This is a genomic window from Pseudomonas baetica, from assembly GCF_019733355.1.
GTDB lineage: Bacteria > Pseudomonadota > Gammaproteobacteria > Pseudomonadales > Pseudomonadaceae > Aquipseudomonas > Aquipseudomonas baetica_A.
On the sequence record NZ_JAIHLQ010000017.1, the window covers coordinates 1 to 57,671 of the forward strand.

A 57,671-nucleotide genomic window follows, 5' to 3' on the forward strand; every position below is an offset into this window, starting at 1 on the left:
CAGTATGGAAATTAAGGATTAATAAGTGCTTAAAACAGGCTTATTCATCGAAAAAAGTCGATATTTCTAGAGTTTCAGCGAAGTGCTCTCTTTTTTACAGCCTGACGCCCGATTTGCTGGAAAAAGAAGGTCTTACTTCAGACCTTCCCTAAGTATTGAGGTTAATCGAGCGTTATAAATCCCTCTGACAGCAGCATAGCTGCTAGCCGCCTCGTTTACGACACTCTCCAGCCACAGTGTACCTAATTGTATTTAGCTGTCCTTTTGAATCTTCATAGGTCATTGCGGCGGGCACCACTGCGCAGACTTTTGCAGGCCGCACCACACTGATAACCTTCACAACATCCACCTTCATCCCGTACTCGTATTCTTTCGACACAGGGGCGCTTTTCCCCTGGCTAATTGCATACTGCTCCATGGCTTTAGCATTCGCCACCATCATCTTTTCAAAGGCTTTGTCTCCTCCCCCTTCCGCCAGTACGAGAGAGGATAACGTCAGAGCTCCAGCGAAAGTAATAATACTCATGAACTTCATATTTAGTACCTCATATATTAACTGTTACAAGGATATCAATTCGAACATTGCGATGGCGTGGCGGCTAGGTTACGAATGTGTAATAAAGCCGTAAAAAAAACCGCCGCCGGAAACCGGAAGCGGTTTTTTATACGCAGTACTACTACATTTTACCTGTCTCATCTTTAGCATCACTTGAAACCACGGGAACGCTCTTCCCTTCTCTAGCAACATATGCCTCCATTGCCACATCTCGCGCCGCCATCATTTTTTCGAAGGTTCTGTCCCCCCCACCTTCGGCTAAAGCAACTGAAGAAAGGATTAAAGCACCCGCAAGAGCGCAGATTTGAACAATTTTCATACTGACACCTCATATAGTTAACGCTAGTAGGGTATCAATTCGAACCTATCAACACGGTGGCGCCAAGATTACAGATTCGTTATGTAGCTCACATAAAAAAGCCCACTATCGAATCTCGATAGTGGGCTTTTAAAACTAAAGAATTATACGGCTTCTATTTTATCGTCTTCGTCTTCGGCTTCTTCCTCGTCTCGGCGGTGCGCCCATTGATAAAGCGCAGGCAATATCAGCAGGGTCAACGCAGTTGAGGATAGGATGCCCCCGATCACCACGGTAGCCAGGGGTCTCTGGACCTCTGCCCCCGTTCCGGTGGCCAGTGCCATCGGAATAAAGCCAAGAGAGGCCACCAGAGCTGTCATCAACACTGGGCGCAAACGGGTAAGAGCCCCTTCATTGATTGCGGAACTCAACGAATGTCCTTCCTCCCGAAGATTGCGGATGAACGCAATCATCACCAGACCATTCAGCACCGCCACGCCCGACAACGCGATGAAACCAACACCTGCCGAGATCGACAGCGGGATGTCTCGGAGCCATAAAGCCATGACTCCCCCCGTCAATGCGAATGGAATACCGGTGAACACCAATAGGCCATCCTTGAGGTTGTTGAACATCATGAACAAGAGTGCGAACACCAAGAGCAGGGCCACCGGGACTACAATCTGTAGTCGCTTGGCAGCGGATTGGAGCTGCTCGAACTGTCCTCCCCAGTTGGTCCAGTAACCGGCCGGGATCTGCACTTCTTTATCAATGGCGCTACTGGCCTCCTGTACAAATGAGCCGATATCACGCCCACGCACGTTGGCGCTGACGATCACCAGACGTTTGCCGTTTTCACGACTGACCTGGTTAGGTCCCAACACTAGATCGAGGCTAGCCACCTCTGAAAGAGCAATAAACCCGATCTGATCGGCATTGGTGTTAAGCAGCGCCGGTACCGGGATTAGCAGTGTGGACAATCCCTCGAGATCCTTACGCATGGCGTCGGATAAACGCACCACCATGTCGAATCGGCGGTCTCCCTCATACATCGTACCGGCTTGACGACCACCGACCGCCACCGCAATGGTGTCTTGTACGTCGCCAACGTTCAGTCCGTAACGGGCGGCTTTGTCACGGTCGATGTTGATGGTCAGTACCGGCAGTCCCGACGTTTGCTCGACTTTGACCTCGGAGGCACCATTGATCTTCTGCATGGACGCGGCAATTTTTGCAGCGGTGCTGTTAAGCACCGCCATGTCATCACCGAAGACCTTGACCGCCACATCACTGCGCACGCCTGAAATCAGCTCGTTAAAACGCAATTGAATAGGCTGAGAAAGCTCATAGTTGCTTCCGGGCATTCCGGCTGTAGCTTTTTGGATATCAGCTACCAACGCCTCTCTGGATTTATTCGGATCAGGCCATTGATTCTTCGGCTTGAGCATCACGTAGCTGTCAGAGATGTTTGGTGGCATTGGGTCTGAGGCAATTTCTGCTGTACCAGTACGAGCAAACATCCGCTTGACCTCCGGTACCTTTGCTAACACAAGTCTTTCCAGACGTTGCTGCATTTCTACCGATTGCGTCAGGCTGGTACCTGGTACACGCAGTGCTTGTAACGCGAAATCCCCTTCACTGAGGCTCGGCACAAACTCGCTGCCCATTCGACTGGCGACCACACCGCACACCGCGATAACGGCTAGTGCTATGGCGAATGCCATTGATCGATGGCCCATGACCCATTCTAGCGCTGGCGCATACACCCGACGGGCGCCACGCATGATGATGTTCTCTTCTTCCTTGACCTTACCGGTGACGAACATCGCAATCGCCGCCGGGACAAAGGTCACCGACAACAGCATCGCGCCGAGCAAGGCAATCACCACAGTAAACGCCATCGGGTGAAACATTTTTCCTTCGACGCCGGTGAGGGCAAAAATCGGTAGGTACACGACCATGATGATCAACTGGCCGAAAATCAGCGGTCGGCGTGCTTCCTTGGCCGCCGCGAACACTTCGTGAAAGCGTTCGGAGCGGGTGAGGATGCGTCCGTGGTGTTGCTGTGCATGGGCCAGACGACGGATGGCGTTTTCGACAATGACCACCGCGCCATCAACGATGATGCCAAAGTCCAACGCTCCGAGGCTCATCAGGTTGGCGCTGACCTTGTTGGTGAACATGCCAGTGAATGTGAATAGCATCGCGAGCGGGATCACCATGGCAGTGATCAGAGCGGCGCGAATGTTGCCAAGGAACAGGAACAGAATCGCGATTACCAGAATCGCACCTTCAATCAAGTTCTTCTTAACGGTGGCAATCGCCTTGTCCACCAAATTGGTACGGTCATAGACGGTGACTGCCACCACCCCTTTTGGCAGTGAGCGGTTGATTTGCTCAAGCTTGCTGGCAACGGCCTGGGCCACGGTGCGGCTGTTCTCACCGATCAGCATGAACACTGTGCCGAGCACCACTTCACGACCGTTTTCGGTCGCGGCCCCCGTGCGCAATTCACGGCCGATGTCCACGGTTGCGACGTTCTTGACGCGGATGGGCGTACCGTCGACGTTGGCCATGACGATATTGGCGATATCGTCGGTGGTCGCTACTTGGCCGGGTGCGCGAATCAGTAACTGTTCGCCACTGTGTTCGATGTAACCGGCACCGACGTTAGCGTTGTTGCGCTCCAGCGCTGTAACAAGGTCAGTCAGCGTAAGCTTGTAAGCCGCCAAGCGTTTTGGATCAGGCGCAATCTGGTACTCCTTGGCGAACCCGCCAATGGTATTGATTTCGGCGACCCCGGGAACATTGCGCAGCTGAGGTTTTATGATCCAGTCTTGGATCACCCTCAGGTCGGTCGGCGTATAGGGGTTGCCGTCCTCCTTGACAGCACCTTCTTCAGCCTCGACCGTCCACAGGAAAATTTCACCCAGACCGGTTGAGATCGGCCCCATGACGGCTTCCACACCCTCGGGCAGTTGCTCCTTGGCCACCTGCAACCGTTCGTTGACCAATTGTCGGGCGAAGAACAGGTCAGTGCCTTCCTTGAAGATCACTGTGACTTGCGACAAACCCGAGCGTGACAGCGAGCGAGTTTGTTCTAGAGCCGGCAAACCAGCCATTGCAGTTTCGATGGGGAACGTGATGCGCTGCTCGGTTTCCAGTGGTGAAAAACCTGCTGCCCCTGTGTTGATTTGCACCTGGACGTTGGTGATATCGGGAACGGCGTCGATCGGCAGCTTCTGGTAGCTGGCTATACCGAGGCCGGCCATGAGGAGAACCGCGAGCAGCACGATGATGCGCTGCTCGATGGCAAATTGGATCAGGCGTTCGAACATGAGAACCTTCTCGTGGAAGTGGCGGATCAGTGGGCGTGTTCAGCCGAGGCTTTACCCAGTTCTGATTTCAGAATGAAACTGCCGGCAGCGGCGACTTGAACACCGGGCTCCAGGCCCTCCGTGATCTCGACCAGACCCGCCGAACGGCCACCTGTCTCCACTGGCTGAGCTTTAAACCCGTCGTCCGTTCGAACGAAAACAGTTTGCTTGTCCTCGACCGTCTGGATAGCCGCTTCTGGTACTGCGACCTTTGTTTGCCGAGTATCAGTGTCAACCTGCACGGTCACGAATAGCCCGGGACGCCATGCACCTTGTGGATTGGCCAAGGTCACGCGGACCGTGGCTGTACGAGTTTGCTCGCCCAACAAACTGCCGACATAGGCCACGGTTCCAGTGACTTCGGCATTCAGTTCCGGCGCACTGACCGTGACCGACTTGCCCACCAGTACCTTGTTTAAATCCTTTGGCGAGACACCAAAGGTCACCCACACACGCGACAAGTCGGAGAGGGTGAAGGCATTAGTGGTTTCGCTGACAACCTCACCGAGGCCCAAGTGTTTCTCAACGACAACCCCGTCAAACGGCGCACGCAATTCATATCGGTTACCCCCGCTGGTGACCGAGCTGCCACTGAGTACGCTGATTTTTTGTCGAGCATTGCTGAGGGCGATTTCGGCTTCTTGCAAAGCCTGGCGGGCTTGCAGGAAATCCTGTTCGGCAGAGATTTTGTCCTGCCATAACTGTCGCTCTCGCTCGTAGGTAGTACGGGCCAACTCAAGACGACGTTGCGCCGCGGCTTGTTCACTACGCTGATCAGAAATTTGTTGGCTGGCGATCACGGCCAGCAACTGGCCTTTTTTCACCGGTTGACCAAGATTGACATGGACCGACTCGACGACACCGGGTACGCGGGGCACCACATGCGCAGTGCGGTCTTCATCAAAACGGATTTCTCCAGGAAAGGGCAATGAAAGGCTAATACTCTGCGCCTTGGCTTCGACCAACTGGATGCCGGCTGAGCTGATCTGCTCTTCGCTCAGAGTCAAGTGACCTTCTTCCGCTTCGCCTTCGGCGTGTTCGCCCTCGGCCGATTTCTTGCCAGTAGTTTCATCGCCGTGATCGTCATGGCCTTTGCCCTCCTGAGCCTGAGCCTGAGCTTCGGCTGAGGGCACCGATGGGCTGCCCATCCACAACGAGCCGATGCCTATACCCACCGTCAAGGTCAGTGCAGTGACGAGAATTAGTTTTTTATCCATGGAAACTCCCTGCGCAGCCCAGTCGGCAGTCACGGATTACCGTGGTATTGCGATGCTGAGCAGCGGTAAAAAAAGCGTTATATGAAATTCACGGAGTACGAGTGAGAAGGGCGACATCTCCGAAAATTCGCTCGATGCGCACCCAGGCGTCTGTCGCCTCGGCGATAGCCTGGATGTATTGCGTGCGGGCGCTAATCAAGGTGCGCTGAGCATCGAGTACGTCGAGGAAGTTAAACTTGCCCATTTCGAAACCTCGGGTAGCGGTGTCGACGGCACTTTGCGCGGCAGGCAGGATGGTTTGATTGAACGACGCGACTTCAGTGTTAGCCGTCATCCACTGATCCAGGGTGGTCTGGATTTCTGTGCGCAGGCGTAACTCACTGGCGTTACGAAGGTCGCGGGCTTGATCGGTACGGCGGGCAGCGGCTAGTACGTTGCCCTGGTTACGGTTAAACAATGGGATGGGCATAGACAGCCCCACAACATTCACCCGCTCGCGCTCGCGCTCGTCGTATTGGCTCCCGATACTCACGGTGAGGTCGGGAATTCGCTGAGCCTTCTCCAGGCCAAGGGAGGCTTCCCGCTGATCTATTTGCAGTTTTGCCAATCGTAGCTCCGCGGTTTCACCTATGCGATTAAGCAGCAGTGACGAATCCGGTACGGTTGGCATCGACCGGCCTGGATCACCCACAGACACGAATGCAGGCAAAGGCGCGCCCATGACCTGAGCGAGTCGCTGGTAGGCACTGGCCTCATCCCGCTCAGCCCGCCTCAGCTCCAGACGCACTTCTGATAGCTGAACCTCTGCGCGAGTACCTTCAACGGGTGAGGATTTACCACTCTTGATGCGACCTTGAGCTACACGCAAACCGCGCTCGGCGAGCTCAAGTGATTGACGTGATAACAGCAGCCTTTGCTGAGCCGTCGAGGAGCTGTAAAACGCCTGAATGACATCGGCACGCAGAACATTGCGTTTGCGTTCCAATTCAATCCCGGCCGCGTCTTGAGCTCGACTGGCCACCTCGATCCTAGCCCCGCGCTTACCGCCAAGCTCGATCGGCTGGTTGATCATTACCGTCGTAGTGCGCGAGTTTCGCCGAGTATCTTCAGCCTCCCAGGAAACCTCAGGGTTAGGGATCAACCCTGCCTGCTGTCGCTCTCCCTGAGCAATACCAGTCTCCCATTGAGCGGCCGCCAGATCAGGGTTATTGGCAAAAGCAGTTTCAAGCGCCTGATCCATTGTGAGCATTTGAGCGGTCGCCGCAAACAAAGGACTAGTAAAAAGCGCAAGGATCGAAATGAGACCTGCTCTTAGCATGGTCTTATGCGTGATTGGGTGAGCAATAAACTTTCTACACCGAAGTAATTCCATCATTCCTTAAACCTTTAAAACAAAAAGAATTTCCCATGAGGCAAATGTAATTCTCCGCACCTATCAACAAGGTGACTGAAAAATTACAAATACGTTATCCAGCGGAAAAACCTCAATTAATGCATTAGGATGAAGTCAATAAGTGCTCGCGCCAAGAAACAACCCGAAACAAAAAAGGGGCGCCGAACCTAATACTTTGGGAGGTAAAGGAAATATGACGAACCTTGCAAAGCTTTAAAAAGACCATATTGCGAATAAAATTAAAGATGTAGCCAGAATCGAAACGTTTATACAGATTAATAATGCCCTTAAACCATGTTTAACGAGCATCAAATCATTCCGATACATTTACCAGAGGGTGAAATCCTATGCGAATCCTTGTGATAGAGGACGAGCTGAAGACTGCTGAGTACTTACATCAAGGCCTGACTGAAAGTGGCTATATTGTAGACTGCGCATCGACCGGGGCTGATGGACTCCATCTAGCACGTCAGCAAGCTTATGATCTGGTAATACTAGACGTAAATCTACCTGAAATTGACGGTTGGGACGTTCTTGAAAATATTCGGCAGACTAGTAGCACTCGGGTAATGATGCTGACTGCAAGAGGGCGTCTGGCAGACAAAATCAAAGGATTGGATTTGGGAGCCGATGATTACCTGGTCAAGCCATTTGAATTCCCTGAGTTGCTTGCAAGAGTACGCACTTTAATGCGTCGCAGCGAACATATTCCAGTTCCGGAGGTATTAAAAGTCGCTGACCTTGAACTTGATCAAGGCAGACATCGCGCATTCCGCGGAAAGCAACGCATAGATCTGACGACAAAGGAGTTCGCGCTGCTTCATCTGTTGATGCGTCAATCAGGAGAGGTGTTATCTCGCACTCAAATTATCTCTTTAGTGTGGGATATGAACTTTGACTGCGACACAAACGTTGTCGAAGTTTCGATACGAAGATTGAGAGCAAAAATAGATGATCCATTTGAAACAAAATTAATACATACCCTTCGTGGCGTAGGCTATGTATTGGAGGCGAGGAAATGAAACCGGTCAGCCTATCGATGCGGCTGGGGTTGACAGTTAGCATTATGGGAGCGGTACTAGTAGTGCTTTTAGCGATACTAGCTTTTTTAGCGCTTACTCACGAACTTGATTCGCGCGCAAAAAATAGCTTAGAGAAGAAGATGAGTCAGATTGAGCACAGTCTACTGATGGATATTAGTACCCGCGACATGAGTTTAAAACCACACGTGCTATTAGATCAAGTGCTGGGACACGACAATCTTAACCTGACCATCTTTGATGATGACAACATGAGTGAACCTCTGCTGAGTTTTGGAGCAGATATACCTGAAGTATCTACAAATCAAGCCGGAACAGCCGCCAGTAATAAGCTGTCGTACTATTCCCCAGCCGAAGAGTCCGGAATCCACATCCTCACCGCCTCTAAGCTCATGAAATTAAAGGATGGTGAGTTCGTATCGGTCCTACTGTCTATTGATCGCTCGAATGATGAAACGCTATTGAGCGCCTACCTGAGTTCGACCATTGTAGCGGTTCCACTGTTGCTGATTCTGATTGGTATCAGCGCCTGGGCTATTGTGCAACGTGGCTTATCCCCCCTTCGGGAATTCCGGAAAGTTGCAGCAATGGTGTCGGCCCAGGATTTAAGTCATCGACTCTCAGTTGTCAAGATGCCCCAAGAACTCAGTGAGCTTGCTCACGGTATAAACTTCATGCTGCACCGTCTTGACGGCGGAGTTCAACAACTATCGCAATTCTCTGATGACTTGGCGCATGAGCTGCGGTCACCGATTACGAACCTTATGGGGAAAGCTCAGGTAACACTTTCTCGAGAACGCCCGGCAAAAGAGTACAAGGCTGTTTTAGAGTCATGCACCGAGGAACTAGGACGAGTCACCAGAATTGTTTCAGACATGCTTTTCTTGGCCCAAGTTAGTCATCCGGCCGCACTCGTGCCGTTTGAAAGCATTTTACTAGAGGATGAAGCCCTAAAAGTCATCGACCTTTTTTCGCTATCGGCTGAGGAAAAGAGCGTTGGTATAACTGTCAGCGGATGGGGTAAAGTTTTAGGTGATCGGCTCATGATTCAACGGGCTATTTCCAATCTTTTATCAAATGCCATTCGTCACTGCCCAGCAGGGCAGTCCATTGCTATAGCGATTGAAACGCAATCTGAAAAAGTCTCCCTATCAATAAGCAATCCTGGGGTAGGAATTGAGCACCAGCACTTGTTTCACATTTTCGATCGCTTCTATCGTGTGGATAACAGTCGCTCACGAGCTGAAGGTGGTACTGGATTAGGGTTGGCCATTGTCCGATCCATCATGAGCCTGCACCAGGGAATGGCAGAGGTCCAAAGTATGCCGGGCCATCTGACAGTTTTTCAACTTACATTTCCAAAATATAATGCACAAAGCAACTTAAAAGCCCAAAAACAAAAGTAGTGATTTTAGTAAAGCCGTAACTAAAATCACGATAAACAATAGTCCAAAAACGCGAATCCGAAAATGCATAGAGCATAGATAGCGCGGGGTACTTAAAAATCGCAAAGCGAGATCAACTCCCCTTGGTACATCCTGCCAGTCTCCCCAAAAAATGCGTGCAGCATTAAATTGACTATCTGCGCCGTAACACTTCGAAACGATTCCCCATAGATATCAGCCGAGCGGAGCTTGGCTTCTGGCTGAAATAAATGTACGGGAGTCGCGCATTAACATGCCTGCGACATATAGTCGCAAATACTTTTATCGTAAAATGTCCTCCTCCTGTTGACCCTGTAGCAGCTTCAGGCTTGATACTGATCACTTGAGCAATGCGCGGTTTTGAGATTTTTATGATCGAATAGTTCTACATCATTTCTTAGTCGGGCACTTAAATAAACTTCGAAATTTTATTATTCAATTCATATTACATAGGGCGGCACTACCATGCGAATGCTTGTAGTTGAGGATGAGCTTAAAACTGCCGAATACCTGCATCAGGGTTTGACTGAAAGCGGCTATATAGTAGACCGCGCGGCGAATGGTACGGATGGACTTCACCTTGCGCGTCAACAAACCTACGACTTGGTAATACTTGACGTCGATCTACCACAACTTGATGGCTGGGGTGTGCTCGAGCGACTGCGCCAAAGCAGTAACACCCGGGTCATGATGCTAACCGCTCGCGGGCGCCTGGCGGACAAGATCCGCGGCCTGGACCTGGGTGCCGATGACTATCTGGTCAAGCCATTCGAATTTCCGGAACTGTTGGCCCGGGTACGAACTTTAATGCGTCGCAGCGAACAAGTTTCCGTCCCTGAGGTCTTGAAAGTCGCCGATCTGGAACTCGACCAGGGCCGCCATAGGGCCTTCCGGGGCGAGCAGCGTATCGACCTGACGACCAAGGAATTTGCTTTGCTGCACCTTTTGATGCGCCAGTCGGGTGAGGTGCTTTCCCGCACTCAGATCATTTCATTGGTCTGGGACATGAACTTCGACTGCGACACCAATGTGGTCGAGGTTTCAATCCGCCGCCTGAGGGCCAAGATTGATGATCCTTTTGACAAGAAGCTAATCCATACCCTGCGCGGCGTTGGCTATGTACTGGAGGCCCGGGAATGAAGTCGGCAAGCCTGTCGATGCGGCTGGGTTTGGCGGTGAGTATCATGGGCGCATTGTTGGTGTTATTTCTGGCGGTTCTTGCGTTCCTCGCGCTAACGCATGAGTTAGATAAACTGTCAAAAGACAACTTGAGCGAGAAAATGCGGCAAATCGAGCACAGTCTTTCGCTGTATGAAAAACCTGTCGACATCAACATTAAACCGCACGTTTTGCTGGATCAGGTGATGGGGCATGACCACCTCAACCTTACCATTTATGACCTGATAAATATGAGGACGCCGCTCTTGAAGTCAGGCTTTGGCTTGACGGACCCCAGGGCGGAGTTGAAGGCGGCAGGGGCTGCCACCGACAAGGTGTCGTACTCCCGAAGCACCGATGATCAGGGCCGGCACTTCCTGACTGCATCCAGACTGATCCGCTTGCCGAACGGTACGAATGTCGCCGTATTGCTGTCGCTTGATTGCGCCAACGATGAAGCGCTGCTCAGCACATATCTAAGCTCGACGATCATGGCCTTGCCGTTGCTGCTGCTACTTATCGGCCTCAGTGCCTGGGCAGTGGTAAAACGGGGGCTCGCGCCGCTGCGGGAGTTTCGCAAGGTGGCCGCCATGATCTCTGCTCAGGACCTCAGCCATCGACTCTCGGTGGTCAAGATGCCGCAGGAGCTCAGCGAACTGGCCCATGGCATCAACTTCATGCTGCACCGACTAGACAGCGATGTTCAGCAGTTGTCGCAGTTCTCCGATGACTTGGCCCACGAACTACGAGCACCCATTTCCAACCTGATGGGCAAAGCCCAGGTGACGTTGTCCCGGGAGAGGCCGGCCGAGGAGTACAAAGCGGTTTTGGAGTCCTCCACCGAAGAGCTTGGGCGCGTAGCCCGGATTGTCTCGGACATGCTTTTCCTGGCACAGGTCAGTCATCCCGCTGCGCTGGTCCCGTTTGAGACCATTGCTCTGGAGGATGAAGCCTTGAAGGTCATCAATCTGTTTTCACTGTCGGCGGAAGATAAACAGATCAGCGTGAGCGTTACTGGCAGGGGGTCGACCATTGGTGATCGGTTGATGATTCAGCGGGCAATTTCCAACCTGATGTCCAATGCAATCCGCCATTGCCCAGTAGGCCAAGCCATCACAATCACCATCGAAGTCCATGCCACAGAAGTCTCGCTACATGTAGCCAACCGAGGCGCAGGTATTGAACCTCAACACCTACCGCACTTATTCGATCGCTTTTATCGAGTTGACACTCATCATTCGCGCGCTGGAGGAAGTACCGGGCTTGGTTTAGCCATTGTGAAATCAATCATGAGTTTGCATCAGGGAGTCGCAGAAGTTAATAGCCGCCCGGGTAAGATCACGACCTTCAAGCTGGGTTTTCCAAACATCCATGGACACACCAACTGGTGATACCAACCATTGAAAAAACAGCCCTTATTCACGTCATTCGTTCATTCGTGCGTGTTACGACACACACCAATAATTTGGTATTCAATAGTGTGAAGCTTTCCAGCTGAGTCCTCATAGGTCATTCGAAAAGGTACAATGTTGCAAGAGCGAATTGGTGGGGTCATACTCACCACTTTTGCGATATCAAACTTCATTCTATAGTGATATTTCTGAATTTCCGGAGCGGTCTTGCCTTTTTGCGCAGCGTAGGCGGCCATTGCTTTCTGATTTGCTTCCATGGCGTTGACAACGTTGCGATCACCACGGCTTTCAGCGAATTCTATCGAAGGCAATGATTGCGTCAGTGCAACAATACTTAGTTTTAACAGACTCATAGCAGAGTCTCTTTGAAGTAGTTACAAAGCTGTTAAACTTAAGTACGTTAACGAGGTAAATCTTTATTAATTGTCTAATGAGAATTACTTATTTGTAATTTCCAACCGTTATCCTCACAAGCTCAGTGAAGTAACATAATCAGCCAAGCACAGTGCTTCCCCACCCCGAAGACGATTTTCGTAATCTAATAGAACTGTGATTTTAGAGTGGCATTTGTGTGTTCTGTTTATAAAGTTGTTGCCGATTATTTCACATAACTTCAAAATTCGAGGGATTAAGAGGGCTCATTGATCACGCTTTTCGAGAACATATCCAACACCGCGCAAGGTATGGATTAGCTTGTTGTTGAAAGGATCATCAATCTTGGCCCGAAGCCTTCTCATCGACACTTCAACAACATTGGTGTCGCAATCAGCACTCCGCCCCCAGACAGAGGACATGATTTGCGTGCGCGACAGCGCCGTACCAGTCTGGCGCATCAAGAGGTATAGCAGGGCGAACTCCTTGGTGGTCAGCTCAATCCGCTGCTCGCCTCGGAAGGTCCGGTGTCTACCAAGATCGAGTTCCAGGTCCCCGACACACAGCACGTCGGGCAATGCCGACAATACAGCGCGACGCATCAGAGTGCGTACTCGGGCCAGCAGCTCTGGAAACTCAATTGGTTTGACCATGTAATCGTCCGCGCCTAGGTCGAAACCCTTGATTTTTTCCTCCAGACTACCTTTAACGGTAAGTATCATGATGGGCGAAATAGTGACCTTGCGAATACTTACAAGTAGGCCCCAATCGTCACGTTGCGGTAGGTTTGCGTCAAGCACTACAAGATCATAAGCCTGTTGGCAGACCAAGCGTAAGCCATCGATTCCGCTGGCGACGCAATCAACGATAAATCCGCTTTCGGTCAGCCCCTGGTGCAAATAATGGGCAGTTTTCGGCTCGTCTTCTATTATCAAAATACGCATTTTTCATAAAGTCTCGACACTAAATAATAAATCATCCTTACACACGTATAGAAAATTTTATTTACCGATAAACTTCAACATATTTGCGTTGTACGATTTTAGTCAGTAAGGAGCTATTGCGCGCTGTTGTGGCTCCGTTATGTTATCGACGTCAAACATACAAATATACAAATATACAAATATACAAATATACAAATATACAAATATACAAACATACAAACATACAAACCTACACACTAAGTAGATCTTAGACTAATTGTCCGCGGCAGAGGGGGGATAACAAATTTGTAATTCTTCTGTCACCCTTCTGATAACTGTTCAGCAGTACATTGAGCCTGCAAAAAATCTATGCGTCATAGGATCCTGCGGTCGTGTCGACTTCTGATCGAATTCAGCCGGCAGAAATCGATCAGAAGTCTTTTAGACCATCAAATATTTATGAGTTAACAAAGAAACTGCGCACTTTGGGGGCGTAAATCTCGTTATGCCATCTCGCATTAGAAAAATGTTGTGGGCGGCTGGCCCACCGTCTCGTGTTTCGTCGTTGATGACGGCGTTGCTTCGGGCAACCCACGCCGAGGCTGTGACCAAACCTCAAATAGCATTGACCAATAACCCAAGCCTCGCAGATGCACAGTGGGAAATCCAAACTGCCCAAGCCGGGCAGCAACAGACTGATTTGATCCCCAATCCAGTACTAATAATAGATGCCCAAGCCTTCCGCGAAAATTCGAACACTACCAACGTTAAGCTCCGCCGGACACCGAAAAGGTGCCGCAAAAGTCACGCATGGATTGAGGTCGCATCTAAGAGTAAAGGCATAGTGGCGCTGGAGTCTAAACACTGCCGTAATGACTTGCGCCCCGATGATCGAAGTTTTTTACGGCGTCATGCTTGCACAGCAAGGTCTGATTTCAGCTCAGAGTTCGCACTGTCTGGCGGAACGATGACCAGCATCCGGAAGCGGTTGAACCTGGTGGGCGCTTCAACGCCGATTTTGTTTTTCGGCCGCAAACTAAAAAGCATTTCGTCGGAGGCTAGCCGCACCTATCAGTCTCGTGATATGCACAACGTCGCCGAACCGCGCCTGCGGTACGAAATCCATCTTGCTGTAGACAAGCGCTCGATGGCCCACAGAGAAAAGAAGTTCTTCAGTCAAGTGATCCTTCCCGCCGCACGAAGCGCCAAGGACTCCAACACTAATTTCTTTGAAATATCCAACCGCAAGTTTACGGGTGTTCTGGGCCCTCCGCGCACCCGTATCCAATACCTCGCTTCAGCACAACTACTGGCGTTCAAGGACGAATCGAGCGGATCTACAGCCACGTCACTTACTTGGGGTGCTACCTCATGAAAAAGATTTTCATCAGCGTGGGGTGTCTGGCGGTTTGGCTAGTCGCAGATCGCCAACTAGCTGACGAGAACGTTCAGGGTCACTGGTGCATCCACGAGTTGCACCGCGCTATTGGCGATTTTTTCTTACCTAAAATGTAGTGACACTCCAGTGGCAGTTCGCGCCTGGATACGTCGAGATTTTCCGGAGTACCCATGAATAACAAAGTACCAATTCGCAGTTGGGAAATCACACTCGGCAGCAATCAGTTAATTCTTGCAGTTTCGACTTGGCTTCTATTGTTTAGTAACTGGCCATTTTGGCGTGCTGTCTGGCAAGGCGTGGGAGGCCTACAAGACGGAAACACCATATTCGTGCTTAGCCTGCCTTGGTTCGTGTTGATTTGGCTCTACGTATTACTCAGCGTGATGGCTTGGGGACGATTGATAAAACCTGTGCTAGCTATCGTGTTGCTGGTTGCGGCAGCAACGAGTTACTTTATGAATAGCTATGGCATAGTAATTGATTACAGCATGCTAACGAATGTGATGCAGACGGACAGCTCCGAAGCCACGGAGCTGTTGAACTCGGATCTACTGCTGTGGATGCTGGGCTTTGGTGTTATGCCGGTGCTGGTTATCACTCGAGTCCGTTTGATTCAAAGATCGTGGTCCCGCGCACTTGCTCATCGATTCATGGGGGTGGCGGTAGCGCTCACCTGCTTGGCGATCGTCGTATTTACGCTTTATCAATCCTATGCATCGCTGATGCGTAATCATCGCGAACTCAGGTTGATGTTGGTTCCGTCGAATGTGGTTTCGGCAATTCATGGGTACACGCGTCGCCAGCTAGCAGTTCCCGCCGAATTAAAAACCATTGGTGCTGATGCCCGCCGTGAAGAAGCTACTGCTGGTGTACGCAAACCACGGCTAACGGTACTGATGGTGGGTGAAACCGCCAGGTCCGCGAATTTCTCCCTCAATGGCTATTCCCGGGATACCAATCCGGAATTGGCCAGTCGTGGTGTCTTAAGTTTTACCAATGTCAGCTCATGTGGAACAGCTACGGCCGTTTCCTTACCCTGCATGTTTCTGGATGTGGGTAAAGAAGGCTACAAAGACGGTATGGCGTTGCGCAGAGAAGGACTATTAGACGTGTTGCAGCGGGCCGGCGTATCGGTCCTGTGGAGAGACAATAATTCGGGTTGCAAAGGCATTTGCGACCGAGTACCAAATGAAAAATTGAACAATCAGAAATCGACGGGATTATGTAGAGCTGACGAGTGTTACGACGAAGTCTTATTGCAAGATTTACAAGCCTACTTGGATCAACAGCAGCGGGATTCAATCGTGGTGCTACACATGAAAGGCAGTCACGGCCCATCCTATTCCAAGCGCTATCCACCGGCGTTCGAACGATTCGGTCCCGTTTGCGATAATAATCAACTTGAACGTTGTACGCGCGAAAGCATTGTCAGTGCCTATGATAACAGCCTCGGTTATACGGACTATGTACTTGGGCAAACGATCGACCTGCTAAAGCGTAACGCTGAGCGTTTTGATACGGCGATGCTTTATGTCTCTGATCACGGTGAGTCCCTCGGCGAGAATGGGCTTTACTTGCACGGACTTCCTTATGCCATGGCTCCCAGCGAGCAGACTAGTATCCCCATGGTAATCTGGATCTCCAAAAACATGCAGTCGCGTCAAACCCTCGACTCCCAATGTTTGAAGGATCAGCGAGACGTATCACTGTCCCATGACAACTTATTCCATTCTATATTGGGGTTGATGGGTATTCAAACTACAGCATATCGCCCAGAGCTTGATCTGTTCAGTACCTGCCAGTCCAAAGCGTCAACACCGTTAAAGCTCGCGCAGACATTTGAGCGTCAATCAATGAAAACACCGAAATAAGTGGAGCTGCGAGAAAGATCTAAAATGACCCTATAGTATGAGCATACTTTGATTAGAAGCCATGCAACTAAATACTAATCGTTGCATGGCGCCACTTCTAACTCTTCCTAAAAATCGGCATCCGGGTGAGCTTTTTTTAAGACTATTTAGTCAGCCACATCAAGCATCAAAAAAGCTGCAAAATTCTGCCGAGCTATTTTCTCAATACATTCACCCTGCACGTATAGATAAAATGTATAATTCAGGTGTTTAATTACAGTTTGGTTCGTTAGTGAATGTGCGTGAAACATCGACCGCGCCCAAGACCCCCAAAGTTTTGCGACCAATCAATACGGGGTAGTTCATGTCGCCTCGATCCTTCAGTGAAAACTCTTCCTTATAAATTTTATCACCTATGCACATCGTCATCATGACTACTGGACGATGTTCAGCGCCACCGGCGCCTCGAACCTTTACATTTCTTTCGACGCGTCGCTCGAAGAGTGCGTTACTCACCTTCTTAGTTTTTGTGTCTTTTACTTTAACGTTGAAACGAACCCATTCCTCTCCATTTTTACGGAATCGTTCTAAGTCTTTCGCATCCATCGAGGATGTAAGAGCCCCTGTATCTAACTTTACTTTCACAGCAATATTTTCTGGTAAAAGTATTCCTTCCTCAATCCACCCGTATACCCTTTCTGGATTAGCAGGTGTTGAAAAAGCTGGCTGCGCAACAAGAGCCAAAAACAAAGCCAGCCCAGAATAACTTAAAATATTTCTGACCATTTTAATCGACCCTTTTGATCTGTATCACGACGTATAAACGTTCATCCAGCTTAAATAAATACCACGACTCAGTTAGTGGACCATACCCTCATGATCGTCAGCCAGTTGATCGTGAAAATCAGATCCTTCCATTTGGACGGTAGTATGGCTGATGTGGAACTTATCACTCATAAGGCTGGTTACTTCAGCCAAGATAGCTTGCTCGCTGCGGGAAGCCGAGTCAGCGACAAGATGGACGCTCATAACACTTTTACCACTGGTCAAAGCCCAGATATGCAAATCGTGGATATTCTTGACCCCCTCAATGCCATAAAGCGTTGCCTCTACCTTCTCAATATCGATGCCCTCTGGAACCCCTTGCAGCAATATGTTCATGCTTTCCTTGAGCAATGACCAAGTCCTGGGCAGCACCCAGAACCCGATGCCAGCCGCGACAAGTGAATCAACCCAAGTCCAGCCGGTGAAACGGATCAAAAGAGCTGCGATGATGACGCCAATAGACCCCACCATATCGCTCCAGACCTCTAAATAAGCGCCCTTCACATTGAGGCTTTCCCCACTGGCAGCACTCAGTAGGCGCATTGAAACAAGGTTGACGATGAGCCCGAACACCGCAATGACCAACATGCCAGTCGACTGGATTTCCGCCGGGACTTTAAGTCGCAGATACGCTTCATAAACGATGTACATAGCGACTAAAAACAGCAAGACCGCATTGAAGGTGGCTGCAAGTATTTCAAATCGTGCGTACCCGAAGGTCCGCTTCCTATCCGCAGAGCGTTTGGCTATATGAATAGCGACCAAGGATATCGCCAAAGCCGCAACGTCCGTCAGCATGTGGGCCGCGTCGGATAATAAGGCCAGGCTGCCGGTGACAAAAGCTCCAATGACCTCCGCGACCATAAAGCTTGTCGTCAGGGTGAGTGCGATCCACAGCAACTTTTCGTGACCGGCGCGTACTTGGCCGTGACTGTGTCCTGAACTCATAACCTTTTCCTCAAACGCCGCTCGCTGAAACTCCAACCACCCAGGTAGCACCCTTGCTACGAGTCGATTGCAGGATATAAAGACCAGCTAATACCCAAAACCGTTCCATCTCATGAAACACCCTATTTCAGAATTGGTGCTGGTTCGAGGTATATCCCGATCAAAGCGCGAAATCGCAGCCTTAATCGAACATCTCCTGCAAAAATGATTTTTTGCGGTACGACTGTTGCCCCTGATGCCCACTCTGGTTTTGATGTCCACCATGACTTTGATGGCCGCTCTGGTGGCCACCTTCTCTCCAACCGCCACCGTGACTTCCTCGCTGATCTCCATGAGCTTGGCTATCTCCATGCTGGCTGTAACCGGGTTGTACTGCTGGAGGAGCATTCTGTACGGGTGGAATTGGGTTCTGTGGAAGAAACCTAACGGCCTCCTGTTGTTGGCTGCGCTCGATGATCTTGTCGAGTTCACCTCGGTCGAGCCAAACGCCACGGCATTGAGGGCAATAATCAATTTCGATGCTTTGGCGCTCAGTCATTACGAGGGCAGTATCTTTGCAGATCGGACATTGCATGATTTGATTTCCTTGTGTGGGCATGTAATTGAACACGAAGTCGCAGCTTTCGTATCACCGACGCAGTAGCCGCAGTCCGTTGAATACGACCAGCAGGCTCGCTCCCATATCGGCGAAAACAGCCATCCACAACGTAGCGTGGCCGGACAATGCAAGCGCCAAAAATACAACTTTGATACCCAAGGCCAGTCCGATGTTTTGCTTCAAAACAGAGGCACATCGACGACTCAGGCTAATAAAATCAGCAATCTTGCGTGGGTCGTCATCCATGATGGCGACATCAGCCGTTTCAAGGGCTGTGGCAGTCCCTGCGGCCCCCATCGCAAAACCAATGTCGGCTTGCGCCAATGCTGGAGCATCGTTCACACCATCGCCCACCATGCCAACAGTACCAAAGCGGCGTTTGAGTTCAGCGACGGCGGCTTGTTTATCCTCCGGCATGAGGTTTCCGCGTGCATCCTGTATGCCGAGCTGAGCGGCGATGGACTTGGCGGTTGCAGGGTTGTCACCCGTGAGCATCACCGGTACGACATTCAACGCTTTCAGAGCAGTTACGGCAGCAAAGCTTTCAGGCCTTACGGTGTCAGCCACAGCAAAAATCGCTACTGGACCGCTGGCCGCGCAGAGCACGATTACAGTTTTTCCTGCGTTTTCCAGTAGCGACAATCGGGCCTCAAGGGCCGGCGAGCATACGCCCAACTCTTCAACCAAGCGGTGGTTACCCAGGTGCCACGATTGACCGTCGATATTGCCTTTGACGCCACGACCGTTGAGTACGCCGAAGTCCTCAACCGGCAGAGTCGCCGCATCCGGTTGCTGTAATTTCCATCCGCTGACCAAGGCCTTCGCCACTGGGTGTGTACTGTGTTCGTCGAGGCTAGCTGCGATCTGCAAAGCCATCTCGATGGGCAGATCACCAAACGGCTCGTTATCGGTCAGTACCGGCTTGCCTTGGGTCAAGGTGCCGGTCTTGTCGAGCGCCACAACCTTAAGTAGTCGGCCGCTTTCAAGGTATGCACCGCCTTTAATCAAAATGCCATGCTTGGCAGCCGCGGCTAGCCCACTGACGACGGTAATTGGCGTTGAAACCACCAAGGCACATGGGCAGGCGATCACTAACAGGACCAGGGCCTGATAAAGCCAATCGCCCCAGGTTCCACCGATCAGTACAGGGCCCAAGACAGCGACCAAGAGGGCAAGAACCACTACAGCCGGGGTGTAATAACGTGCAAACTCATCTACAAATCGCTGAGTAGGGGCTCGTTGAGACTGCGCGTCTTGTATGGCTGCCGCGATACGAGCAAGAGTACTTTCTCCTGCTACGGCCGTCACAGTCGCTTCAACCACGCCGTCGGTAACGATACTGCCAGCGTAAAGTGGGTCCCCGACCTGCTTATCAACAGGTAGGCTTTCGCCGGTAATTGGAGCTTGGTCCAGTGCGGCGCGACCTGAGTCTATGCGGGCATCCAAGGGTACTCGCGAACCCGTGCGAACCCGAATACGACTACCAAGTAATACACTCGCCACCGGATGGTCTTTCCAGCCGCCATCAGTCATGACTTCAGCGGTTTCTGGCGCCAACGCGGTCAGCGACTTGATCGCGTTCCGCGCGCGCTCCAGAGAAAGTGCTTCGATAGCCTCAGCAACGGCGAAAAGGAAAACCACCATCGCGGCTTCGGGCCATTTACCGATGATGAGAGCACCAACGACAGCCAACGACATCAGAAAATAGATGTTCAGAGTGAGGTTCTTAACTGCAATCCAACCCTTTTTGAGGGTGGGCAAACCAGCGCTCAGAATGGAAAGAGCCGCAAGCACCATAACCGGCCAAGAACCTTCTTGTCCGGTTGTCCACGCGATGACTTCAGCGGCGATAGCAGCCAGGCCACTGATGGCCAGCAATCCTTTTAGTTTTGCGCTCAGGGCCGGGGGAACCGCCGATGGCGCGGCACCGGCTTCGATCAGGCTCGGCCCCATGTCCAACGCGACTAATGCGGTGACGATTGGCTGCGGATCATCCAAGCGGTGATGCACGGTCAACTCACGATTCAGGAGGTTGAAGTCGAGCCGAACAATTCCGGCCATCGGCTCCAGTCGGTTGCGGATCAAGCGCTCCTCTGTAGGGCAATCCATTTTATCGATGCGGTAGCGAACTCTACTGGTCCCTTTCGGGGCAGGGCTACTCTTAGTAATCGCAACACCATCAGTAGCTTGCGTGCCATGAGCACAGCACGCATCGGCATGATCGTGAGCATGCTCATGCTCATGCTCATGGTCGTGACCATGTTCTTTGTGATGCTTGGGTTCAGCAGCATTAACAGACCCATGTTGATGGTCAGATCCGCAACACTCTTCTTTCTTCTGTACGTGAAGACGGAGGACCGGCTTGAGCTTGTTTTCCTGGTTCATGGTGCTTCTACCGCTTGGGATAATTTCACCATTCAACAGCCTGTACCTACTACAGGGTCAAGCGCCCAATGAAGTTATTTGAAGCTGCTTTCGTGTGCGGATAGCTTGGTCCTCCATGGACATCACCTAATCCTCGGAAGGCAGAAGAGGGTTCAAAAACTTGATTTGAGGTCTCCTATTCGCCTATTTTTGGCTGCAATCTGTCCACAAACTCAGGTAAAAGATGAGATGTGGCCAGATAAAAATTGACTCAGATTTATAAACCAGCTCCGGTGTTATCACCTGACTTAGGCCTCTCGGCAGGCCGTTTATGCCCTGCATCCAATTGTAAGGGCCATTTGCACCGTCTACACTCCAGTCCATGAAACGCTATCTGCGGTTTTGCATCGTCTTCATGATTAGCTTGGCGCTTCCCCTCAGCGGGATGGCGGGCGTTCAGGCACCGACAGAACCATGCCCAATGAAGACGATGGGCATGGCGATAATGGACGACATGGGGATGGACTGCTGCAACGATATGAAAAGCCCTTCCGAGCACGGCAAACCTTGTAAGCCGGGCCAGGAATGCAAGACAGGCGGCATGCTGCAAGTCTCGATCCTCAAGCCTCCTGTAACCGTATTCAGCCCCGTAGTGCTTTACTTCTTCAGCGATTCCCTACCCGTACAGACCCCGTCCGGGGTATGGCGACCGCCTCGCGTTTGATTCCTGTCCCACATTGAGCCTCATTCCGCGTTAGCGGGATGGACTAGCTGCGCGCATGTCTTTTGACGCGTGCAGTGGATGATCACAGGAATCGTAAACATGAACTCCAAGTGCTATTGCACAGGCTGGTCCCTCGTGGCCGGTCTGGCGGCAAGCGTACTGGCATTGCCGAGCTTCGCTGCCGCATTGACACTCGATGAAGCGTTGCGGCTGGCCGAAAACAATGCACCGTCGCTGACCGCACAAGACGCCAAAATTCAAGCTGCCAGCAGCGCGGCTATTCCAGCCGGTGAACTACCTGACCCCAGGCTACTGTTGGGTGTGCAGAACTACCCCATTGGCGGTCCGGATCGCTGGAGCATCGATCAGGACTTCATGACCATGCAAGTGGTCGGGGTCAGGCAAGAAATGCCCAACAGCGACAAGCGCAAAGCGCGCATAGAAGTGGCCGATGCGGCCATTGATCGCGCCGCTGCGGAGCGTCGAGTCGAACGTCTGAAAGTACGCCAGTCCACGGCGTTGGCCTGGATCAATAGCTACTCGGTTGAGCGCAAAGATGCGCTGTTCCAGGACTTCTACAAAGAAAACCGCCTGTTGACCGATACCGTCAGGGCCCAGATTGCCGGTGGCCGCGCTCAACCCGCCGATGCGGTGACGCCTAAGCAAGAAGCGGCTCAACTGGCGGAGCAACAGGACGATCTGATTCTCCAGAGAGCGCAGGCCCGAGCAGCCCTCAAACGCTGGATTGGCTCCGCCGCCAACGACAAGCCTGTGGGCAGCTTGCCGCATTGGCCCGTCGATACCTCCGGCTACGCCCATAAACTGCAACACCACCCCGAGTTGGCAGCGTTTGCGCCGATGACCCGCGAAGCGCAAGCCAAGGTTCGTGAAGCCGTGTCGGAGAAGCAGTCGGACTGGAGCTGGGAGCTGGATTATCAGCGTCGCGGCCGTGAGTTTGGCGATATGGTCAGCGTGCAATTTTCCTGGGAGCTGCCGCTGTTTCCTGACTCGCGCCAAAACCCCAAAATCGCAGCCAAACAGGCTGAACTCAGTCAGCTTGAGGCCGAGCGCGAAGCTCTGTCACGCGAGCACACTCAGCAACTAGAGAGCGAACTGGCCGACTATGAGCGCCTGAATCGTGCCGTGCGCCGAAACCAGGAAAGCCTGTTGCCGCTGGCCAAGGAAAAGGTCGAACTCAGCATGGCCAGTTATCGCTCGGGCAAAGGCGATTTAAACGCCGTTGTTGCTGCCCGACGTGAACTCATCGAGGCCCGCCTCAAACAGATCGACGTGGAAGAGCAGCGAGCGCTGACCAGTGCGCGGTTGTATTTTGCTTATGGGGAGTCCAGCCAATGAGCCTTAAAAAAGGGAACGGGGCATTGCTGGTTGGCATCTCGCTGGCCTTAGGTGTTGCCGGTGGTTACTGGTTGGCGCATCAGCGTATGAGTGGACTACCAAATACCACACAAGAGCAGAGCCTCAATTCACCGGGCGAACGCAAAGCACTTTATTGGTACGACCCCATGTACCCGCAACAAAAGTTCGATAAGCCGGGTAAGTCTCCCTTCATGGACATGCAACTGGTCCCGCAGTACACCAGCAGCGCAGGGGACCGAGCGACCGTCAGTATCGATCCAAGTCTGACCCAAAATCTCGGCCTGCGTTTTGCGACAGTCAGCCGTGCGATCTTTGATTCCAGCCTCGACGTGACAGGTGTGTTGGGATTCAACGAACGTGATGTCGCTGTGATTCAGGCGCGCACCCCTGGCTTTGTGGAGCGGGTCTATGCCCATGCTCCCGGCGATGTACTCAAAGCCAACGCGGCGCTGGCGGATGTTCTGGTGCCTGAGTGGGCCGCTGCCCAGACAGAGTTCCTTGCCCTGAAACGCAACGGGGATGCTGCCCTGTTGGATGCGGCCCGACAACGACTGCGGCTCACAGGGATGCCGGCAGCACTGATTACCGATGTAGAGCGTGGCGGTAAGGTTCAGCCCTACCTGACGCTGACCAGCCCCATTGCCGGTGTACTGCAAGAATTGAACGTACGTGCGGGAATGACCGTGGCGACTGGCGATACTCTGGCACGCGTCAATGGCTTGAGCAGTGTCTGGCTAGCCGTGGCCGTTCCAGAATCGGATGCCGGATCAATCACCGTGGGGCAGGCGGTCGAAGCGCGCCTGCCAGCTTTCCCAGGGACAATACTCAACGGCAGGGTCAGCGCGATTTTGCCCGAGACCAATCCGGACAGCCGCACTCTTCGCGTACGTGTCGAGTTACCCAATCCGGACGGACGCCTCAGACCGGGTTTGACAGCGCAGGTACACCTGAATCGTTCGACCGAGCAAAGTGTGTTGTGGGTGCCGAGCGAAGCGGTGATTCGCACGGGCCGACGTGCCTTGGTGATGCTCGCCGCAGACGCCGGCCGCTACCGTCCCGTGGCGGTGCAACTCGGGCAGGAAAGCGATGGCAAGACGGCGATATTGAAAGGTCTGGAAGAAGGCCAGAAAGTGGTTACCTCTGGCCAGTTCCTGCTCGACTCGGAGGCCAGTCTTAAGGGCATCGTTGCAAGCTCGGAGGAAGAGTCACCACCCAGCGCAGCAGCCTCCAGCTTTCATGAAGCGGATGGGCAGATCGTTGAGATCAACGACAAAGAAGTCACGCTCGCCCATGGTCCTTTCAAAACGCTGGGTATGCCTGGCATGACGATGACGTTCCCACTCGCCAACCCGGCGCTGATGCAGGGCTTCAAAACGGGTGACAAGGTTCGGGTTGCGGTGAGTCAGACCGACGATGGCCTGCGTGTTGAGCGCCTGGAAAAATCGGGGAGCCAGCCATGATCGCTGCCCTGATTCGTTGGTCAGTGGCCAACCGATTCCTGGTGCTACTGGCGACGCTGTTTGTCACGGCGTGGGGCATTTGGTCGGTGCAGAGCACGCCCATCGATGCACTGCCAGATCTCTCGGATGTTCAGGTGATCATCCGCACCCCTTTTCCGGGACAAGCGCCGCAGATTGTCGAGAACCAGGTGACCTATCCGTTGGCCACCACCATGCTCTCGGTGCCGGGTGCCAAGACGGTGCGTGGCTATTCCTTCTTCGGTGACAGCTTCGTTTACGTGCTGTTCGAAGACGGCACTGACTTGTACTGGGCGCGCTCGCGGGTGTTGGAGTATCTGAGCCAAATACAAAGTCGGTTGCCGGCCAGCGCCAAGCCGGCGTTGGGACCGGATGCGACGGGGGTGGGCTGGATCTATCAGTACGCACTGGTGGATCGCAGTGGAGGACACGATCTGGCGCAGCTACGCGCACTTCAGGACTGGTTCCTCAAGTTCGAACTCAAGACCCTGCCCAACGTTGCAGAAGTAGCCACCGTGGGTGGCATGGTCAAGCAGTACCAGGTCCAGCTTGATCCGCTCAAACTGGCCAGCCTCGGTATTACTCAGGCTGAGGTGACCGAAGCCATCGGCAAGGCCAACCAGGAAACCGGTGGCGCGGTGCTGGAGATGGCAGAGACCGAGTTCATCGTGCGTGCTTCCGGCTACCTGAAGACGCTCAATGACTTTCGGGCGATCCCGCTCAAGCTGGCTTCGGGAGGAGTGCCAGTAACCCTTGGCGATGTCGCCACGATCCAGTTGGGACCGGAAATGCGGCGTGGCATTACTGAACTCGACGGCGAAGGCGAGACCGTCGGCGGCGTGGTGATTTTGCGCAGCGGCAAGAATGCTCGCGAGACCATTGCCGCGGTCAAGACCAAACTCGACGAACTGAAAAGCAGTCTGCCGGCCGGGGTGGATATCGTCACCACCTACGACCGCAGTAAGCTGATCGACCGCGCCGTGGAAAACCTCAGCCACAAGCTCATCGAAGAGTTCATCGTTGTCGCGTTGGTGTGTGGGATCTTCCTCTGGCACCTGCGCTCATCTCTGGTGGCGATCATTTCGCTGCCGGTGGGGGTGCTGATTGCCTTCATCGTCATGCGCTACCAGGGCATCAACGCCAACATCATGTCCTTGGGCGGGATAGCCATCGCCATCGGCGCCATGGTCGATGCCGCCGTGGTGATGATCGAGAACGCCCACAAGAAGATCGAGGCATGGCACGCGGCCAATCCGGGGGAAGAACTGAAGGGTGAACGTCATTGGCATGTAATGACCGAAGCGGCGGCAGAGGTAGGCCCGGCGCTGTTCTTCTGTTTGTTGATCATCACTCTGTCTTTCATTCCGGTGTTCACCCTGGAAGCTCAGGAAGGACGGCTGTTCGGTCCTTTGGCTTTCACCAAGACCTACGCCATGGCCGCAGCGGCGGGATTGTCAGTGACCTTGGTGCCGGTGCTGATGGGCTACTGGATTCGTGGACGAATTCCCAGTGAACATCAGAACCCGTTGAACCGGTGGTTGATTCGGATCTATCAGCCAGCCCTGGACGCAGTCTTGCGTCGACCAAAGATCACGCTGCTGGTGGCACTATTGGTTTTTGTCAGTGCGCTATGGCCAATGTCTCGCTTGGGTGGCGAGTTTCTCCCCCCGTTGGACGAGGGCGACCTGCTCTATATGCCTTCAGCTCTGCCGGGATTGTCAGCGCAGAAAGCGGCACAACTGCTGCAACAGACTGACCGTCTGATCAAGACCGTGCCTGAAGTCGAACACGTCTTCGGTAAGGCGGGGCGCGCTGAAACCGCCACCGACCCCGCACCGCTGGAGATGTTCGAAACCACGATCCAGTTCAAGCCGCACGAGCAATGGCGTCCAGGCATGACCCAGGAAAAGTTGGTGGAAGAACTGGATCGAGTGGTACGAGTCCCTGGGCTGACGAATATCTGGATACCACCGATTCGTAACCGTATCGACATGCTGGCTACGGGGATCAAGAGTCCCATCGGAGTGAAAGTTGCCGGCACCAACCTGACGGAGATCGATGCCGCGACTCAGGCGGTTGAGCGAGTGGCCAAGGACGTGCCCGGCGTCAGTTCGGCTCTGGCCGAGCGTCTGACCGGTGGTCGCTATATCGATGTGGATATCGACCGCAAAGCCGCCGCCCGCTACGGACTGAATATCGCCGATGTGCAGTCCATCGTGGCCGGCGCTATCGGCGGTGAAAACGTCGGCGAGACCATTGAAGGGCTCGCACGCTTCCCGATCAACGTGCGCTATCCACGGGAGTGGCGTGACTCGCTCGGCGCCCTGGAGCAATTGCCGATCTATACCCCGCTAGGTAGCCAGATCACCCTCGGCACAGTGGCGAAGGTCAAAGTCACGGACGGTCCACCGATGCTCAAGAGCGAGAACGCACGACCTTCGGGCTGGGTGTACGTCGATGTGCGGGGGAGGGACATTGCGTCGGTGGTCGCTGATCTACGACGGGTCGTCAATGAGCAGGTCAAGTTGCAGCCCGGCATGAGCCTGAGCTACTCAGGGCAGTTCGAGTTTCTCGAAAGGGCCAACGCACGACTCAAACTGGTGGTGCCTGCCACGCTGTTGATCATCTTCGTGCTGCTCTACCTGACTTTTGCCCGCTTCGATGAGGCCTTGCTGATCATGGCCACTCTGCCATTCGCTCTCACGGGCGGGGCATGGTTCCTCTATCTGTTGGGGTTCAACCTGTCAGTCGCCACCGGGGTCGGCTTTATCGCCTTGGCCGGTGTTTCCGCCGAGTTTGGCGTGATCATGTTGCTCTACCTGAAGAACGCCTGGGCCGAACGTGAAGACCTCGGCGACAGCACTGAGCTCGGTCTGGTTGCGGCGATTCGTGAAGGCGCCGTGCAGCGTGTTCGACCCAAGGCCATGACCGTGGCCGTCATCATTGCCGGCTTGTTACCCATCTTGCTGGGCAGCGGGACCGGCAGCGAGGTGATGAGCCGCATTGCTGCGCCCATGGTAGGCGGCATGGTCACGGCACCCTTGCTTTCCCTGTTTGTCATTCCGGCAGCCTATCGCCTGATGCGTCGCCGGCACCTCTCCGTTGAAACCGTCAAACCTGAAGGAAGTGTCGTATGAAACTGACCCTGATTGCAGTTGCCAGCACCGTAGTAGCGTTGTCTTTTTCTGCCCTGGCAGAGGACATGCCGGGTATGAAGATGGACGGTATGGAGAGCAAGCAGATGACTGAGGAAACAAAGCAGGCTCCAGTCGCGAATGCCGATGGAACGATCAAGGCTATCGATACTGTGAAGCATACGGTGACTATCTCTCACGGCGCTGTGCCTGCCGTGCGATGGCCGCCGATGACCATGGTCTTTTCCGTAACGCAAGATAAGTTGACAGGGCTGACGGCCGGAGACCGTGTATCTTTTTCCTTCCTGATAGAGGGTGGTAGAGCTACGATTGTGTCCATTCAAAAGTGAAACAGCGGTGGTGAAAGTGGCCGGCGCGCTTGTCGAGCCGACCATTATCACTAAATCTGCAGGTCAGAAAAATGTACGCCTCGTTTTGAGTCGCGAGCAGTCGAGATGCGACGAAGTTGAGGCCGGTCTCTGTTGGGCTTCTTTTCCTTCCCTTTGGCGAATATCTTTCTGACCAGACCAATGGCTGCCGTTGACCCATTTCCGTCCGATGTGGTGCTCGAACGTGAAACAGCGGGCGTGTAGTCGAGCTTTTAGCTGACATCTTTGCCGATGCGCCGGAGAGTGCAGCCGCTCGTCGCAATAACCGGCAGGAATGGCCTCTATGCACGGTTATCCAGTGACTGGATCTGCTCTGCGCGCGAGCATAATGATGCGTCTTCTCTAATTACGAAATGAGAACCGGACGATCATGAGTGGGAGCGAGCGCTGGATAGTCAAATGCCAGGATACTGAGGATGGTAGCGGTGATGTCATCGTTGATTTACCCCCAGAACTGCTTGCCAAAATGGGAGTAGGTGTGGGGGACGATCTGACGATTACGGTAGCGGACGGCGCAATAGTGCTGAAGCCTACGCATGGAACAACATCAGTGCAGCCCGTGTTTGCTGGAGTCCTGCTTGATGAAGCTTATCATGCCTACCGCATCCGGCTGGAGGCGTCTCTTAATATCCCCTCAAACGCCTCTGACCAGGACATTCACGACATTATCGTAGCTGGCTTCTCGGCCAGCCTGATCCAGTCGCTTTGCGACGTTGGAACTATAAGTCCGGAAGAACGCGACAGAATTATTCCACTCAAAATGCTCAAAACAAAATTGGTCAGCAATCAGCTTTTAACGGTGGATGAGAGTGATCGCCTGTTCCGCTTTGCACATATTACCGCCATGGCCGATGTGATCTTCGGGGACGCAGAGAAGGCCAAACAATGGCTTTCCAAACCGAAATCCCGGTTTTCGGGTAAAAGTCCAACAGCGATGCTCACTACAACTCACGGCACACATCGGGTCGAACAAATGCTGATTGAGGTAAATGAGGGCATGTCATTTCGATCTAACCGCAGCTAAGTAGAACCATCACAATTGGGTACGCGCCCCCAAGGGCATTTTTGTCAAAATATTCATTCAGCTGGCATGCTCCGTTAAGCCGTTTACCCCTGAGTTCACTGAGCCGGTGGTGTCACAATATTTTGTTCGGCTGCAATCTCGACTTTAAAAAGGCTCCCGCGGGTAGTGTCAAACTATGTTGTTATAAACTCATCCCGTCATTCGGATATCGTTATGCGTTGTGTCAATCTATGTTGTAAAAATGGCATCGCGGCAGGTTCCGTAAACGACTGATTTTATTGGTTTCCGTGTGTCAAACTATGATGTTGGGCACCAACCCAAAAAAATCGCAGCTTCGGCTGCGATTTTTGTATCTGATTCGAGGGTATCCATGGATCGCTTCCAGGAAATGCAAATCTTCGCCGTCGTCGCCAAGGAGCAAGGCTTTTCCGCCGCCGCACGGCATCTGGGCCTGTCCGCCGCCAGCGTCACCCGTGCTGTGGCCGCACTGGAGCAGCGCATCGGTACGCAATTGCTGATTCGAACCACGCGCAGCGTGCATTTGAGCGAGGCGGGGCAGAGGTATCTGGAGGACTGTCGCAGAATTCTCGCCGAGGTGCAGGAAGCCGAGGATTCGGCTGCCGGCAGTCACGCCCAGCCCCGTGGGCAATTGACGGTGACGGCGCCGGTGTTGTTTGGCGAGTTGTTTGTCACGCCGGTGATGGCCGGTTATCTGGCGCAGTATCCGGACGTTTCGATCAATGCCCTGTTGCTCGATCGGGTGGTGAGCATGGTTGAGGAGGGTATCGATGTCGCGGTGCGCATCGGTGAACTGGCGGACAGCAATCAGCATGCGATTCGCGTGGGCGAGGTTCGGCGGGTGGTTTGTGGTTCGCCGCAATACCTGGCCGATCATGGTCGTCCCACGCATCCTCAGGCGTTGGCCGGTTTGCCCGTGGTGGCGACTTCGGCCACCGGCCAGATACGCACATGGCCGTTTCTCGACGGTGGCGAACCATTGATCGTGCGCCCGGAGCCGCGTCTGATAGTCACCGCCAATCAGGCTGCGATCACGGCCGCGTGTCTGGGCTTGGGGCTGACCCGAGTGCTTTCCTATCAAGTGGCCAACAAGGTCGCGGCAGGCCAACTTGAGATCGTCCTCGCCGAGTTCGAACTGCCGCCGCTGCCGATCCATGTGGTGTATCAGGGCGGGCGCAAGGCGCCGGCGCGGGTGCGCAGTTTTGTTGATTTCACGGTAAATGCTCTGCGTGAGCATCCGGGGCTGAAAAATGCCGCTTTATTGCATGAGAAGAAATAATCGATTGCAAATGCTGGTGATTCTGTTGCTTCAAGGATAGGTAGAAGATGGGCTCCATCAGCGCTGCCACCCTTGGGCGGTGCGATTATCCAGCGGAGTCGACCATGCAACCGATCAAACTCTACAACTTCCCTCGTTCCGGCCATGCTCACCGTGTCGAGCTGATGCTGTCGCTGTTGCACCTGCCGACGGAGCTGATCTTCGTCGATCTGGCCAAAGGCGAGCACAAACAGCCGGCGTATCTAGCGATCAACAGTTTCGGTCAGGTGCCGGCCATTGATGATGAGGGTGTGGTGCTGGCGGATTCCAACGCGATTCTGGTGTATCTGGCGCAGAAATACGGCAATGGCCGCTGGCTGCCAAGCGATCCGGTGGGCGCCGCACGGGTGCAGCGCTGGTTGTCGGTGGCGGCCGGGCCGATCGCTTTTGGTCCGGCGGCGGCCCGGTTGATCACGGTATTCGGGGCGAAACTCAATGCTGAAGAACTGATCGAGCGTTCGCACAATCTGCTCAAGATGATGGATGTCGAGTTGGGCAAGACGCCGTATCTGGTGGGCGACGAGCCGACCATCGCCGATGTCTCGGCTTACAGCTACATCGCCCATGCACCGGAGGGCAATGTGTCACTGGACGATTACGCCAACGTGCGCGCCTGGTTGGCACGGATCGAAGCCTTGCCTGGTTTCGTCGGTATGCCGCGCACCGTCGCCGGTCTGCAAACCACAGTCTGATTCTCATTAGCCACACTGTGCCGACGGCGCAGGGGAGAGGTCGTGATGGAACGTTCACCTTGGCACGCGGGCGAGCGGCAACTGCAAGAGCATGTGGGTGTGGCCGAGCGCATGGAAGCATTCGGGCGTAAGGTCATTCGTACCTGGATGCCGGACCAGCACCGTGAGTTCTATCAGCAATTGCCGTTCATGTTGTACGGCGCAGTGGATGCCGAGGGGCGTCCTTGGGCCAGCGTGCTGGAAGGTGCGCCGGGGTTCGCCCATTCGCCCGATCCGCAGCGCCTGCAATTTGCCAGCCTGCCCGCCGATGATGATCCGGCGCCGATTCGTCATGGAGAGCCGGTCGGTTTGCTCGGCATCGAATTGCACACCCGTCGGCGCAACCGCCTCAATGGTCACGTCGCTAATCTTGAGGCAAGCGGTTTCGACGTGACGGTGGATCAGGCCTTCGGCAACTGCCCGCAGTACATTCAGTTGCGCCAGTTTCAGCGGGTGCCGCTGACTGATCCCGCGTCGCGGCCGGCGCGGCATCTGGATGTGCTGGACGACGCGGGCGCCGCGTTGATCGCCAGCGCCGACACGTTCTTTATCGCCAGTTACGTCGATGTCGATGGCCAGCGATCAGTGGACGTTTCCCACCGTGGCGGTCAGGCCGGTTTCGTACGCGTAGAAAGCAATCGCCTGACCATCCCGGATTTTGCCGGCAACCTGCACTTCAACACCCTCGGCAATCTGCTGCTCAACCCCAAGGCTGGCTTGCTGTTCATCGACTTTTCCACAGGCGATTTGCTGCACCTGAGCGGTCGTACGGAAATCGTCCTCGATGGGCCACAGATCGAGGCTTTCCAGGGGGCTGAACGGCTGTGGACATTTGATGTGGAAAAACTGGTTCGGCGCCCGGCAGCGCTGGCCTTGCGCTGGCGCTTCGACGGCATGTCGCCCACCAGTCTGCTGACCGGCAACTGGGCCGAGGCCGATGCGCGTTTGCAGGCGCAGGCGTTGGGTAACCGTTGGCGGCCGCTGCGGGTGGCGAAGATCGAGGCAGAAAGTCGCAACATCCGCTCCATTTACCTGGAGCCGGACGATGGCGCCGGTTTGCCGGTGTTTCTCGCGGGTCAGCATCTACCGCTGCGTTTTACTCTCGATGGCGAGGTGCACATCCGCACTTACAGCCTGTCGAGTGCGCCATCGGATGGTTTTTACCGGATCAGTGTGAAGCGCGAAGGCCGCGTGTCGAGCCATTTGCATGAGCAGATCCAGGTGGGTGACGTGTTGGAGGCGCGAGCGCCGCAAGGGCATTTCACCGTGGCGCCGCTGGAACGGCGGCCGCTGGTGCTGTTGGCGGCCGGGGTCGGCATTACGCCGATACTGTCGATGCTGCGCGAGGTGGTTTATCAAGGTTTGCGCACGCGCAGAATTCGTCCGACGTGGTTGCTGCAGAGTTCGCGCAGCCTGGCCGATCAACCGTTTCGCAAGGAACTGGACCGCTTGTTGGACAGTGCGGGCGATGCGGTGCGGGTGCTGCGTTTGCTCAGTCAGCCGGAAGAGGACGCGCACGAAGGTGAAGATTTTGATCTGCACGGGCGCATCGATGACGCGGTGTTGAGGAATCTGCTGGCGGTTGAGGATTACGATCAGATCGACTTTGTTCTGTGTGGCCCCGGCGCTTTCACCCAAGGTCTGTACGACAGCTTGCGCGAACTGGATGTGCGCGATGCACAGATTCACGCCGAGACTTTCGGCCCGTCGACCCTGAAGCGGCGTGCCGATGCGGACGCCATCACGATTGCGCAGCCCCCGGCCGCCACCACCTCCGTGCCCGTGGTGTTCGAACGCTCGGCCAAGGAGGCCCGTTGGCAACCGGACGGTGGCAGTTTGCTGGAACTGGCGGAAAGTCGCGGATTGCGTCCGGAATTCAGTTGCCGTGGTGGTTCGTGCGGTACCTGCAAGACCCGGTTGGTCAGCGGTGCGGTGAATTATCCACAGCCCCCCGCCGATATCCCGGAAGAGGGACAGGTGCTGATTTGCTGTGCGGTGCCGGCGCAGAGCGAGCAACCGCTGGTGCTGGATCTTTAAACCCGATCCCCCACTCGCCACAGAGGAGATATGTTTCAACCGAAAGTCAGGCGTAGGACAGCGATTTTTCTTCCAGCAATTCCTGATAAAGCGTCGTCCACTTGCGGCCCATTTCATCGGCTGTGAATAACTGCCGGTAACGGGCCTGCGCCTTCACCCCCATCTCTGCTGCGCGCAGCGGGTTTTCCCACAGGGTGCGCATTGCCTCGCGAAATGCCTGTGGATGACTCGGCGGCACCACCAGTCCCGTCTCGTTGTGGATGTTGATGTAACTGGTGCCGGTGCCGATCTCGCTGGAGATCATCGGTTTGCCGTACATCGCGCCTTCCAGCAGCGAGATGCCGAACGCTTCGGAGCGCAGGTGTGACGGGAAGACAATCGCGTAGCTCAATTGCAGCAACGCGACCTTGTCTTCATCGCCCAGGCGTCCGAGGAAATGAATGTTGCGCAGGCCCAGCGCTGCTGCCTGGGCGTGCAGTGCCTGCTCCAGCGGCCCGGCGCCGACGATGACCACCGGATAGTCCACATCTTTCATGGCGTCGAGCAGGATGTGCAGGCCTTTGTAATAGCGCATCACCCCGACGAACAGGAAAAACTTATCCCCAAGCTTTTGGCGCCAGTGGTCCATCCGCTCACTGTCCGCCTGTGGATAACCTGCTTTGTTCAAGCCGTAGGGAATCACCCGGGTCTTGTCCCGAAACTGCTGCAAGACATCGCTGGTGTGCAGGTAATTGGGCGAGGCCGCGACAATGCGGTCGGCGCTGGCGAGGAAGCGGTTCATCAGTGGTCGGTAGAGTTTGAGCAGGTGTTTTTGACGAATGATGTCCGAGTGGTAGGTGACCACGCTGGGTTTCTTGATGGCGCTGGCGAAATGCACCAGGTCCATGAACGGCCACGGGAAGTGATAATTGACCACGTCAGCCTCGGCGGCCAACTCGCGAAACTGTTTGAACACACTCCAGGAAAAACCGGTCGAGGCGAACTGGATGTCGAGTTTGGCGCGGTGCACTTCGTGCTGACCCAGATGCACCACCGGCGGATTCGGGTCGGCGCTGAGCGTCAGCACCTGGCCGTCGATACCGTGTTGGGCGCCGCTTTCGCAGAGCTGGAAGATCACTTGCTCGATGCCGCCGACCGAATCAGGCAGGTACGTCTTGAAAAAATGAAGAACTCGCATTCAACCTCCCATGGCCTGGCGGTAGGCACCGGCCGTAGCCTGTGCACAACGTTCCCAGGAAAAAAGCCGTGACTGCTGTAATCCGGCTTCTCGGCATGCCTGCCAATGTGCTTGATCGTCGATCAGTCGGCTCATCACGTCACGCAAGCCGTCTGCATCGTCAGCTTCAATATAGTTGCCGGCAGCGCCCGCCACTTCCGGCATCGCCGAAGCGCGGGTGATCACCACCGGCGTGCCGCTGGCCATCGCTTCCAGCACGGGCAGGCCGAAGCCTTCGTACAGCGACGGAAAAATCAGCGCACGGGCGCCGGCCAACAATTGCGCGACTTGTTCATCGGGCAGATAACCGAGCAGGCACACATGCCCGCTGGCCAGGGCCTGACGCAGTTCGTCGCTGAACTGTTCACGCTGCCAACCGGCCATGCCGACGATCAGCAGCGGAAAACGCTCACGCACGGCGTTCGGCAGCAGGGCATGGGCGCGCAGGGCCAGGCCCAGGTTTTTGCGCGGCTCAAGAGTGCCGACACACAGGAAGTACTCACGCACCTGGACCGCATGGGCCTTGAGCACGGCGTCGAGGGTGTGCGCCTCACGCGGATGGAAACGCTCGGAGACACCCAGCGGCGCCACGATAAAACGCTCGGCCGGCAGCCCGAAATGTTCCTGAGCTTCGTCGGCAATGGCCTGCGAGTCGGTCAGAATCAGCCGCGCTTGCTGTACGCCAGCCGCCAGTCGCCGTTCGATTTCCTTGAGTCGCGCAGGTGGCTGAGTGTCGGGAAAATGCAGGTGCGTCAGGTCGTGCAGGGTGATCACGGTCGGACCGTCGAAGGCCAGGGGCCACAGGCTCGGCTCGTGATACAGGTCGATGCCTTGGGTGCGGCCCTGATCGAAGCGTTTTTGTTCCAGCCAGCGCCGCGCCTGATAAGCCCCGGGAATCTGCCGCAGCAGTGGGGTCAACCGCGAATAGCCGGGCATGGCCGCTTCCGGCAGCGCTGAACTCCAGCCCCAGCCGTGAAACAACGTCACTTCAACATCGGGTTCGTTGCGCAAGGCGTTGACCAGTTCGGCGACGTAATGGCCGATACCGGTGCGCGGCGCCTGGAGAATCCGTGCGTTAAGGGCAATGCGCATGTTGCCTCGCTTGCGCCGCTGGCGCCTGCTGCACATTGCGCACGCTGCGTTCGGCCAGTTGCGCGCTGGCTTCGCGCCAACCGATCCATTGCCAATCGGCCACGTCGCGGGCGGCAGGGAACTGTCCGCTGCGCTGGAAGGTGTTGATCAGGTCGGCGAGGCTTTGCGGTTCCTGCAGATCGAAGTACGCCATGAACTCGCCGCCTATTTCGCGGAACACCGCAATGTCACTGCCCATCGCCGGCAAGCCGCGCTGCATGGCTTCCACCAGTGGCAGGCCGAAGCCTTCAACGAACGAGGGGAACACCAATGCACTGGCGTGGGCGTAAGCGTGTTCGAGGCTGGTGTCGTTCAGATCGTTGAACATGAACAGTCGCCGGTTCAACTCGGGATGATTGCGCACCCGGGCGAGCAGGGCGTCGCACTTCCAGCCAATGCGCCCGGCAATGCACAGTCGCGCGGTCGAGCCGGCGGCCCAGGCGCGGTCGAAGGCGTCGAGCAGGTATTCGTGGTTCTTGCGCGGTTCGATGGTGCTGACCATCAAAAACACCGGCTCAGGATTGGCGAACAGCCGTTGCAGGGACGGGGCCACGGCGGCCTTGGCGCTGTGCAGATCCAGTTCGGAACCGAGGTGGAAGTAATCGAACCAGTGTTTGTCGGTTCGTTCTGCACCGATCCGGCGCTGTAGTTCTTCGCGCACTTGATCGCGCACGGTGGCGGAAATCGCCATGTAGCCGTCGGCGGTTCGGGTGATCCAGTCGAACCACTCACTGAAGACCTGCACCAGCCGCGTGTCGTAGAACTGCGGATGGGTCAGGGGGATCAGGTCGTAGATCACCGCAATGATCCCTACACCCTCGCGTTTGAGCCGTTCTACAGGGCTGAAAAAATCCGAATGCCAGGACGAATCCAGTAACACCAGTTGGTCGCCGGTTTGATGCTGCAAGGGTGAACAGCGTTTTGGCAGTTGGGTCCGATTGATCGCCCCGATAAAACGTAACGGCAGGCCAAATACACCGAAGGCCGTCAAACGATACGAGACATACAGTGAGCGTCGCGCCAGTTTTGCTGTGCACTGGGCGTCGAGTCGTTGATGCCATTGCCCGAACCGATGGGCCATGCGTTCCAGGCGTTCGCCGAAACTGGCCAAGGCGTTGAACAGCGGGGTGTCCAGAGGTGCCAGGTGCTGTACACGGTAGAGTTGGCCGCGAAGCAGAATGACTGGCACGCATTCGACGCCCTCGGCACTCGAAGGCAATTGCTTGATGACGTTGCGCACCACTCGCTGGATGCCCGAGTTGACCTTCGGGTGTTTGAACACATGGGTGCATTCCACCAGCAAGCGGGTCATGGCGCGCGCTCGGCAAGTCTGGCTTCGGTATCACGGGTAATCGTGGTTTGGGCGTTGAGCCACGAACAGCCGACGAAATCTTCCTGACGATTGTTGATGACGTGAAATACCAGGCCGTAGTCCCGCCATTCGAAGTTGCGATCCAGATGAGAGTCCAGACGCGACAGGCTCAGCGACACCGAATAGTTGCCCTTGCCCAGGCCCATGATGAACGCAAAGCGGTAGGTGAAGCGTTCGCCGGCACGCAGATCGGTCAGTGCCTTGTCCTGGCGATGGGTGTTGATGCCGTACATCATCTGGCCCAGACGATCCTTGAGGATGAAGCCCAGCACCAACCGCTCAATGTCCTTGCGCACCTCAACCTGGACTTCCAGCACCACCGGTTGACCGACTTCGGCGGCGTCGATGCTGTGATCCTGTTCATCCAGTAAGCGCACGCCAAGAATGGCGGCTTCACCGGTACCCGACACGGTCTGCACTTCGCCGCCGGCGAGCATTTCCTGACGCACGACCTGGCCTTCGCGCTCGGCCATCAGCGCGTTGTAATAATCGAGCACCACTTCCGGTTTGTCGTACATGGCCATGCGGCCATCCTTGAGCAGGATCGCCGAGTCGCAGATCGATTGAATGGCTGAGCGATCGTGAGACACGATCAACAGGGTGGTACCGGCCTTGCGAAAGCTGCGAATGCGCTCGAAGCTCTTGTGCTGGAAGTAGGCATCGCCCACTGACAGCGCTTCGTCGACGATCAGGATGTCCGGTCGGCGGGCGGTGGCGACGCTGAACGCCAGGCGCATCTGCATGCCGCTGGAGTAGGTACGCACCGGGTGGTCGATGGCATCGCCAATCTCGGCGAAGTACTCGATTTCGGGCATCAGCGCTTCGATTTCTTCAAGCTGCATGCCCAGCAACTGCCCGGCCATGATCGCGTTCTGGCGACCGGTAAAGTCCGCGTGAAAGCCCATGCCCAGTTCCAGCAATGCCGCCACCCGGCCTTCGATTTCGATCTTGCCACCGGTGGGTTGCGTGGTGCCGGTGATCATCTTCAACAAGGTACTTTTGCCGGCACCGTTGGCGCCGACAATGCCCACCGCTTCGCCGGGTGCGATCTCGAATTCGACGTCTCGCAGCACCCAGTGCTGATGGTGGCGCAGGGGCGAGAACGGAATCAGCCACTCGGCCAGGCGCGCCCAGCGGTTGGGGTATTGCTTGTAGGCCTTGCTCAGGCCGGTCACACGGATATGCCCCATCAGAGTTCATCCACCATTTCGCCGACGCGCTGGCGGAACAGCCGCAGGCCGATGACACATAGCAACGCGCCCGCGACGAAGATCGGCAGCAGCGAACTCCAGACCGGCCACTGCCCGTAGAGGAACAGATTCTGATAGCTGGCGATCAGGTTGGTCAGCGGGTTGAGCTGCAACAGACGCTGAACCCATTCCGGAAGGATGCTGATCGGGTACACGATCGGTGTGAGCCAGAACCAGAATTGCAGGCAGATCGCGAAGAGCTGGCCGACATCACGGAAGAACACGTTGAGTACGCCAAGCACCATTCCCAGGCCGGCACAAAACATCATTTGCAGGATGATCAGCGGCAACAGCGCCAGCAAGGCCATGCCCGGCCATCGCCCGGAGACCAGCAGAAAGCCCAGAAACAGACCGATGATGATCGCGAAGTTGATCCCGGCATTGATCAGCACGATCACTGGCAGGCAGATCCGCGGGAAGCTGATTTTCTTCAGCAGGTTGGCGTTGTCCAGAAACATGGTCTGGCTGCGCAGGGTGATTTCCGAAAACAGTCCCCACGCCAGTAGCCCGGCGCAGAGGTAGACGCTGTAGGCCATGCTGTCGTCCACACCCGGCAGGCGCGCGCGCATGATGTGAGAAAAGATCACGGTGTAGACGACGATCATCGACAACGGGTTGAAGATCGGCCACAACGCACCGAACAGCGAATTGCGATACCGCGCTTGAAACTCTCGCTTGACGCTACCGAGGATGAATCCGCGGTAGCTGTGCAGCGAGCGGTACAGGGAAAGCAGCATTCAAACCGTCCTGCCGTAATGGTCTTCGAAGCGGACGATGTCGTCCTCTCCCAGGTATTCGCCGCTTTGCACTTCGATGATCACCAGGTCGATCACGCCAGGGTTTTCCAGGCGATGGCGGTGGCCGGCGGCAATGAACGTCGATTCGTTCTTGGCCACCAGCGTCGTGCCGGAGCCATTATTGGTGACCTTGGCCATGCCTTCGACCACCACCCAGTGTTCGTTGCGGTGATGGTGCATTTGCAGGGACAGCTTGCCGCCGGGTTTGACCACGATGCGTTTGATCTTGAAGCGCGGGCCTTCCTCCAGAACGGTGTAGGTGCCCCACGGACGGCTGACCGTACGGTGCAGGCGATAGGCTTCGTGGGATTTGTCCTTGAGCTGCTTGGTGACGCGCCGCACATCCTGGGCGCGGTCGGCGTGGGCCACCAGCACGGCGTCGGCGGTGTCGACGATGATCAGGTTATCCACACCCACTGTAGCCACCAGCCGGCCTTCGCTCTGGACAAAGTTATTGTGGCTGTCGATGAATATCGCTTCGCCGCTGGCGCGGTTGTTGTCGGCGTCGGCCGGCACCAGTGCGGCCACGGCGCCCCACGAACCGATATCACTCCAGTCAAAACCGGCGGGCACCACCACGACTTTTTCCGAGCGTTCCATCAGCGCGTAGTCGATGGAGATGTCGGTGATTTCAGCGAACAGTGCAGGCGATAGTTCCTGTTGCAGACAGCCGACGGTTTCCACCGGGGCGCTGGCGGCCATACAGGCGCGTGTCTGCTCCAGCAGTTGCGGCGCGTGCAGTTGCAGTTCGGCGATTACCGCAGCGGTGGTGAAGCAGAACATGCCTGAGTTCCACAGGAAGTTGCCGCTCTCCAGGTAATGCGTAGCCGTTTGAAGGTCGGGTTTTTCCACGAAGCGCTGCACTTTGGCCGCGCCTTTGGCGTCCAGTGGCGCACCGGTTTCGATATAGCCGAAGCCGGTTTCCGGTGCGGTCGGCAGCACGCCGAAGGTCACCAGGTAACCGTCCTTCGCCAGATTGACGGCGTGCTCGACGGCACTTTTGAGCGCGTCCTGATTGACGATCAAATGGTCGGCCGGCATCACCACCATGATCGCCTCGTCGCCATGCAACGCTTGCAGCGACAGGGCGGCGGCCGCGATGGCCGGGGCGGTGTTGCGCCCGGTCGGCTCCAGCAGGAAGTGCCCGCGATGGCGCGACACGTGGGCGGCGCAATAGTGGTCCTTGCTCTGGAAGTAGTACTCGCGGTTGGTCACCGTGACGATGTCACCCCAGCCGTCCAGCAACGCCGCTGCACGCTGATAGGTCTTGCCCAGCAGCGACTGGCCGTCGGGCAGGGTCATGAACGGCTTGGGATGGCCCTCGCGGGACACCGGCCACAAACGGGTACCGGCACCGCCGGACAGAATCACGGGGATCAGCATGGCCTACTCCTTGGCGACGCGTTTCATGTCCGCATCCATCATCATGCGGATCAGGGTGTCCAGGTCGGTTTTCGGCTTCCAGCCCAGCACGCGCTGAGCCTTGGCCGGGTTGCCGAGCAGCACTTCGACTTCGGCCGGGCGGAAAAACGCCGGGTCGATCTTCACGTAATCGCGGTAGTTGAGGCCGACGTGATCGAAGGCGATGCGGCACATTTCACGCACCGTGGTGGTGACACCGGTGGCGACCACGAAATCGTCAGGCTTGTCCTGTTGCAGCATCAGCCACATGGCCTCGACGTAGTCGCCGGCAAACCCCCAGTCGCGTTTGGCGTCGATGTTGCCCAGCGCCAGCTCCTGCTGTTTGCCTTGCTTGATGCGGGCGGCAGCGTCAGTGACCTTGCGGGTAACAAACTCGATGCCGCGCAGCGGTGATTCGTGGTTGAAGAGGATGCCGCTGCTGGCGTGCAGATTGAAACTTTCGCGGTAGTTGACGGTGATCCAGTGGCCATACAGTTTGGCCACGCCGTAAGGACTGCGCGGGTAGAACGGCGTGTTCTCGTCCTGCTGTTCAGCCTGGATCAGCCCGAACATTTCGCTGGTCGATGCCTGATAGAAGCGGGTGTGCGGGCTGAACTGGCGGATCGCTTCGAGCAGATGCGTGACACCGAGGCCATCGACAATGCCGGTGGTCACCGGTTGGTCCCAGGAGGCCGCGACAAAGCTCTGTGCGGCGAGGTTGTAGATTTCGTCTGGCGCCGATTTGATAACCGCACGCTGCACCGAGCACGCATCGGCCATGTCACCGTCCAGATAGACGATGTCGGCTTCGACGCCCATCTCGCGCAAGCGCCAGCGCGAATCGCTGCTGCGGCGCGCCACGAAGCCGTAAACCTTGTAGCCCTTGTCGAGCAGCAGTTTGGCCAGATACGCGCCGTCCTGTCCGGTGATCCCTGTGATCAAAGCACTTTTTGTCATTCTTGTCGTACTCGCGTCTCCCAGTCGGACAGGATCGCCCGCAGGGATTGTTGTGTTGTGATGACTGGCGACCATCCGGTGGTTTTGGCCAGTTTTGCGTGGCTGCCGCAAACGCGGCGCTGATCGGCGCGACGCATGCGCGCCGGGTCCTGAACCAGTTGCATCTGGACTTCGGCCAGGTCGCCCAACTGTTCGATGAGGCTGCGAATGCTTTGCTCGCGCCCTGAGCAGATGTTGTAAACCTGCCCCGGCTGACCTTTTTCCAGCAGGGCGAAGTAGGCCGATACGACGTCGCCGACATCAAGGAAATCACGCGTCACGTCAATATCGCCGACTTCCAGTTGCGGGGCTTGCAGGCCTTGTTTGATGCGATTGATCTGGCGTGCAGCGCTGGCGATGACGAAGCTGTCTTTCTGCCCGGTGCCGATGTGGTTGAACGGGCGCGCCACCAGCACCGGCCAGTGTTCGCTCAAGCCCCATTGCAGGCTGAGGAACTCCGCCGAGAGTTTGCTCACGGCGTAAGGGTTGCGCGGGCAGGGTGGTTGTTGCTCGGTAATCGGCAGATCGCTTTCGCCCACCTGGCCGTAGACGTCGCCGGAACTGACATACAGAAAAGTGCCTGCGAAGCCACGAGCCTTGAGAGCCTGCAGCAGATTGAGGGTGCCGAAAACATTGATATCGAGGGTGCGGGCCGGGTCGCGGAACGCTTCGGGGACGAAGGTCTGCCCGGCCAGATGAATCACCGCATCGGGCATTTGCGGCCACAGGTCGACAAGGCTGTTCGCATCCGTGAGGTCGTAGGGCGTTGCGGCAGGCAGCAGCTCCCACGATGAATCGGGCAAAGCCAAACGTGACTGAATATGTTGTCCCACGAATCCACTGAGACCCGTGATGAACAGACGCTTTTTCAAACAGCGACCCCTTGGTCTTGAACTTGCGCCACTTCCTACAGGCTTTGTTGGAAGGTCTGTCAGACCGGAGGAAAAAACCGGCAAGACGACAGGCGAAGTCTGTTGTTGTAGTTGTTTGGCATCAATCTGTGCCAATTGAGCAGCAATTTCAACTGGCCAAACCGTGACCGGTCAGTTCTCGTTAGCGTAGCCGGATTTATTCTCGCCGGGCGGTTCCCGGATCCTCGATGGATGTGTTTAGAATGCCCCTCGTCGCCATCTCCCGAGGTTCGCCAGAGGGGGTGCGCAACTGAGTGAAACCGACCACTAAAACAAGAACGAAGACGTACTGGATGACGAAGGACAAGTCTCGGTGATGCCGACTTGATCCGACGCCTGGTCGTCATAGCATGAAGCTGCCAGGACGGCAGTTTCATCGTGGGATGCCATGAATTTCATTCTCTACTCGGACGTCAACGACAGCTCCATCAGCCAGAGCCTCGGGCGTCCTGAATACAGCTACTACTTCGTGCTCAAGGCATATCGCCCGGTGCTGGAAAGCCTTGGGCGCGTGCATGTGGTGTCGTCCACCGCTGAGGTCGATGCACTTTATCGGCAACGGCTCGCCGCCGGCGAAGACAGTGTTTTCCTGTCATTCACCCCGCCACAGAAAACCCCGATCGATCTGCAATGCCCGACGATTTGTGTGGTCGCGTGGGAGTTCGATTCGATCCCCGATGAGCAGTGGGACAACGATCCGCGACAGGACTGGACGCAAATGCTCGCTCGTCAGGGACGGGTCATCACTCTGTCGAGCCACACCGCTCGGGCCATTCGCCGGGCCATGGGCGAAAACTTTCCGGTGTTGGTGTTGCCGACACCGCTGTGGGAGCAATTCTCGCCGGTTCGTCAGCAGCATGTCCCTGTGCCGGTCAATCCGGGCGCAACGCTGGCGATCAAGGGCTGCATTTTCGATACGCGCACACTCGAACTGTCTGCGCAGGCGTTGATCCCCAAACCACTGACGCCTGAGGAGCAAGCCGCGCTTGAAGCCGCCCGCCCGCCACCGCTGACCCTCAAGCGGCGCTTGGTCATCGCCCGGCATTACCTGCGCCTGTGGGCGTTGAACCAGGGGCGCGAGCAAGCAGAGCCGGTGCCACGGGTGAAGTTTCTGCACAACTGGTATTGGGAAGGCATTCGCGACCTGCTCTCGGACAACCTTCACGGCTGGCTCGAACAGCGCTTTGCGGCTGTCTGCGGCCCGCAAGCGGTGCCCGTGGATGAACCGCCGCCGCTGGATTTGCCGGACACCACATCAGTGGTCCAGACCCATGTCGACGGTGTGGTCTACGTCAGCGTGTTCAACCCCAAGGATGGCCGCAAGAACTGGCATCATCTGGTCACCGCGTTCTGCTGGGCCTTTCGCCAAACGAGCGACGCGACGCTGGTATTGAAGATCACCCAGAACGATCTGGCGTCCTACTACAGCGAGTTGATGACGTTGCTCGCCCAGCTCACGCCGTTCGCCTGCCGGGTGGTGGTGATGCACGGCTATCTGGACGATGCGCAGTACGCCGGGCTCTACAAAGCTGCCAGTTTTTACGTCAATGCCTCACGCTGCGAAGGCTTGTGCCTGCCATTGATGGAGTTCATGTCCAGCGGCAAACCGGTGATCGCACCAGATCATACGGCCATGGAAGACTACATCGATGACGCGGTGGCGTTCGTGGTCAAGTCCAGCGAAGAACTGACCATCTGGCCGCAGGATACGCGCATCATTTACCGCACCCTGCGTTACCGCCCCGATTGGGGATCGCTGCAAAACGCATACGAACAAAGCTACCGGATGGCCAAGACACAGCCGCAGGATTATCAGCGCATGTCTGCTGCTGCGGTGCAGCGCATGCACGATTACTGTGCCTTTGCCCCGGTGCAAAAACGCATGGCGGATTTTTTCGGGCGGGTACCGCCCGTCACCGATGCTGCGACAGTGACGGATAACGCCTCATGCTGATCATCATTCATTCGGAAACCAATCAGCACACCATTGCGCAAAATCTCGGGCGTTCGGAGTACAGCTATTACTTCGTGCTCAAGGAATATCGTCCGGTGCTTGAACGTCTTGGGCGTGTGGTGGAGGTTGGCGATCCGCAGCGTGAAGTCGATGTGCTCTATCGGGAGTGCCTGGACCGTGGCGAACCTTGTGTGTTCCTGTCGTTTTCCCCGCCCCATCGCACGCCGGTGCATCTGGCCTGTCCGACCCTGCCGGTGTTTGCCTGGGAGTTCAGCACCATCCCCAACGAAGCGTTTGCCGGTGAACCGCGCAACGACTGGCGTACCGTGCTGCACGCCTGCGGGGCGGCGATCACTCACTCCAGTTATACGGTCAACGCGGTGCGCGAGGCGATGGGCGCTGCTTACCCCATCGTCGCGGTGCCGGCGCCAGTCTGGGATCGTTTCGCGGCGCGGGGTGCGCAGTTGCAGAGGCATCCTGAGGGCGAATCGTTTCGCTTGAAGATCAGGGGGCTGGTGGTCGACAGCCGCGTACTTGATCTGAATGCGTTCGGCCCCAAACATTTGCGCCGCGGCAAGGGCATCGATTTTGCCGCGCCGGTTACCGAGCAGGAACTGGTGCTGGACGGTGTGGTGTATACCTCGGTGTTCAATCCGGGCGACGGCCGCAAGAACTGGGAAGACATGCTCAGCGCCTTCTGCGTGAGTTTTCGCGACGTCGACGACGCCACCCTGGTGCTCAAACTCACCCACCACGATGCCAAAGAAGCACTCAGCGACATCCTCCATCACCTGTACAAGAACCAGTCCTATCGCTGCCGCATCGTGCTGATTTACGGCTATCTCGCCGATTCGGATTACGAGCGACTGGTGCAGGCGACCCGCTATGTCGTGAATACCTCCTACGGCGAAGGCCAGTGCCTGCCGCTGATGGAGTTCATGTCGTGTGGCAAACCGGCGGTGGCCCCGCGTACCACGGCGATGATCGATTACCTGAGTGCCGATAATGCGTTCCTGATCGAGTCCACCGACGAACTCACGGCCTGGCCCCATGACCCGCGCAAGGCGTTCCGCACATTGCGTTATGTGACCAACTGGGCGTCACTGTGCCAAGCCTATAAAGCCAGTTATGACATGGCAAAAAACGATCCGGCACGCTATGCACAGATGTCGGCGCAAGCCGTCAGCAGCTTGCAAGGGTTTTGCAGTCAGGCGGTGGCCGAGCAGCGTTTGCAGGTCTTTCTTGCGCAGTTGTTCGAGCGCTGTGCTGGCGTCGTGGAAGCCCCTGAATCATGAACAGCAAACGGATCATGGACATTGAGGTCCTGCGCGCCATCGCCGTGCTCGGGGTGCTGTTTCATCACTTACAGGGCAGCCTGTTCACTGATCCGGTGCCGTTGCTGGAAAAAATCCATGGCTGGGCGCAACCGTGGTGGGGCGTCGATCTCTTTTTTGCCATCTCCGGATTCGTCATAGCCCGCAGCCTGATTCCGGCGCTGCGGGGCTGCACGACCCGTCAGGAATACTGGCAGCAGACACGCCTTTTCTGGCTGCGCCGGGCCTTTCGCTTATTGCCTTCAGCCTGGTTGTGGCTGGCACTGATGCTGCTGGCGTGCGTTTTTCTCAATCGCTCGGGGGCGTTCGGTACGCTGTACGCCAACCTGCAAGCGACGCTGGCTGGGGTGCTGCAATACGCCAACTTGCGCTTTGCCGACAGCTTCTTTCATTACGAATACGGCAGCAGTTTCGTCTACTGGAGCCTGTCGCTGGAGGAGCAGTTCTACTTGCTGTTCCCGCTGCTGATAGTGCTCTGTCGTAAACATCTGGTGTGGGCATTGCTGGCGCTGGTCGCCGTGCAGCTTTTCACGCTGCGCACCCCGTTGCTGATGGTGGTGCGTACCGACGCCCTGGCCTTGGGCGTCTTGTTGGCGATGTGGAGCGCACAGCCGAGTTATCAGCGCTGGGAACCGACGTTTCTGCGCAGGCCCTGGGCGGGAATTTGCGCGCTGCTGGTAATCAGTTTGTTGCTGAGCTTCATGGCCACCGACCGCTTCACGTTTGCCAATTACCGCATCGGTTCGATTGCTGTGCTCGGCGCGCTGCTGGTGTGGATCGCCTCGTACAACCGTGATTACCTGATGCCTGCCGGGGGCGTGCAGCGTTCTCTGGCATGGGTCGGCAGCCGTTCCTACGGGATCTATCTGATCCATATTCCGGCCTATCAACTGGTGCGTGAGCTGATCTTCCGTTTGCAGAGCGCTGGCCTGCCGAGTCCCGCGGGACACCCAATCATCACGCTGTTGCTGGCGTTCGGCCTGATCGTGCTGCTCAGTGAACTCAATTACCGCTTCATTGAAATGCCCATGCGCAACCGCGGCGCCGCGTTAGTCAAACGCCTCGGTACCTCGCGAACCGCCGTCCCATCCACTGGAGCCACTTCATGCTGAGCCTTTTCAAGAAACTGACGGCGTCGACGCCTGCACCGGCCCCTCTTGCGGCTGCCGAGAAGACCGACCCGTACATGCTCGGCCTGCACGATGCAATGCTCAGCGGCTGGTTCAATCAGGAAACCGGCGAGCTGTTCAAGGGCTTTGCGGTGACCGCCGATGACACGCTGTTGGACGTCGGTTGTGGTGACGGCGGCAACGTGCATTTCTGTGGCATGCGCGGGGCGAAGATCATCATCGCCGACATCGACGGCGCCAAGGTCGAGGCCACCCGTCAGCGCCTGAGCGACACCCCGGCACGCGACATCGAATGCCACGTCACCGACTGCAACCCGCTACCGATTGCCGACGCCACGGCAACCCGCGTGGTGTCGACTGAAGTCATCGAGCACGTCGACGACCCTGCGCAGTTTCTTGCGGAGCTGGTGCGCGTCGGCAAGCCGGGCGCGCTGTACCTGTTGAGCGTGCCGCACCCAAGCTCCGAAGACCTGCAAAAAGACATCGCCGCAGCAGAGTATTTCCAGAAGCCCAACCACATCCGCATCATCAGCGAAGCGCAATTCAAGGCGATGGTCAGCGAGGCGGGGCTGGAAGTCATCAGCCACAGCCAGTACGGCTTTTACTGGTCGATGTGGATGTTGTTGTTCTGGGAGGCCAAAGTCGATTTCAGTAACCCCGATCATCCGTTGCTCAACCACTGGGCCGACACCTGGCAAGCGGTGCTGGACTCGCCGCGAGGGGCACAAATCAAGCAGGCGCTGGATGCGGTGGTGGCCAAAAGTCAGGTGATCATTGCCCGCAAGCCTTGAACCTTTTGGCGCAGGGTTTTGTGTAACCTTGCAGCCTTGAGTTGTCAGGGATTGAGCAAGGTATGCGGTTTATTGTGGTTCTGGTTGCACTGATCTTGCTGTCCGCTTGCGAACAGCGGGACACGCCGCCGCTCGATCAACAACTCTACGTCTGGCAACGCCAGTGGACGCCGGCCCATGAGGCGGCGTTGCGCGAGAGCCGACGTGATTTTTCCACCCTGCGGGTGCTGGCGCTGCAAGCGTTCCCGAACGCCGGATGGAGCCGGGCACGCATTGATCCTGCGTTGTTGAAGAACGATGGGCGTGCGTTGATCGCGGTGATTCGTCTCGATGGGCAGCTCAAGGGGCTGGATCAACAGCAGGTTACGGCGCAGATCCTTCAACTGGTCAATGATTGGCAGGCGTTGGGCCTGACCCTCAGTGGCGTGGAGATCGACCACGATGCCGGTAATGCGCGGCTGCCGGCCTACGCGCAATTTCTCCGCGAACTGCGCTCGGCACTGCCGGCGTCTTTACCCCTGAGCATGACCGCGCTGCCGGCGTGGCTCGACAGTGCACAACTGCCGACATTGCTGGCCTCGGTCGACAGCAGCGTATTGCAAGTGCATGCCGTCAGTGACCCGCGCCGCGGTCTGTTCGACGCTGAGCAGGCGCAGCGTTGGGCCCAGGCCTGGGGCAAAGTCTCTGACAAACCGTTCTATCTGGCGCTGCCGGCCTATGGGGTGGCGCTGTTGCCGGATGCCGGTGGCGCGCCAGTGGTGGAAAGCGAAGTGCCGCTTGAGCGCGGTGGTCAGCGCCGCGAATTGCTTGCCGATCCCGTGCCATTGAGCCGACTCGCCAAGCAATTGCGTGAAGACCCACCTGCGCATCTGGCTGGGCTGATCTGGTTTCGCTTGCCGTTGGCCAACGACCGCCGCGCCTGGAGCTTGACCACGCTGCGCGCCGTTGCCCGGGGTGATGCGCTGCACAGCCAACTCAGCCTGAGCCTCAGCGAACAGAATGGCCTCTACGACATCAGCCTCGCCAATGTCGGCAACCTCGACAGCGCTTGGCCCGCCCGCATCACCCTTAAAGCCCGGGACTGCGAAGGCGCCGATGCGCTCGCCGGATACTCGTTGCAACAAAGTCGTGATCTGCTTACCTTCACCCGCTTGCGCGCCGGCCGCTTGCCAGCGGACGGGCAGCGCGCCATCGGTTGGGCGCGTTGCGCAATTATTGATCAAGGAGGTTCGCATGTTGACCCGTAATTGGCCCCGCCATCTGCTCTGCCTGAGCCTCAGCCTGCCGCTGGGTTCGGCGCTGGCCTGCGGCCCGGACTTCCCGATGCGCCTGCTCGACAATCGTGGGCAGACGCTGGCGGATCTGCCTGAAGGCAACTTCAACTTTGAGATCAGCCGCCTCGGCAAAACCATCGCCGGGCTGAAAAACGTCACTGCCGCCACATACAATCCCAATGATCTGTACGGTGAAGCGAGCGAGCCGAATGAGGCACGCGATAAAGCCGAACAGGTCGGTTTGACCGCCGAACAGCAAACGCTGGTCAAGCAACTGCGCGGTCTGACCGATGCGCGTCAGGTTGAGGTGCAGGGCGCCAGCCTGCCGCTGGAAGTCCGTTTATACGTGGCGGGCGCGGTGGCGTTTGCGACGGGCGATCATCCACTGGCGGTCGAATATTTTGGCAAGTTGCTGGCGCTGCCGGCCGATCAACGTCCATTGCGCAGCACGTGGGCCGCGTACTCCTTGGGGCGCACCTGGTTTGCCATGAGCCGCGAGATGGACGACGCGGTTCAGGCGCTTGAGCAATCGCGCGAAGCGTTCCGCCAAACCCGGCAGATGAGCATCGACGGCTTCAGTGACCCGCTGGAATTGGGGGTTGCCAGCCTTGGTGAAGAGGCGCGGGTGTTGCGCACCGCTGGCGATTGGAGCGGCGCCATCGAACTGTATGAAGCGCAAAACCTGCACGGTTCCGCCGTGGGTTACACCTCGCTGAAACAGGTGATGAATGAACTGGCCGAGTTGCCCGAAGCAGAACTGGCGAAGTGGTTGCAACGCAAAGCGGTGCAGCAACTGGTCACGGCGTCGTTGATCAGCCGCGTTGGCTGGTCATTTGATGAGCAACCGCCGAACGAGAAAAAACTCATCAAACTGCTGCAGAACAGCACGCGCGGCAGCCTGGAAAACGCCGATCGGCTAGCGGCGCTGAATTATCAACAGGGTGATTACGCCAGCGCCAAGGCCTTCCTCGAAAACGCGGGTAATGGCGGATTGGCCTGGTGGTTACGGGCAAAACTGGCGGTGCGCGATGGCGATAAAAACGCCGCCGCCGCAGCCTACGCCAAAGCGGCGCAGGCCTTCCCGCAGAACGAAGACTGGGGTTATCGACGCACGCCGGACTGGGCGTATGAAAGTGTGCAGCCCAAATGTCGGGTCGAGGGCGAGAGTGCGATTCTGGCGTTGCAACGGGGCGAATACCTGCAAGCCTTTGTGCAGTTGTATCGCAGCAATGACATCTATTGGTTTGATGCCGCGACGGTCGCTGAGCGTGTGCTGACGGTCGATGAACTCAAACAGTACGTCGACGAAAACGTACCGGCCCCGCCGGCGCTGACCCAGCAGGAACGTGACAACTATGTGTCGCTGCCGGTTGCTGCACGCCTGCGCGATCTGCTCGGTCGACGTTTGCTGCGCGAAGGCCATTACGCGCAGGCAGTCGGGTATTTCGACAGTGCCGATCTGCAGAACAAGGCCCGACTCTACGGCGAGCAACGAATGAAGGCTGACGCCGCGTGGTGGCCGACCAAGCGCGCCAGTGCGCTGTACAACGCAGCGTGGACGGCCCGCGAGTGGGGCATGGATATCCTCGGTTACGAGATGGCCCCGGACTACGCCACGTTCGGTGGCAACTACAGCCTGGAGACGGCCGAACTTAAAGTCGGTCCTCTGGTGAGTGACGCCGAATTGCAACGTCAGAAAGCCAGTGAAGCGCAACCGGATCAGCGTTATCACTACCGTTTCGTCGCCACCGAACTGGCCCGTAAAGCCGCCGATAATCTGCCGCACACCAGTCAGGCGTTTGCTGCCGTGCTGTGCAACGCCGCCGGTTGGAACAGCAGCCCGGACGATCAGAGCACGCTGTATCAGCGTTATGTGAAGGAAGGGCCGTACGTGCCGTGGGCTGTAGATTTCGGCAATCAATGCCCATACCCGGACTTCGAGAACGCCGATAAGCGTTACGTCACCCAGGTGACTGATGCCGTGCGCGACACCTTGCGGCCGTACAAGTGGCCGGTGCAGATCGGTGCGATTGTGTTGGGTGTCGGCGCCGCGTTATTGCTGATCACCCGGCGCCAGCGCAAGGGACGCAAAGGCTAAGCCTGCTGGATAAACGCCAGGCGCACAGCGAAGCCGATCAACAAACCGCCGAACAGCCATTGCTGCACGCGTTGAGCCGTTGGACTGTGTTGCAGCCAACGGCCCAGTGCGGCGCCGGTCAGGGCGTAGGCGCTGTCGAACAGCAAGCCTGCGCCGACCAGCATCGCGCCGAGCAGGGCGAATTGGCTCAGTACCGGTGCGCCGTCGGCGACGATGAATTGCGGCAACAACACTGAGCAGAACAGCAACGCCTTGGGGTTGAGCAGATTGGTCAGCAGCCCGCGCCGTATCGCTTCACGCCATTGCCCGCGGGTCTCGGCAATGTCGCTGGCATTCAGGTTCGGCACCAGCGTGCTGCGCAGGCATTGAATGCCGATCCACAACAGATACGCCGCCCCGGCCAGCCGTACCACTTCGAACGTCCATGGCGCAGCCTTGAACAGCGCCGCCAGCCCCAACGCCGCCAACGCCACATGACAGCTTCGGGCAATCGCCAGGCCTATCGCGGTGGCCAGTGCCGCGCCACGTCCCTGACGGGCGCCGGTCTGCAGCAACAGAATCATGTCCGGGCCGGGCAACAAATAGACCACAGCCAATGCCAGGAAAAACAGCCAGAGACTTGCCACGCTACACCCCTTTGATTGGCGATTCGGTGACGCCAGTCTAGGGCCGAAGGGCGGGGCAGGTGCTTGCGTAGTCAGCTTCAAATACGCTTGGAATTGGCATAACCTGCTGGCTTTCAGCGCCTTGACTATCGGAATCTGCCAAACATGAAACTTGACGCCTTTGATCGCAAGATTCTCGCCGCTCTGCAAAGGGACGGACGCCTGAGCAACGTCGAACTGGCGGATGAGATCGGCCTCTCGGCATCGCCGTGCTTGCGTCGGGTGCGGATGCTGGAAGAGGCGGGAGTGATTCGCGGCTATCAGGCTAATCTCGATCGCGATGAGGTGGGGTTGGGGCTGACGGTGTTTGTCGGGGTCAAGGTCGAGCGACACAACGAGGAACAGGCCGAGGCGTTTTACCAGGCGGTCACGGCATTGCCCGAGGTGATTTCGGCGTTTCTGGTGTCAGGAGAGTCGGATTTTCTGCTGCAGGTCGTGGTGCCGGATCTGCGGGCGTATGACCGCTTTCTCACGGGGTGTCTGTTGAAGTTGCCGGGGGTGAGCGACATTCGCAGCAACTTCGCGATTCACACCGTGAAGACGCCGGGGGCACTGCCGTTGGGGCATCTTGCGCTCTAGACCGAGTGGCTCGTTTGGCGAGCAAACTGTAGGGGTTCAGTTTTTTAAACCACAGATTGCTTAATCGTGCAGTTCTACGTGATTGAGGGCCCGCCCCGACAGAGGATTGCATTCCCAGGGTGGGAGCGGGCTTGCTCGCGAAGGCGATAGTCCTGCCAGCGCTTACATCTGTGTCGCCATCCCCTGCACATTCATCGCCGCCTGACGCAGCGCTTCGGACCGGGTCGGGTGTGGGTGGCAGGTCAGGGCAATGTCCTCGGCCGATGCGCTGAACTCCATCGCCACACAAAACTCGCCAATCATTTCACTCACGCTCGGGCCGACCAGATGCACGCCGAGCACTTCGTCCGTGCGCTCGTCGGCGAGGACTTTGGCAAAACCGTCGGTTTCGTGATTGATCTTCGCCCGGCTATTGGCGGTGAACGGAAACTTGCCGACCTTGTAGGTGCGGCCTTCAGCCTTGAGCTGTTCTTCGGTCTTGCCGACGCTGGCCAGTTCCGGTTTGGTGTAGATCACGTTAGGGATCAGATCGTAATTGACCTCACCGGCCTTGCCGTGAATCTGCTCGACGCAGGCCATCGCCTCGTCTTCGGCCTTGTGCGCGAGCATCGGGCCTGAGGTCACGTCGCCGATCACCCACACGCCGGGCGCTTCGGTGCGGTGCTGCTTGTTGGCCAGCATGCCGCGCTTGTCGGTGCTCAAACCGACGTTCTCCAGGCCCAGGCCTTGGGTGTAGGGCCGGCGCCCAATCGCCACCAGGACGTAATCGGCTTCCAGTAACTCAGCGGTGCCACCGGCCGCTGGCTCGACACTGAGTTGAACACCGTTGGCCGATGAAGTGGCGCTGGTGACTTTCGAACTCAATTTGAACGCGATGCCTTGTTTGCTCAGCGAGCGCTGCAGGGTTTTGCCAGCCTCAGCATCGACACCGGGGCAGATGCGGTCGAGGAATTCGATCACGGTGACTTGGGCGCCGAGACGCCGCCACACCGAACCGAGCTCGAGACCGATCACGCCGGCGCCAATCACCACCAGATGCTTGGGCACTTCGCTCAGGGACAACGCACCGGTGGAATCGAGGATGCGTTTGTTATCGATGTCGACACCCGGCAGGGGAGTGGGCTCTGAGCCGGTAGCGATGATGATGTCCTTGGCGGTCAGCTCGATCGTGCTGCCCTGATCGCCTGTCACCGTGACTTTGCCCGGGCCGTCGATGTGGCCCCAGCCTTTGATCCAGTCGACCTTGTTCTTGCGAAACAGAAACTCGATGCCTTTGGTCAGGCCGGTCACGCTCTCGTCTTTCTGTTTCATCATCTGTGCGAGGTTCAGCGTCGGTTTGACCTCGATCCCGAGATTGGCGAACTCCGCGCCCATCGCTGCGTCGTACAGCTCGGAGGCATGCAGCAAGGCTTTGGATGGCATGCAACCGACGTTCAGGCAGGTGCCGCCGAGGGTCGCCCGGCCTTCAACGCAGGCAGCCTTGAGGCCCAACTGTCCAGCGCGGATGGCCGCGTTATAACCGCCGGGACCGCCGCCCAGAATCACCACGTCATAGTTGCTCATGCGCTTGCTCCTCATTGATGGATGCGGATGGCTAAAGGTAGTTCTCGAATAAAATTACGAACGTAATATGTGCGTTTCCGGGTATTTCGGTCAAGGCTTCAGTCAAGCGACAGGTTGAGCGTTTTTGAATAAGCGTGATTGTGTACGAATATTTCACGCTTTTCGTTATATCGTAACGATATGAAGAGTGAACCAATGATTTCGGGGTGATATGCAAGTCGATCTGGAGGTTGATGGCACGCAAGTGACCGGACTGCCGCGCTTTCAGCAGGCGGCCATACAAGGTCGACGATTGCGCAGGGTGGCGATCGGTCTCGGCGCCGTGGCCGGAGTGGGTTGGGTTCTGGCGTTTTTTGTCGCGCTGTTTGCGCCGCAATCGGTGTGGCTACCGCTGTTAGTGAGTCAAAGCGCGGCGTTGCTGGTGCTGGTTGCCGGGCTGCAATCGGCGTGGTCGGTGACGCAATGGCGCGAGCGGGTGATCAATCCGGTGGTGCCGACGTCGCTTGCTGATGAGGAGCGGCCTGAGCCGAATGGCTGGTACGAACGATGGCTGGATCGCCTGAGTCAGCGCGGTTTGCGCCTGCTAGGCCTGATCGGCGCAGCGACTTTGTGGCTGGGCGGCTGGGCGCTCTTGGTGATGCTCAGCATCGAGCAGGTGTGGAACCTCGCATTGCCGCCGGCGGCTGTCGGGTTGTCTGCCACGGTAGGTGCGGCATTGGCGTTGCTGCTGGCGTTCGGTTTGCTGGTGATGGAGCGGCAACTGGCGCAGGAAAATCCTGCGCAATGGCCTGAAGCAGGATCACTCGCGCAACTGACCCGCGTGGCGATCATCAGCCTGATAGTGGGCGCGCTGTGTTTGTTGTTCGCCGGTGAGCAGGCGGTGTGGCCAATTCGTTTGGCCGTGCTGGTGGGTATCTTGCCGGGAATGGTAGCGATCGAGTTGCTATTACGCGCTGTATTGTCGGTGTTCAGCCCTCGTCGTGAACAGCTTGAGCCGACGCTGCTGGCCCGCAGTTTTGTCGCCGACATGCTGCGCTGGCCGCCACAACCGCTGCTCGCGTTGCAGCATGAATTACACAACCGTTTCGGTATCGATCTGCGTCAGATCTGGGCGTTCAGTTACATGCGCCGGGCGTTTTTGCCGGTGTTGGCGCTGGTGGTGGCAGTGGGTTGGTTGCTGACCGGCCTCCACGAAATTCCATTGCAAGGCCGGGGCATCTACGAGCGTTTCGGTAAACCGGTGCAGGTCTTCGGCCCCGGTTTGCACGCGGGTTTGCCGTGGCCGTTGGGGCGTGTGTTGAGCGTCGAAAACGGTGTGGTGCATGAATTGGCAACCAGTGTTGGTGAGAACCCGGCACCGGCTCAACTCGACCCTGCTGAAGGGCCGGCGCCGATGACGGCCAACCGGTTGTGGGATGCCAGTCATGTCAACGACAAATCCCAGGTCATTGCCAGCAGTCGCGGCGAGCAGCAGAGCTTTCAGATCGTCAACATGGACGTACGTTTCATCTATCGCATTGGTCTGAGCGATCAGGCAGCGCTCGCCGCCACCTACAACAGCGCCGATGTGCCGACGTTGATTCGCAGCACCGCCAGCCGGATTCTGGTGCACGATTTCGCCTCGCGTACCCTCGACGGTTTGCTCGGTGAGGACAGGGCAGGGCTGGCCGAAGAGATCGGTCGTGCGGTGCAACGTGATCTGCACAAACTCGACAGTGGCGTGGAGATTCTCGCCACGGTGGTCGAGGCGATTCATCCGCCGGCCGGTGCCGCCAATGCTTATCACAGCGTGCAAGCCGCGCAGATCGGCGCGCAGGCGCTGATCTCCCGTGAGCGTGGCGCTGCCGCAGAAGCGAGCAATCAGGCGCAGTTGCAGGCCAGTCTTGCTCGCGACCAAGCCAGCGCCAATGCGCGTGAAATCAACGCGACGGCGCAGGCGGCGGATCTGAAATTCAGCGCTGAGCAAAAAGCCTTTGCCAGTGCTGGCCAGGCGTTTGTGCTGGAGCAATACCTCAGCCAACTCAGCCTTGGATTGAGCAAAGCCAAACTGCTCATTCTTGACCATCGTCTGGGCGGCAGCAGCAACGCGCCGACCATCGACCTGCGTACGTTCACGCTGCCGGCTGACCCGACGCCCGCGCGCACCACCGCTCAACCAGGAGTTGCCCATTGAGCCAGTCGCACACTCACGATCATCATGACCACAGCGGCCACGATCACGGCCACGGCGGGCATCACCATCACCATGGGCATCATCACCACGGTGATCCGGCTGAAGCAGGGCCCTTTCCATGGCGGCGCATGGGCTGGGCGGTGTTGCTGGTCGCGTTCGCCATTGCGGCTGCGAGCCTGGTGCAAGTTCGCTCCGGTGAAGCCACAGTGATCACTCGCTTCGGAAATCCATCGCGGGTGTTGCTTGATCCAGGATTGAGCTGGCGCTGGCCGGCGCCGTTCGAAGCGGCGATTCCGGTGGATCTGCGCCTTCGTACCACCTCCAGCGGCTTGCAGGATGTCGGTACCCGCGACGGTTTGCGCATCATCGTTCAGGCTTATGTCGCTTGGCAGGTGCAGGGCGATCCGGACAATGTGCAACGCTTTATGCGTGCGGTGCAGAACCAGCCTGACGAAGCAGCCCGGCAGATCCGCACGTTTGTCGGTTCGGCACTCGAGACCACGGCCAGCAGTTTTGATCTGGCGAACCTGGTGAACACCGACGCGAGTCAGGTGCGCATTGCTGATTTTGAAGCGCAATTGCGTCAGCAGATCGATCAGCAATTGCTCGCCACTTACGGTGTGCGCGTTGTGCAGGTGGGTATTGAGCGGCTGACGTTGCCGTCGGTGACGCTCACCGCCACGGTTGATCGGATGCGCGCTGAGCGTGAAACCATCGCCACTGAGCGCACGGCCATCGGCAAGCGTGAAGCGGCGCAAATCCGCTCTGCCGCCGAGCGCGATGCGCGAATTGTTCAGGCAGATGCAACGGTGAAAGCGGCGGGCATCGAAGCACAATCCCGCGTCGAAGCCGCGCAAATCTACGGTCGTGCCTATGCCGGTTCTCCGCAGCTTTACAACGTGCTGCGTTCGCTCGACACCCTCGGCACCATCGTTACGCCAGACACCAAACTGATCCTGCGCACCGATGCCGCGCCATTCCGCGTGCTCGTCGATGGCCCACCAACGCTCGACAGCAAATCCGGATCGCAGCCATGAATGAAGAAGTTCCACGTGGAACACATTCGCTGAGCAGTCCATGGATTCAGGCAGGACGTTTGGCGTTTCTCTCCCTGTATGCGGTGACGGTGTTGGCCGCATTGGCTTGGGCGTTTTCCAATGTGCGGCAAATCGACCCGCAGAATCGCGCCGTGGTTTTGCATTTTGGCGCGCTGGATCGCGTTCAGAATGCCGGTCTGTTATTGGCATGGCCGCAGCCGTTCGAGCAGGTGGTTTTACTGCCGGCAGCGGATCGGGTGATCGAGCGTCGAGTGGAGAATCTTCTGCGCTCGGAGGAGGCGCTGAAGGCTGACCGGGTCGCCTCTTTCGCCACGCCTTTGAGCGATGCGCTGGCCGGCTCTGGTTATTTATTGACCGGTGATGCGGGTGTGGTGCAGTTGGATGTGCGGGTGTTTTACAAGGTGACCGATCCGTATGACTTCGTGCTTCAGGGTGATCATGTGCTGCCGGCGCTGGATCGTCTGGTCACGCGCAGTGCTGTGGCGCTAACAGCCGCGCGCGATCTGGACACCATTCTGGTCGCCCGTCCGGAACTGATCGGCGCCGACAATCAGGCCGCTGAACGCCGTGAACGGTTGCGCGGTGATCTGGTGC

General features: G+C 56.7%; 46 protein-coding genes (1 of these 46 running past the window's edge). 25 read left to right on the top strand and 21 right to left on the bottom strand.

Features of this window, described 5'->3' with window-relative positions:
• Nucleotides 1-202: 202 nt before the first annotated feature.
• The 5 genes from K5E40_RS16920 to K5E40_RS16940 form a co-directional block, all read right to left on the bottom strand.
• On the bottom strand, nucleotides 203-535 hold the full coding sequence (locus K5E40_RS16920) for a DUF2790 domain-containing protein (protein ID WP_017341680.1): 333 nt from the start codon (nucleotides 533-535) through the stop codon (nucleotides 203-205).
• Between the two features lie 142 nt (nucleotides 536-677).
• Nucleotides 678-875, bottom strand: coding sequence for a co-regulatory protein PtrA N-terminal domain-containing protein (locus K5E40_RS16925; RefSeq protein WP_221731823.1), 198 nt, complete (start codon nucleotides 873-875; stop codon nucleotides 678-680).
• A gap of 143 nt (nucleotides 876-1,018) precedes the next feature.
• Nucleotides 1,019-4,192: a CusA/CzcA family heavy metal efflux RND transporter gene (locus tag K5E40_RS16930; RefSeq protein WP_045061358.1), complete on the bottom strand. Its 3,174-nt coding sequence runs from the start codon at nucleotides 4,190-4,192 to the stop codon at nucleotides 1,019-1,021.
• Between the two features lie 26 nt (nucleotides 4,193-4,218).
• Nucleotides 4,219-5,448, bottom strand: a complete 1,230-nt coding sequence (locus tag K5E40_RS16935; RefSeq protein WP_045061359.1) for an efflux RND transporter periplasmic adaptor subunit — start codon at nucleotides 5,446-5,448, stop codon at nucleotides 4,219-4,221.
• A gap of 88 nt (nucleotides 5,449-5,536) precedes the next feature.
• Nucleotides 5,537-6,823 (bottom strand): TolC family protein, encoded by a 1,287-nt coding sequence (locus tag K5E40_RS16940; protein WP_152644308.1) that lies wholly within the window; start codon nucleotides 6,821-6,823, stop codon nucleotides 5,537-5,539.
• A gap of 365 nt (nucleotides 6,824-7,188) precedes the next feature.
• Here K5E40_RS16940 and K5E40_RS16945 point away from each other — a divergent pair, with 365 nt between their 5' ends.
• The 4 genes from K5E40_RS16945 to K5E40_RS16960 all read left to right on the top strand — a co-directional run bounded on the left by K5E40_RS16945 (nucleotide 7,189) and on the right by K5E40_RS16960 (nucleotide 11,854).
• Nucleotides 7,189-7,863: a heavy metal response regulator transcription factor gene (locus K5E40_RS16945; protein ID WP_045061360.1), complete on the top strand. Its 675-nt coding sequence runs from the start codon at nucleotides 7,189-7,191 to the stop codon at nucleotides 7,861-7,863.
• The gene (locus K5E40_RS16950; RefSeq protein ID WP_045061361.1) at nucleotides 7,860-9,287 is read left to right on the top strand and encodes a heavy metal sensor histidine kinase; all 1,428 of its coding nucleotides are present in this window, start codon (nucleotides 7,860-7,862) and stop codon (nucleotides 9,285-9,287) included. The genes K5E40_RS16945 and K5E40_RS16950 overlap by 4 nt, the downstream gene beginning before the upstream one ends.
• 483 nt (nucleotides 9,288-9,770) lie before the next feature.
• The gene (locus K5E40_RS16955; RefSeq protein WP_045061362.1) at nucleotides 9,771-10,445 is read left to right on the top strand and encodes a heavy metal response regulator transcription factor; all 675 of its coding nucleotides are present in this window, start codon (nucleotides 9,771-9,773) and stop codon (nucleotides 10,443-10,445) included.
• The gene (locus K5E40_RS16960) at nucleotides 10,442-11,854 is read left to right on the top strand and encodes a heavy metal sensor histidine kinase (protein ID WP_115146708.1); all 1,413 of its coding nucleotides are present in this window, start codon (nucleotides 10,442-10,444) and stop codon (nucleotides 11,852-11,854) included. The genes K5E40_RS16955 and K5E40_RS16960 overlap by 4 nt, the downstream gene beginning before the upstream one ends.
• A gap of 41 nt (nucleotides 11,855-11,895) precedes the next feature.
• Here the strand turns inward: K5E40_RS16960 and K5E40_RS16965 are convergent, their stop codons facing one another.
• Both K5E40_RS16965 and K5E40_RS16970 read right to left on the bottom strand, forming a co-directional pair.
• Nucleotides 11,896-12,228: a DUF2790 domain-containing protein gene (locus tag K5E40_RS16965; RefSeq protein WP_045061364.1), complete on the bottom strand. Its 333-nt coding sequence runs from the start codon at nucleotides 12,226-12,228 to the stop codon at nucleotides 11,896-11,898.
• A gap of 285 nt (nucleotides 12,229-12,513) precedes the next feature.
• Nucleotides 12,514-13,191: a heavy metal response regulator transcription factor gene (locus K5E40_RS16970; RefSeq protein ID WP_090470194.1), complete on the bottom strand. Its 678-nt coding sequence runs from the start codon at nucleotides 13,189-13,191 to the stop codon at nucleotides 12,514-12,516.
• Nucleotides 13,192-13,774: 583 nt separating this feature from the next.
• On the opposite strand from K5E40_RS16970, the gene K5E40_RS16975 reads away from it, so the two are divergent.
• The gene (locus tag K5E40_RS16975) at nucleotides 13,775-14,545 is read left to right on the top strand and encodes a hypothetical protein (protein WP_184336316.1); all 771 of its coding nucleotides are present in this window, start codon (nucleotides 13,775-13,777) and stop codon (nucleotides 14,543-14,545) included.
• 194 nt (nucleotides 14,546-14,739) lie between these two features.
• Nucleotides 14,740-16,440 (top strand): phosphoethanolamine transferase, encoded by a 1,701-nt coding sequence (locus tag K5E40_RS16980; RefSeq protein WP_045057964.1) that lies wholly within the window; start codon nucleotides 14,740-14,742, stop codon nucleotides 16,438-16,440.
• A gap of 249 nt (nucleotides 16,441-16,689) precedes the next feature.
• On the opposite strand, the gene K5E40_RS16985 is transcribed toward K5E40_RS16980, so the two are convergent.
• The 4 genes from K5E40_RS16985 to K5E40_RS17000 form a co-directional block, all read right to left on the bottom strand.
• A complete protein-coding gene (locus tag K5E40_RS16985) occupies nucleotides 16,690-17,205 on the bottom strand; it encodes an ATP-dependent zinc protease (protein ID WP_260455821.1) in 516 nt (171 codons plus the stop codon).
• Between the two features lie 72 nt (nucleotides 17,206-17,277).
• The gene (locus K5E40_RS16990) at nucleotides 17,278-18,192 is read right to left on the bottom strand and encodes a cation diffusion facilitator family transporter (RefSeq protein WP_045058199.1); all 915 of its coding nucleotides are present in this window, start codon (nucleotides 18,190-18,192) and stop codon (nucleotides 17,278-17,280) included.
• A gap of 181 nt (nucleotides 18,193-18,373) precedes the next feature.
• On the bottom strand, nucleotides 18,374-18,790 hold the full coding sequence (locus K5E40_RS35430; protein WP_311770672.1) for a zf-TFIIB domain-containing protein: 417 nt from the start codon (nucleotides 18,788-18,790) through the stop codon (nucleotides 18,374-18,376).
• 30 nt (nucleotides 18,791-18,820) lie between these two features.
• Nucleotides 18,821-21,175 carry a heavy metal translocating P-type ATPase gene (locus K5E40_RS17000; protein ID WP_045058201.1) on the bottom strand — a complete coding sequence of 785 codons (2,355 nt, stop codon included), beginning with the start codon at nucleotides 21,173-21,175 and terminating at the stop codon, nucleotides 18,821-18,823.
• Between the two features lie 361 nt (nucleotides 21,176-21,536).
• Between K5E40_RS17000 and K5E40_RS35055 the strand changes: the two genes are divergently transcribed.
• From K5E40_RS35055 to K5E40_RS17045, 9 genes are all read left to right on the top strand, one after another.
• Complete coding sequence (locus K5E40_RS35055) at nucleotides 21,537-21,878, top strand: hypothetical protein (protein WP_045058202.1); 342 nt, start codon at nucleotides 21,537-21,539, stop codon at nucleotides 21,876-21,878.
• A gap of 99 nt (nucleotides 21,879-21,977) precedes the next feature.
• Entirely contained in the window at nucleotides 21,978-23,234 is a 1,257-nt protein-coding gene (locus tag K5E40_RS17005; protein ID WP_090470168.1) for a TolC family protein, read from the top strand.
• Entirely contained in the window at nucleotides 23,231-24,715 is a 1,485-nt protein-coding gene (locus K5E40_RS17010) for an efflux RND transporter periplasmic adaptor subunit (RefSeq protein WP_045058204.1), read from the top strand. The genes K5E40_RS17005 and K5E40_RS17010 overlap by 4 nt, the downstream gene beginning before the upstream one ends.
• Complete coding sequence (locus K5E40_RS17015; protein WP_115146705.1) at nucleotides 24,712-27,870, top strand: efflux RND transporter permease subunit; 3,159 nt, start codon at nucleotides 24,712-24,714, stop codon at nucleotides 27,868-27,870. The genes K5E40_RS17010 and K5E40_RS17015 overlap by 4 nt, the downstream gene beginning before the upstream one ends.
• Complete coding sequence (locus K5E40_RS17020; protein ID WP_045058206.1) at nucleotides 27,867-28,217, top strand: copper-binding protein; 351 nt, start codon at nucleotides 27,867-27,869, stop codon at nucleotides 28,215-28,217. Before K5E40_RS17015 ends, K5E40_RS17020 begins: the two co-directional genes overlap by 4 nt.
• A 409-nt stretch (nucleotides 28,218-28,626) precedes the next feature.
• Nucleotides 28,627-29,280, top strand: coding sequence for an antitoxin Xre/MbcA/ParS toxin-binding domain-containing protein (locus tag K5E40_RS17030; RefSeq protein WP_082069125.1), 654 nt, complete (start codon nucleotides 28,627-28,629; stop codon nucleotides 29,278-29,280).
• 370 nt (nucleotides 29,281-29,650) lie between these two features.
• Nucleotides 29,651-30,577 (top strand): LysR family transcriptional regulator, encoded by a 927-nt coding sequence (locus K5E40_RS17035; protein ID WP_221731824.1) that lies wholly within the window; start codon nucleotides 29,651-29,653, stop codon nucleotides 30,575-30,577.
• A gap of 104 nt (nucleotides 30,578-30,681) precedes the next feature.
• Entirely contained in the window at nucleotides 30,682-31,308 is a 627-nt protein-coding gene (locus K5E40_RS17040) for a glutathione S-transferase family protein (protein WP_221731825.1), read from the top strand.
• A 45-nt stretch (nucleotides 31,309-31,353) separates the two neighbouring features.
• Nucleotides 31,354-33,384: a pyridoxamine 5'-phosphate oxidase family protein gene (locus K5E40_RS17045; protein ID WP_221731826.1), complete on the top strand. Its 2,031-nt coding sequence runs from the start codon at nucleotides 31,354-31,356 to the stop codon at nucleotides 33,382-33,384.
• A gap of 46 nt (nucleotides 33,385-33,430) precedes the next feature.
• Here the strand turns inward: K5E40_RS17045 and K5E40_RS17050 are convergent, their stop codons facing one another.
• From K5E40_RS17050 to K5E40_RS17085, 8 genes are read right to left on the bottom strand one after another with little or no spacing between them, the layout of a single operon-like run.
• Nucleotides 33,431-34,561: a glycosyltransferase family 4 protein gene (locus K5E40_RS17050; protein WP_221731827.1), complete on the bottom strand. Its 1,131-nt coding sequence runs from the start codon at nucleotides 34,559-34,561 to the stop codon at nucleotides 33,431-33,433.
• The gene (locus K5E40_RS17055; protein ID WP_221731828.1) at nucleotides 34,562-35,692 is read right to left on the bottom strand and encodes a glycosyltransferase family 1 protein; all 1,131 of its coding nucleotides are present in this window, start codon (nucleotides 35,690-35,692) and stop codon (nucleotides 34,562-34,564) included.
• Nucleotides 35,676-37,043: a glycosyltransferase family 1 protein gene (locus K5E40_RS17060; RefSeq protein WP_221731829.1), complete on the bottom strand. Its 1,368-nt coding sequence runs from the start codon at nucleotides 37,041-37,043 to the stop codon at nucleotides 35,676-35,678. The genes K5E40_RS17055 and K5E40_RS17060 overlap by 17 nt, the downstream gene beginning before the upstream one ends.
• Nucleotides 37,040-38,293, bottom strand: a complete 1,254-nt coding sequence (locus K5E40_RS17065) for an ABC transporter ATP-binding protein (protein WP_221731830.1) — start codon at nucleotides 38,291-38,293, stop codon at nucleotides 37,040-37,042. The genes K5E40_RS17060 and K5E40_RS17065 overlap by 4 nt, the downstream gene beginning before the upstream one ends.
• Nucleotides 38,293-39,090 carry an ABC transporter permease gene (locus tag K5E40_RS17070; protein ID WP_221731831.1) on the bottom strand — a complete coding sequence of 266 codons (798 nt, stop codon included), beginning with the start codon at nucleotides 39,088-39,090 and terminating at the stop codon, nucleotides 38,293-38,295. The genes K5E40_RS17065 and K5E40_RS17070 overlap by 1 nt, the downstream gene beginning before the upstream one ends.
• Nucleotides 39,091-40,533: a mannose-1-phosphate guanylyltransferase/mannose-6-phosphate isomerase gene (locus K5E40_RS17075; RefSeq protein ID WP_221731832.1), complete on the bottom strand. Its 1,443-nt coding sequence runs from the start codon at nucleotides 40,531-40,533 to the stop codon at nucleotides 39,091-39,093. It abuts the gene before it with no gap.
• Nucleotides 40,534-40,536: 3 nt separating this feature from the next.
• Nucleotides 40,537-41,508: a GDP-mannose 4,6-dehydratase gene (gene gmd / locus K5E40_RS17080; protein WP_221731833.1), complete on the bottom strand. Its 972-nt coding sequence runs from the start codon at nucleotides 41,506-41,508 to the stop codon at nucleotides 40,537-40,539.
• Nucleotides 41,505-42,419, bottom strand: coding sequence for a GDP-mannose 4,6-dehydratase (locus K5E40_RS17085; protein ID WP_221731834.1), 915 nt, complete (start codon nucleotides 42,417-42,419; stop codon nucleotides 41,505-41,507). The genes gmd and K5E40_RS17085 overlap by 4 nt, the downstream gene beginning before the upstream one ends.
• 427 nt (nucleotides 42,420-42,846) lie before the next feature.
• On the opposite strand from K5E40_RS17085, the gene K5E40_RS17090 reads away from it, so the two are divergent.
• The 6 genes from K5E40_RS17090 to K5E40_RS17115 all read left to right on the top strand — a co-directional run bounded on the left by K5E40_RS17090 (nucleotide 42,847) and on the right by K5E40_RS17115 (nucleotide 51,039).
• A complete protein-coding gene (locus K5E40_RS17090; protein ID WP_221731835.1) occupies nucleotides 42,847-44,412 on the top strand; it encodes a glycosyltransferase in 1,566 nt (521 codons plus the stop codon).
• A complete protein-coding gene (locus tag K5E40_RS17095) occupies nucleotides 44,406-45,707 on the top strand; it encodes a glycosyltransferase (RefSeq protein WP_221731836.1) in 1,302 nt (433 codons plus the stop codon). Before K5E40_RS17090 ends, K5E40_RS17095 begins: the two co-directional genes overlap by 7 nt.
• The gene (locus K5E40_RS17100) at nucleotides 45,704-46,858 is read left to right on the top strand and encodes an acyltransferase (RefSeq protein ID WP_221731837.1); all 1,155 of its coding nucleotides are present in this window, start codon (nucleotides 45,704-45,706) and stop codon (nucleotides 46,856-46,858) included. The genes K5E40_RS17095 and K5E40_RS17100 overlap by 4 nt, the downstream gene beginning before the upstream one ends.
• On the top strand, nucleotides 46,852-47,667 hold the full coding sequence (locus K5E40_RS17105) for a class I SAM-dependent methyltransferase (protein WP_221731838.1): 816 nt from the start codon (nucleotides 46,852-46,854) through the stop codon (nucleotides 47,665-47,667). Before K5E40_RS17100 ends, K5E40_RS17105 begins: the two co-directional genes overlap by 7 nt.
• A gap of 62 nt (nucleotides 47,668-47,729) precedes the next feature.
• A complete protein-coding gene (locus K5E40_RS17110; RefSeq protein ID WP_221731839.1) occupies nucleotides 47,730-48,914 on the top strand; it encodes a DUF3142 domain-containing protein in 1,185 nt (394 codons plus the stop codon).
• A complete protein-coding gene (locus tag K5E40_RS17115) occupies nucleotides 48,901-51,039 on the top strand; it encodes a hypothetical protein (protein ID WP_221731840.1) in 2,139 nt (712 codons plus the stop codon). The genes K5E40_RS17110 and K5E40_RS17115 overlap by 14 nt, the downstream gene beginning before the upstream one ends.
• On the opposite strand, the gene K5E40_RS17120 is transcribed toward K5E40_RS17115, so the two are convergent.
• Nucleotides 51,036-51,665, bottom strand: coding sequence for a LysE family translocator (locus K5E40_RS17120; protein WP_221731841.1), 630 nt, complete (start codon nucleotides 51,663-51,665; stop codon nucleotides 51,036-51,038). The genes K5E40_RS17115 and K5E40_RS17120 overlap by 4 nt on opposite strands.
• A 144-nt stretch (nucleotides 51,666-51,809) precedes the next feature.
• Between K5E40_RS17120 and K5E40_RS17125 the strand changes: the two genes are divergently transcribed.
• Nucleotides 51,810-52,283, top strand: a complete 474-nt coding sequence (locus tag K5E40_RS17125) for an Lrp/AsnC family transcriptional regulator (RefSeq protein WP_221731842.1) — start codon at nucleotides 51,810-51,812, stop codon at nucleotides 52,281-52,283.
• A gap of 162 nt (nucleotides 52,284-52,445) precedes the next feature.
• On the opposite strand, the gene lpdA is transcribed toward K5E40_RS17125, so the two are convergent.
• Nucleotides 52,446-53,846, bottom strand: a complete 1,401-nt coding sequence (gene lpdA / locus K5E40_RS17130; protein ID WP_221731843.1) for a dihydrolipoyl dehydrogenase — start codon at nucleotides 53,844-53,846, stop codon at nucleotides 52,446-52,448.
• Between the two features lie 211 nt (nucleotides 53,847-54,057).
• Between lpdA and hflK (K5E40_RS17135) the strand changes: the two genes are divergently transcribed.
• The 3 genes in view from hflK (K5E40_RS17135) to hflK (K5E40_RS17145) are tightly spaced (each overlapping or abutting the next) and all read left to right on the top strand, a layout consistent with a single transcriptional unit that may run on beyond the window.
• A complete protein-coding gene (gene hflK / locus K5E40_RS17135) occupies nucleotides 54,058-56,019 on the top strand; it encodes a protease modulator HflK (RefSeq protein WP_221731844.1) in 1,962 nt (653 codons plus the stop codon).
• Entirely contained in the window at nucleotides 56,016-57,056 is a 1,041-nt protein-coding gene (gene hflC, locus K5E40_RS17140; protein WP_221731845.1) for a protease modulator HflC, read from the top strand. Before hflK (K5E40_RS17135) ends, hflC begins: the two co-directional genes overlap by 4 nt.
• Nucleotides 57,053-57,671 carry the 5' portion of a protease modulator HflK gene (gene hflK, locus K5E40_RS17145; protein ID WP_221731846.1) on the top strand. The gene runs 443 nt beyond the window's last position, so 619 of the gene's 1,062 nt are visible here — the first part of the coding sequence; the start codon lies at nucleotides 57,053-57,055; the stop codon falls past the right edge of the window. The genes hflC and hflK (K5E40_RS17145) overlap by 4 nt, the downstream gene beginning before the upstream one ends.

What these genes read in the sequence shown, in the direction of transcription:
- K5E40_RS16940 (WP_152644308.1), bottom strand. Translation starts at nt 6,823, where the DNA reads ATGATGGAATTACTTCGGTGTAGAAAGTTTATTGCTCACCCAATCACG.
- lpdA (WP_221731843.1), bottom strand. Translation starts at nt 53,846, where the DNA reads ATGAGCAACTATGACGTGGTGATTCTGGGCGGCGGTCCCGGCGGTTAT.
- K5E40_RS16920 (WP_017341680.1), bottom strand. Translation starts at nt 535, where the DNA reads ATGAAGTTCATGAGTATTATTACTTTCGCTGGAGCTCTGACGTTATCC.
- K5E40_RS17075 (WP_221731832.1), bottom strand. Translation starts at nt 40,533, where the DNA reads ATGCTGATCCCCGTGATTCTGTCCGGCGGTGCCGGTACCCGTTTGTGG.
- K5E40_RS16950 (WP_045061361.1), top strand. Translation starts at nt 7,860, where the DNA reads ATGAAACCGGTCAGCCTATCGATGCGGCTGGGGTTGACAGTTAGCATT.
- K5E40_RS16960 (WP_115146708.1), top strand. Translation starts at nt 10,442, where the DNA reads ATGAAGTCGGCAAGCCTGTCGATGCGGCTGGGTTTGGCGGTGAGTATC.
- gmd (WP_221731833.1), bottom strand. Translation starts at nt 41,508, where the DNA reads ATGACAAAAAGTGCTTTGATCACAGGGATCACCGGACAGGACGGCGCG.
- K5E40_RS16985 (WP_260455821.1), bottom strand. Translation starts at nt 17,205, where the DNA reads ATGGTCAGAAATATTTTAAGTTATTCTGGGCTGGCTTTGTTTTTGGCT.
- K5E40_RS17040 (WP_221731825.1), top strand. Translation starts at nt 30,682, where the DNA reads ATGCAACCGATCAAACTCTACAACTTCCCTCGTTCCGGCCATGCTCAC.
- K5E40_RS17000 (WP_045058201.1), bottom strand. Translation starts at nt 21,175, where the DNA reads ATGAACCAGGAAAACAAGCTCAAGCCGGTCCTCCGTCTTCACGTACAG.
- K5E40_RS16970 (WP_090470194.1), bottom strand. Translation starts at nt 13,191, where the DNA reads ATGCGTATTTTGATAATAGAAGACGAGCCGAAAACTGCCCATTATTTG.
- K5E40_RS17125 (WP_221731842.1), top strand. Translation starts at nt 51,810, where the DNA reads ATGAAACTTGACGCCTTTGATCGCAAGATTCTCGCCGCTCTGCAAAGG.
- K5E40_RS17005 (WP_090470168.1), top strand. Translation starts at nt 21,978, where the DNA reads ATGAACTCCAAGTGCTATTGCACAGGCTGGTCCCTCGTGGCCGGTCTG.
- K5E40_RS16945 (WP_045061360.1), top strand. Translation starts at nt 7,189, where the DNA reads ATGCGAATCCTTGTGATAGAGGACGAGCTGAAGACTGCTGAGTACTTA.
- K5E40_RS17050 (WP_221731827.1), bottom strand. Translation starts at nt 34,561, where the DNA reads ATGCGAGTTCTTCATTTTTTCAAGACGTACCTGCCTGATTCGGTCGGC.
- K5E40_RS17110 (WP_221731839.1), top strand. Translation starts at nt 47,730, where the DNA reads ATGCGGTTTATTGTGGTTCTGGTTGCACTGATCTTGCTGTCCGCTTGC.
- K5E40_RS17115 (WP_221731840.1), top strand. Translation starts at nt 48,901, where the DNA reads ATGTTGACCCGTAATTGGCCCCGCCATCTGCTCTGCCTGAGCCTCAGC.
- K5E40_RS17065 (WP_221731830.1), bottom strand. Translation starts at nt 38,293, where the DNA reads ATGGGGCATATCCGTGTGACCGGCCTGAGCAAGGCCTACAAGCAATAC.
- K5E40_RS17105 (WP_221731838.1), top strand. Translation starts at nt 46,852, where the DNA reads ATGCTGAGCCTTTTCAAGAAACTGACGGCGTCGACGCCTGCACCGGCC.
- K5E40_RS16955 (WP_045061362.1), top strand. Translation starts at nt 9,771, where the DNA reads ATGCGAATGCTTGTAGTTGAGGATGAGCTTAAAACTGCCGAATACCTG.
- K5E40_RS17020 (WP_045058206.1), top strand. Translation starts at nt 27,867, where the DNA reads ATGAAACTGACCCTGATTGCAGTTGCCAGCACCGTAGTAGCGTTGTCT.
- K5E40_RS17070 (WP_221731831.1), bottom strand. Translation starts at nt 39,090, where the DNA reads ATGCTGCTTTCCCTGTACCGCTCGCTGCACAGCTACCGCGGATTCATC.
- K5E40_RS16935 (WP_045061359.1), bottom strand. Translation starts at nt 5,448, where the DNA reads ATGGATAAAAAACTAATTCTCGTCACTGCACTGACCTTGACGGTGGGT.
- K5E40_RS17045 (WP_221731826.1), top strand. Translation starts at nt 31,354, where the DNA reads ATGGAACGTTCACCTTGGCACGCGGGCGAGCGGCAACTGCAAGAGCAT.
- K5E40_RS17030 (WP_082069125.1), top strand. Translation starts at nt 28,627, where the DNA reads ATGAGTGGGAGCGAGCGCTGGATAGTCAAATGCCAGGATACTGAGGAT.
- K5E40_RS17060 (WP_221731829.1), bottom strand. Translation starts at nt 37,043, where the DNA reads ATGACCCGCTTGCTGGTGGAATGCACCCATGTGTTCAAACACCCGAAG.
- K5E40_RS17015 (WP_115146705.1), top strand. Translation starts at nt 24,712, where the DNA reads ATGATCGCTGCCCTGATTCGTTGGTCAGTGGCCAACCGATTCCTGGTG.
- K5E40_RS17090 (WP_221731835.1), top strand. Translation starts at nt 42,847, where the DNA reads ATGAATTTCATTCTCTACTCGGACGTCAACGACAGCTCCATCAGCCAG.
- K5E40_RS35055 (WP_045058202.1), top strand. Translation starts at nt 21,537, where the DNA reads ATGAAACGCTATCTGCGGTTTTGCATCGTCTTCATGATTAGCTTGGCG.
- K5E40_RS16990 (WP_045058199.1), bottom strand. Translation starts at nt 18,192, where the DNA reads ATGAGTTCAGGACACAGTCACGGCCAAGTACGCGCCGGTCACGAAAAG.
- K5E40_RS17055 (WP_221731828.1), bottom strand. Translation starts at nt 35,692, where the DNA reads ATGCGCATTGCCCTTAACGCACGGATTCTCCAGGCGCCGCGCACCGGT.
- hflK (WP_221731844.1), top strand. Translation starts at nt 54,058, where the DNA reads ATGCAAGTCGATCTGGAGGTTGATGGCACGCAAGTGACCGGACTGCCG.
- K5E40_RS16965 (WP_045061364.1), bottom strand. Translation starts at nt 12,228, where the DNA reads ATGAGTCTGTTAAAACTAAGTATTGTTGCACTGACGCAATCATTGCCT.
- K5E40_RS17095 (WP_221731836.1), top strand. Translation starts at nt 44,406, where the DNA reads ATGCTGATCATCATTCATTCGGAAACCAATCAGCACACCATTGCGCAA.
- K5E40_RS16925 (WP_221731823.1), bottom strand. Translation starts at nt 875, where the DNA reads ATGAAAATTGTTCAAATCTGCGCTCTTGCGGGTGCTTTAATCCTTTCT.
- K5E40_RS17100 (WP_221731837.1), top strand. Translation starts at nt 45,704, where the DNA reads ATGAACAGCAAACGGATCATGGACATTGAGGTCCTGCGCGCCATCGCC.
- K5E40_RS17035 (WP_221731824.1), top strand. Translation starts at nt 29,651, where the DNA reads ATGGATCGCTTCCAGGAAATGCAAATCTTCGCCGTCGTCGCCAAGGAG.
- K5E40_RS16980 (WP_045057964.1), top strand. Translation starts at nt 14,740, where the DNA reads ATGAATAACAAAGTACCAATTCGCAGTTGGGAAATCACACTCGGCAGC.
- K5E40_RS17010 (WP_045058204.1), top strand. Translation starts at nt 23,231, where the DNA reads ATGAGCCTTAAAAAAGGGAACGGGGCATTGCTGGTTGGCATCTCGCTG.
- K5E40_RS35430 (WP_311770672.1), bottom strand. Translation starts at nt 18,790, where the DNA reads ATGCCCACACAAGGAAATCAAATCATGCAATGTCCGATCTGCAAAGAT.
- K5E40_RS16930 (WP_045061358.1), bottom strand. Translation starts at nt 4,192, where the DNA reads ATGTTCGAACGCCTGATCCAATTTGCCATCGAGCAGCGCATCATCGTG.